We start from the raw sequence: 55,684 nt of genomic DNA, 5'->3' as shown, positions 1-55,684 counted from the left end.
CGGGGCGGGTGAGGGACACCCCTTCGGCTTTAGCTGTGAGACGCCGAGCGACCCGTCACTCGGCAGCATGCTGCCGCGACAGGGCCTTCTCACGTCGCGCTATCACCGCCGGATCACTCATGTAATCCGTACGTCTTCCGGGCTTGCGACCTGTGGGCTTGTAGCCAATCCTCTCGCTGTTGGTCTTCACCTTCGGCTTTACCTGTTCCTCCTGACGCTCCTTGATATAGGCCAGAACATCACCCAACCGCTTGTTCTCGGTGATCGCCGCATGCGTCACCCGCTGGTCCTTGTCGAACACCGTGTAGGGCAGGGAATAGCCTTTCCAACGTACGTCCAGCCGACCGTCCGCATAGGCATAGGTCTCGACATAGAGCCCAACCAGACCGCGCGTCACCTCGGTCTCCTGCAGCATGATACGCTTGCGCTCGAACGAGAACGTCAGTTGCGATCCGACATAACGCTGCTCGCGCTTGCACAGGATCTCAGTCAACCGATCCGGCGCCAGATTCAGCGGCCGATGCAGGTCCCCCGAACGGGCAGGGGCAATCGAAAATCGCGTATTGTATGCCTCTATGAATTCCGGCAAGAATGCATTGCCGGCCTCCATGGTATCGATGCCAGAAAGCCGCAGTTCCTTGATCAGCCGATCTTGCAACGTCCGGTTCATCCGCTCGACGCGGCCCTTGGCCTGGCTCGAATTTGCGCAGAGAATCTCGATGTTTAGCTCGCAAAGCGCACGCCCGAACTGGGTCATGCCCTGGCCGCCCTTGGCGTCCTTCTTCGCCACCCGGAACACCGAATGCTTATCGGAGTAAAAGGCGATCGGTGCGCCGTGACGCTTGAGATAGAGCTCCAGTGCCTCAAAATAGGTGAAGGCGCTTTCCGACCGCACGAAACGCAACTGCATCAATCTGCCGGTCGCATCATCGACAAAAACTAGTAACGAGCACGGCGGTCCGCGATCCTCGAACCAGCGATGCTCCGACCCGTCGATCTGCACGAGCTCGCCATAGGCTTCGCGCCGCAGCCGCGGCTGATGAAACGTCCGGCGCTGCTTGCGCGGCAACCACAATCCCGCATCGACCATCCAGTTGCGCACCGTCTCACGCGACATACGCAAGCCATCACGTTCAGCCAACTTCTCCGTCGCCAAGGTCGGCCCGAAATCCGCATAGCACTCGCGAACCAGCGTCACCGCGTAATCCCGAACCACGTCGCCGATCCTATTGTTCGATGGCCGGCCGATCGCTTTGTGCCGGATCGACGCCGCGCCACCAACTCGCATCCGTTCCAGCAGCCGACGCACCTGGCGCTCGCTCAGATCGAGCACATGCGCCGCAGACACCGTTGTCATCCGGCCTCCGACCACCTTCGATAAAACTTCAATCCGCTGCAGATCGCGCTCGCTCATCGCTATCAATCCCATCTGCAATCTCCCACACGTCATTCAGACCCGGGGAGTGTGACATTCCAACTTTGCAGAAACAGGACATTCTAACTTTGCGGCTACACACAAAGATCGCATAAGATAGATTATGGAACTTATCTGCTATGGGTATTAGCGATATGGCTGGTGCCGATGTCGGCCACCGGGCGGATATTTCCAAGCGTCCTGCTCCCCAACGACATCAGGTTTCATCGCCATACCGTTGAACCATATCAGCTTTTGAAGCAGATCTGCGCCAAAAAGAAAACTGCTGGCGATGATGTCCCGAAGGTCTGCTGCCGGTTACACCATGACACTTTTCAAGTGCAAATCCCGGTGCGCACCACATGGTTCGGGTGTCAGGAACCGATCAATGGTCACGGTTAGAGCACCATGCAAGCCTGCAGGATATCGAGTTCCAGATCTCGACCTGTTGCCGGATTGTTATTTCCACGAAGTTCGAATAACCACTTGACGTCCGGGTCCGATCGTAGCAATCTATTTCCATGAACATAGAAACAGCCGCATCACAGATGGAATCGCTGGGAAGCCCGACGCGTCTGCGCATTTACCGGACGCTGGTCCGCGCGGGGCTGGATGGACTGGCCGTCGGTGCGCTTCAGCAGAAGGTCGACATCCCCGCATCGACGCTGTCGCACCATTGCCGCAAGCTGATCGAGGCCGGCCTCGTGACTCAGGAGCGTCAGGGCACGACACTGATCTGCAGGGCCAACTACAAGGCGATGTCGTCGCTGATCGGTTATCTTGCCGACGAATGTTGCGCCGACGGCCGCGCCGAGGAAGCTGCGACAACAGAAGACTGACGCTATTGGATTTGCCTGCAAATTTCGAAACTTCTAAGATAACGGAAGGAGAAATGCGATGATTGCCCACCAGGAACTTCCGGTCGCTATCGTGGGCGCTGGCCCCATCGGGCTGGCGGCGGCGGCACAACTTGTTCGGCGAGGCCTGCAGCCCCTGGTGCTGGAGCAAGGTGCATCCGTCGGATCCGCCTTGCGGGCCTGGGGACATGTCCGGGTCTTTTCTCCGTGGCGCTACGTGCTCGAGGCCGCCTCCGTCGATCTTCTGATCATGCACGGGTGGGAGGCGCCGAACCCGGACGAACTGCCGACCGGAGGCGAGATTGTCGAGCGATATCTGCAACCCTTGGCAGTCCTTCCAGAGATCGTCCCGCACATCCGCGCCGGCTGCACCGTCACCGCGATCGGCAGGCTGGGCATGGACAAGATGACGACGCCAGGCCGCGATACGACGCCCTTCCAGATCCGGTATGTCGACGGACAGTGTCAGGAGCACTCTGTCCTGGCCGGCGCTGTCCTTGACGCTTCCGGCACCTGGAGCCGTCCCAACCCGCTTGGCACGGACGGCTTGCCTGCGATCGGAGAGACGGGCGCCGCCGGCAGAATAGCCTACGGGCTCCCCGACGTCCTGGGGACGGAACGCGAGCACTATGCCGGGCGCTCGGTCCTGGTGATCGGCAGCGGGCATTCGGCCATCAACGTGGTGCTGGCACTCATGGAGCTGCGGCGGATCTCGCCGGAGACACGCGTCCTGTGGGCCCTGCGCCGCAACCGTATCGAGCGGCTCTTGGGCGGCGGATTGAACGACCAGCTGCCCGCGCGCGGAAGCCTGGGCCTGGCGGCGCAGGAGGCCATCGCTGCGGGAGATGTCGAACTGCTTGCACCATTCGCCGTTCAGGCGATCCGTCAGGACGGCAGCAGACTGCAGGTCGACGCTCTCCACGACGGCAGGCCGGACCAATGGGCGGTCGACCGGATCGTCGTCGCGACCGGTTTCCGGCCGGATCTCGATATGCTGAGAGAGGTCCGCCTCGATCTGGACCCGGCGGTGGAAGCCCCTCGCCTCCTTGCACCGATGATCGACCCCAACCTGCATTCCTGCGGATCGGTGCCGCCGCATGGCGTGTTGGAGCTTGCACAGCCGGAGCCCGGCTTCTTCATCGTCGGCTCCAAATCCTACGGCCGGGCACCGACGTTCCTGATGGCGACCGGCTACGAACAGGTTCGTTCCGTGGTCGCCGAACTGGCAGGCGATCATGACGCCGCCCGCCAGGTTCACCTTGTCTTGCCGGAAACCGGCGTGTGCAGCGCTGCACCATCATCGCAGACATCGGCCAGCTGCTGCGGTGGGCCCGCACCCGCCGGCACGGATGCCTGCTGCAAGGCGGACCTCGAGGCGAAGCAGGAGGGCAAGCCCGGCTGCGGATGCAGTGAAACCGCGCCTCACCCGAGCCAGATGGAACCTGCCGAATGACCGACCGAAAGGCCCCCGCGCTCATGATCTGGGCGCTAGGGGCAACGCAGATCATCGGCTACGGCACCCTCTACTATTCCTTCAGCATTCTGGCCCCCGCCATGGCGCAGGATCTGTCCCTGCCGTTGGACTGGCTCTTCGGCATCCTGTCGCTTGCGCTGTTGACGGGAGGCCTGCTGGCGCCCCAGGCGGGCAAATGGGCCGATCGCTACGGCGCCGGTCGGCTGATGGTCCCGGGATCGATCGCGGCAGCCGTATCGCTGGCCAGTGCGGCCATGTCGTCCCACCCGGTGACATTCACCCTGTCGCTGGTCGTCATGGAACTCGCCTCCTGCTTCGTGCTCTACGGCACGGCGTTTGCGGCGATCGTCCAGGTCGGCGGCAGCCGCGCACCGGCAAGCATCACCCATCTGACGCTGATTGCCGGCTTTGCATCGACGCTTTTCTGGCCGCTGACGGCGGCACTCCATACCCACTTCGACTGGCGCGAAATCTACCTCCTGTTTGCGGTCCTGAACCTTGGTCTCTGCCTGCCAATCCACTGGTGGATATCCCGGCTTCCGCGGGAGGCGGAAAGCGCCCGGCCGGTGTCGACAACCGTTTCACCATCGAGAGAAAACAGACCCGTGGGCCCTGCCGTCTCCAGCCAGAGCATCTTTCTCCTGATGCTGGCGGGCTTTGCCGTCGAAGGTTTCGTGCTGGCCTCCATTCTCGTCCACATGGTGCCGCTGCTCGGCGCATTGGGTTTGGGAGCCTCAGCGCTGATGGTGTCGGCGCTGTTTGGACCTTCGCAGGTCGCGAGCCGTCTTCTGAACATGGTGTTCGGCGGGCGCTTGTCGCAAACCGTGCTGGCGACGATCTCGGCCGGCCTGCTGGCACTGGCGCTTACGGCGCTTCTGTCCACGACGCCATGGCTCCCGGGACTGGCGCTATTTGCCATCCTGTTCGGTCTGGGGTCGGGTCTTGCCAGCATCGTAGGCGGCACGCTTCCGCTTGAACTCTTCGGCCGCGCCGGATACGGCGCCCGGCTGGGCTGGGTCACGGCCGCCCGCCAGTTCTCGTCGGCGCTCGCACCCTTCCTGTTTGCGGTCGGGCTGGAGGCGGCGGGACCGGAGCGTGCCGTGACGCTGACGGTCATCGGCGCTGGCGTTGCCGTCGCTCTCTTCGGGCTGATCGCGGTGCAGCGCTATCGCGCTGCCGCTGCGCCATTGGAAGCCGCGACGGAACCATGATCCGTCGCACACGGCTCGCGGGCGGCGGGCTTAGATGGCAATGGTCGCTTCAAAGACGAGACCATCATAGGCCGGCTCGACATGGTCCGGCGTCGCTTGCATGACGGCGTCGTAATCCAGCGGGATGTGCATATGGGTCAGAATGGCCCGGCGCGGCGAAAGCTTGCCGATCCAGTCGAGCGCCTGACCGAGCGACAGATGGCTGGGATGGTAGCTGTGCTGCAGGGCATCGATCACCAGCATGTCGAGCCCGCGGAGCCTGCTCTGGCTTTCGGGTGGAAAGTCGCTGACATCGCTGCAATAGGCGACGTCGCCGAACCGGAAACCCAGCGAATGGATGTCGCCATGCTCCTGATAATGGGACAGCACCTCGATCGGTCCGCCGGCACCGTCGATGACGATCGGTTCGTCCAGCGACCCTATGATCCGCGGCTCGACGATCGGCGGATAGCTGCCGCCCGGCGGCGTTTCGAGGCAATAGCCGAAGCCCAGCCGGATCCGATCCATGGTGAAGGCATCGGCATAGATCGGGATCCTGTGCTTCTGCAGGATGAAATAGCCCCGCAGGTCATCGATGCCGTGCAGATGGTCGGCATGCGCATGGGTAAACAGAACCGCATCCACACGCTGCACCTTGGCCGCGATCATCTGCTCCCGGAAGTCTGGCCCCGTGTCGACGACGACCGTCGTGCAACCGCCGTCCGGCGCGAACTGCTCCACGAGAAAGGCTGCGCGCGTGCGGCGATTGCGGGGGTTGGCGGGATTGCAGTCGCCCCAGTCGCCGTTGATCCGCGGAACACCCGGCGAAGAGGCACAGCCAAGGATCGTGAACCGGCGGCGATATTCCATGGGATCAGAGCCTGGGCATCTTGGAGAAGACCCGAAGAGCATTCTCGGTGGTGATGCGCGCCATCTCCTCGAACTCGACGTCCAGCGTCTCCGCCAGGATTTCGGCCGTGTTGACCACATAGGACGGCTCGTTGCGCTTGCCCCGCCATCTCTTCGGCGCCAGATAGGGTGCGTCCGTCTCGACAAGCAGCCTGTCGTGCGGGATGGTCTTCGCGATATCGCGCAGTTCCCCGGACTTCGGGAAGGTCAGGATGCCGGAGAACGACACATAGCCGCCGAGCGCGACACCGGTCTCGGCCAAAGCCTGGCCCGCTGAGAAACAGTGCAGGATGAAGGGGAAAGCCCCCTTCCCTGTTTCCTCCGTCAGGATCGCCGCCATGTCCTCGTCGGCGCTGCGGCTGTGGATGACGAGCGGCAGCTGCGTCCGGCGCGCCGCCTCGATGTGCCGGCGAAAGCCCGTCTGCTGGTCTTCGGGCTTCTGCGTGTCGTAGAAATAATCGAGGCCTGCCTCGCCGATCGCGACGATCTTCTCGTGGCTTTCAGCCAGCCGCACCAGCTCGTCGGCGGTGATGTCCAGCTCTTCGGCAGCATTGTTCGGATGTGTTCCGACGGAGCAGAAGACCGAGGGATAGCGGGCGGTCAGCGCCAGCAGGTTCTCCAGCTTGCGCACCCGCGTCGAGATTGTCACCATCTGCTGCACGCCCACCGCATGCGCACGCGCGATCAGATCGTCGCGCTCATCGGCGAAATCGGGAAAATCCAGATGGCAGTGCGTATCGATCAGCATGACGGGCTTCTTAGTCGTTGACCTCGGGGGCGACATAGCGCGGAAAGACGGGCGTCGGGGCCGAAAGCTGCGTACCCGGCACGAGGCGACCAGCCTCTCCCAGAGCCGCGAAATCGCGCTTGTCGGCGGGGGCTGCAACAAGATCGAGCAGCTTCGCAGCCGAATCCGGCACGAAGGGCTGCAGCAGGATGGCGATCTGGCGCACCACTTCCGCGGTGACATAGAGAACCGTTCCCATCCGCTCCGGATCCGTCTTCTTCAGCGCCCAGGGCTCCTGGCCGGCAAAATAGCGGTCCGTCTCGGACACGACGGCAATGATCGTCGCCACGGCCCGATGCACAAGCTGCTTGCCCATTTCGTCACGGCAGAGGCCGATCATGGCATCGGCGGAGGAAAGCATCGCCTTGTCCTCGTCGGTCAGCGCGCCGGGCTGCGGGATCATGCCGTCGCAGTTCTTGACGATCATCGACAGCGACCGGCTGGCCAGATTGCCGATACCGTTGGCGAGATCGGCATTGATACGGGTGCCGATCGCCTCTTCGCTGTAGCTGCCGTCCTGTCCGAAAGAGACTTCGCGCATGAAGAAATAGCGCACCTGATCGAGCCCGAAGTGGTTCACCAGATTGACCGGATCGACCACATTGCCGAGCGATTTCGACATCTTCTCGCCCTTGTTGAGCAGGAAGCCGTGGGCGTAGACGCGCTTTGGAAGCGGCAGGCCCGCCGACATCAGGAAAGCCGGCCAATAGACCGCGTGGAAGCGGATGATGTCCTTGCCGATGATGTGCGCATCCGCCGGCCAGTACTTCGCCCGCGGCCCATGCGGGTCCTCGAGGTAGCCGGTGGCGGTGATGTAGTTGGTCAGAGCGTCGACCCAGACGTACATGACATGCGCCGGATCATTGGGAACCGGGATGCCCCAGTCGAAGGTCGTGCGTGAGATGGAAAGGTCCTTCAGGCCGGACTTGACGAAGGAGATCACCTCGTTGCGGCGTTCTGCCGGTCCGATGAAGTCCGGATGCTCTTCGTAGTACTGCAGCAGCTTGTCCTGATAGCCGGACAGCTTGAAGAAGTAGCTCTCCTCCTCCACCCATTCCACCGGCGTTCCCTGGGGTCCATAGCGAACGCCGTCGCGAACCTCGGTCTCGCCTTCCTGGTAGTAGGCCTCGTCGCGCACCGAGTACCAGCCGGCATAGCTGTCCTTGTAGATGTCGCCGTTGTCGGCCATCCGGTTCCAGATGGCGCGGCAGGCGTCGTGGTGCCGCGGTTCCGTGGTGCGGATGAAGTCGTCGTTGGAGGCGTTCAGCAGGCGCGCCATCTCGCGGAATTCGCTGGAATTCCGCTCCGCCAGCGCGGCAGGCTCGATACCTTCGGCACGTGCCGTCTGCTGCATCTTCTGGCCGTGCTCGTCGGTGCCCGTCAGGAAGAAGACATCCCTGCCGTCCAGGCGCTGGAAGCGCGCCATCGCATCCGTCGCAATCAGCTCATAGGCATGACCGATATGCGGCTTGCCGTTGGGATAGGAGATCGCGGTGGTGATGAAGTAGGGTGTCTTGTCCGGCATCGTTTCACTCGAGCACTATGATTGTCGTCAGGCTCTTAGCGCATGTTTCGCAGCAGCGAAACCCAAACTTCGCCGCACTGCACCGCACCGCAACCCGTTCCCGGACCGATCAGCGGTGGGCAGCCTCGAGGATCGACAGGATCGTCTGCTTGCGGTCGAGGTTGTAAGCCTGGGAGACGGTGATCTTCTCGTCGATATCCGTGGCAAGCCGGGCGTAGCGATCGGCCGAGCCAATGTCGCCGGCAAATGCCGCGGCGCGCGCCCTGTCCACGAGGTGTTCGCCGAGGTGTTGCAGGAAAAAGCCGAAGATCACGTCGCTGTCCTTGGCCGACAGCACGTCAGCCAGGCGGTGCATCGCCTTTCGGGCCGTGGCCCCTTCGGCGGCCAGGAGATCGGTGAAGGCGGTGACGATTTCCGCGCCGCCGTAGTTCAGCAGTTTCAGTGCCTGCGACACGCTTCCCTTCGACATGGCAAGCACCGTCTCCGCCGTCCGTCCTCCTTCGAGCGGCAGGCCGAGTGCTGCCATTGCGCTCGCGAGATCCGTGTCACTGAGCGGAGAGAGCCGCAGCGGCAGGCAGCGGGACCGGATGGTCGGAAGCAGTTTTCCCGGCGCATGGGACAGCACCAGGAACAGCGACCGCCGCGGCGGCTCCTCGAGGATCTTGAGGATGGCATTGGCAGCGTTGCGATTGAGATCGTCGGCAGGATCGATGATGACGATGCGCCAGTTCCCGGTGCCCGACGTCTGGGCGAAGAAGTGCCCGGCGCGGCGCACCTCGTCGACGGTGATGGCCGTTTTCAGCTTGCCGGATTTCGCGTCGACCGGCCGCGTCAGATGCAGCAGGTTATGGGATGCGCCGGATGCGATCTGCCGCGTCACGGGAGCGTCGAGATCGGGCGCCACCATGTGATCCGGCGCCGTGGCAGGGTCTGGATGCGTGAGAACATGATTGGCGAAGCGGAAGGCCAGGGTCGACTTGCCGATCCCCTCAGGCCCTTCGATCAGGATCGCATGGTGGCCCTTGCCGGACTGGTAGCTGCGGGCCAGAAACGCTTCGGCAGCCTGGTGGCCGAACAGGTTCGGATTGCGCGGGGGCGGTATCGCGCCGTCCAGGACATCGTGCGCTTCCTCGCTCATTCGACGGTTTCCGCGCCGGCAGCAGGTCTTGCCGAGAGTTCGTCCACCAGTGGCTCGACGAGCGCGAGAATGTCCGCGGCGATCTCCTCCTCCGCCCGGTCGGCATCCACCACCCGACAGCGTTCTGGATCGGCCGCGGCGATCTCCAGATAGGCCTCGCGGCGCTTCTCGTGGGTCTGCAGCTCTTCGCGCTCGAAGCGGTCCGGCGCACCCGAACCGCCGCGCTTGCGGGCGCGTGCCAGGCCCTTCTCGGCGGGAAGGTCGAGGATCACGGTGCAGTCCGGCTCGAGACCATCGATGGCGATACGCTGCAAGGCCTCGAGAAAATCCGGTTCGAGATTACCGGTGACTCCCTGATAGACGCGCGAGGAGTCCATGAAGCGGTCGCAGAGCACGACGGCACCGCTCTCGAGCGCCGGGCGGATCACCTCTTCCACATGGTCGTTGCGGGCTGCGGCAAACAGGATTGCCTCCATGCGGACGCCGAATTCCTCGGCCGCCCCCGACAGCAGCACATGCCGCACGGCCTCCGCACCCGGCGACCCGCCGGGTTCCCGGGTCACCCGAACATCGCGGCCACGCCGTCGCAGGCTCTCCGCAAGCCGGCGAATCTGCGTGGACTTGCCCGCCCCTTCGCCGCCTTCAAACGTCACAAACAAACCTGATCGTCTTGCCAACCGATGCGCTCTTCATTCTTCCGGCACGCTTGCCGTTCGCCTTTTGGCGAGGCCGAAACTCTTGCGCTGTTTATCGCATGTCGTCGGCTTGCGAAACCGCGATCCGTTCAAAGCCAGAAGAACATCAACTCCAGCAACGCGTCGGTGGCGCGTGAACTCAGACTTCCGGTGGCGACCGGCTGGGACGTGAAGAGATCGACCTCCCGGACGAGTCGGTCGCCGGAAAAGATGCGCAGAGAGCCGACCCCCTGCCCTTCCGCCACCGGCGCCCGCAACGGCCATTTGTAGACGATCCGGCCCGTCAGTCGCTCCGGATTGTCCGTCGGCACATAGATGTCGATCGGCTCCTTGGCCACTAGGTCGATGTAGCGGGCTTGGCCGCCATAGACGCTCGCCTGTCCGATGACCTCGCCGGCCTGAAAAAGGATCTTCGTCTCGAAGGCGGAGAGCCCCCAGTCCAGCAGGCGGCGTGCCTCGTCCAGCCGCTCCCTGTCGTTTTCCAGTCCACCGAGTGCCAGAAAGAGCCGCGTCCCATCGCGCTCCACGGAGGCGACCGCGGCATAGCCGGCACCCTCGGCATAGCCGGCGCCCAGGCCATCGACACCGATGCCGAGCGACAGCAGCGGGTTCTTGTTGCGCTGGAAGATCTTGTTCCACTCGAAATCCGGCTGCGCGTAGAGCGGATAATATTGCGGATAGGTCCGGTGGATATGGCGGGAGAGCTCCACGAGGTCGCGGGCAGTGGTGAAGCTCTGGGCGCCCGGCAGGCCGGTGGCGTTTCCGAAGGTGGAGCGTCCGAGACCGAGATCCTTGGCCCGCGCCGTCATCCGGGTCGCAAACTGCGCCTCCGACCCACTGATGCCCTCCGCGAGGATGATGCACCCGTCGTTGGCGTTCTGGATCACGACGCCGCGGATGAGATCGATCACCGGCACTTGCGAGTTCAGGGCGGCGAACATCGTCGTCGTCCCGGAGGGCGCACCGCCATTGCGCCAGGCATATTCCGTCACTGGAAACATTGTCTGCTCGGTGATCTCGCCGCGCTCCAGCGCGCTGAGGACCACCTCCACCGTCATCAGCTTGGCCAGCGACGCGGGTGGGAAGGCCTGGTTCTCGTTGACGGCAAGCAGGACGGTACCTGTCTTTGCCTCGACCATGTAAAGCTGCTTGGCCACGGTCTCGATGGCCGCGGAACGCTCCTGCGCCAGCACGGGTTGGAAGAGTATCGGCAACTGCAGAAGTGCCAGGACAGAAAGAACCAGAAACCGCATCATTGCCCCATCACACACGAGGCGACAGGCGTAGCAAGATGCCTGCGCACGGGCAATTGCGTTTCGATCACTCGACCGCGTTTTTGACAGAACGACGCTTTGCATGGGAGAGGATCGACTGCTCGGTCAGACCGTCGTTTCGAACCAGCACGGCGTCGAACACCAGATCGACCGTCGATACCGGCTCGACCGTATAGGCCGCGGACAAGGTGCCGCCGTTGGCAGCAAGACCGTAGTTGGGTCGCTCGGCCGGCATGGGGCCCACCTCGGGAAGGACGGCGAATTCCACCGCCGTCGTAAAGCCATCGAAGGCCTGTGTGGTTGTCGTGAGAGGTCCGCTGGGCGTCGGGCCGCTGAGGGCCATCGGAACGGGAACGGGCGCAGAATAGCTCTGCAACTGATCGCCGAGCGGTTCGTTCGAGGCCACCATGACCCCTGTCGCAATCTGCCCTTCCGGATAGAGCGACGGCAGACGATCACCCTTGCGGGAATAGGAGGCCATCAGATAGGGCATGTCGTGTCCGTCCATGCGGGCTCGCCCCACGTACTGAACATTGACCTTGCCGGTGCCCGCACGCTTCATGTCGAGAAGCTCGGCGGCCTTGGACGAGACGTCAATGATACGGCCGGGATGGAAAGGGCCGCGGTCGTTGACGCGCACGATGACGGAGGAGCCAGTCTCGACATTCGTCACGCGCGCATAGCTCGGCAGCGGAAACGTCGGATGGGCCGCCGACAGGTGCTCCTTGTCGTAGACCTCGCCATTGGCCGTCAGCCGTCCATGAAATGCGGAGCCGTACCAGGAGGCAAGTCCGCTCTTGTTGTAGGACGGATCCTCCTTCGGGACGTAAGTCTTGCCTTTGACGTTGTAAGGCTTGCCGACCATGAAGCGGCCGCCGCCCTTTGGAACGGTACGACCCTCCGCCGTGACGCGAGGGCTTGCCTTGACGCCGTATTCCTTCTCGGAAAAATATTCCTTGCTGCGGGGTTTCTTCGTGGGCAGTTCAGTCGTTGCACAGGATGCAACGCTCAATCCGACCATCGTGATCCCTAGCCATTTCGCCGAAAGCGAAAGCGCGCCGCTGCTGAATTTCAAACCCGTAAGCCCCTCAAGTCTTCGCTGCAGACATCCCATTGATGCAGCCGTTGCTCGCTTCCGGCACAGGCAGCACGGGATGCGATGATGCAACGGTGCCACTCTTTGGTTCGAACATGGCGAAAATGCGAATGATTTCTGGGGATAGTCCGCGGATTGCTGCGACGTGGTTAACCAAGAGCTAATGCGCATCCACTCGTCACCGGGCTCGCCGTGCGGCGTCTTCCGATGCAATGGACGGGAGGCGCGAAAGGGGTATGGCCTTGATATTTTTAATACCCATGGGCTTTCGGTTATGCTCCAAGCCTTGTTGTATGCACCATGGTGGAGATTCAGGAGTGTTTCCAGTGAGGCAGCCGAAGAGGAAGACCGTATGATCGAAACCCTGTTCAGAAACCTCGAACGCCGCGATGTCCTGCCGGACAGCTATAGAACGAGGCTGAGTGAGATCGTAATCCGCGAGCGCCGGTTTGCGAAAGGGGAGGATATTGTTGCTGACGGTTCGCGGCCGACCTATAGCACCCTGCTCGTGGAGGGATTTGCCGGCCGCTACAAGCTGACACACGAAGGTGCCCGCCAGATCACCTCGCTGCACGTCCCCGGCGATTTCGTCGACCTGCATGCCTTCCTGCTGAAGACCATGGATCACGGCATTTCCGCCCTCTCGCCCTGCACGGTGGTGCTGGTCGATCACGCCGGTCTCAAGGGAATCACCGAGCAGGTCCCGCATCTGGCCCGCATGCTGTGGCTTGACACTTTGATCACCGGATCGATCCACCGCTCCTGGATCGTCGCCATGGGGCGCCGCTCCAAGTCGTCCCACCTGGCTCACATTCTTTGCGAACTCTACGTCCGGCTGCAGGCGATCGATCGGGTTGATGGCCGGAGCTTCCATTTCCCTCTGTCGCAGGGAGAAATGGCCGACGTGATGGGCCTGTCCCTCGTGCACATCAACCGTGTCATCCAGACGCTTCGACAGGAGAATGTCATCTCCTGGACCAATCAGACGATCACCGTCCTCGACTGGGACCGGCTTCAGGCCCTCGCCGAGTTCGACCCGACCTACCTCAACCTCTGGAGCGAGCCGCGGTAGCGGTGGAAGGCCAAAGCTCGGCCATGCCTGTGACGTCCCCCCCGCTCTGGGTAATCCGATCCTCCTGCGGTTGACGCTTTCCCACCCAGGCTGTACAGCCATTTCGGCCCGAGGAAGAGTGTCCGAGTGGTTTAAGGAACCGGTCTTGAAAACCGGCGTGCGGGAAACCGTACCGTGGGTTCGAATCCCACCTCTTCCGCCACAAGCACGGCCGCGTTGCGCGCCAGATCTCAAAGCATATCGCCGGAAGGACGCTTGAAGGTTTGCCCCTCCGGCCTTCGCGTCAGCAGGTGTTGACGCTTGCCGATCCTGTTCCCGTGCCGGCAGCGCCGATGTCGGCGATGCCGGTGCTTCCGGCGGTACCGGTGCCATGCATCGAGGTGTCGGCGCCGCAGTTCGAGATGCCGGTACCGGTTCCTGCGTCACCGGTTGCGATGCCGCTGGCTGTGCCCGGAGTGGCGCTACCTGCCGCGCCCGGCGTCAGCAAAGTTGTACCGGTAGCGCCCGCAGCGCCGGATGATTCGGTCGTACCCGTCACGGCAGCGCCGCCGGATGTCTGGGCGATGGCCGCTGTGGCAAGCGTGAAGGCGACGGAAGTTGTGGTCAGCAGTCTTGCGAACATCGAATTCCTCCTTGTCTGTTCGGAGGAACTAACTGCGTGATGCGGTTAAAGGTTTCCTCGTGCACCAAGTTCGGTGCCGAAAGATCGGCAGCTCGTCATCCCTCACGAGCGGACCGCCAGCCGTCTCTCGACTGCGGAAAATCCGTCGTAGATCAGCACCGCCAGCGCCCCGACAATCAGGCCGCCCTGCACCACATAGGCGAGGTTGTTGGACTGCAGTCCGGCGATAATGACTTCACCGAGCGTTCGCGCCGCGACCGTCGAGCCGATGGTGGCGGTCGCCAGGCTGATGACGACGGAGAGACGGATGCCGGCGAGGATCACCGGCATGGCCAGCGGCAGCTCGATCTTCACCAGCCGCTGCCAGCCCGTCATGCCGGTGCCGCGCGCCGCCTCGACAACCGCGCGGGGCAGCGTCGTCAGCCCCGTCAGCGTGTTTTCGAAGATCGGCAGCAGTCCGTAGAGAAACAGGGCAATCAGCGTCGGCTTCTCGCCGAAGCCGACCACCGGCACGGCCAGCGCCAGAACCGCTACCGGTGGAAAGGTCTGGCCGATGTTGACGAGGCTGCGCGACAGCGGCAGGAATTCCGCGCCGATCGGGCGGCTGACCAGCACCGCCAGACTGACCGCAACGATGGTTGCCGCCAGCGTCGCGGCAAACACCGTGGCCAGGTGCTGCAGGGTAAGCGACATCAGATTGCCCTGGGCATAGATCACCGGTGCGTTCTGCTGCACCAGCGGCCGCAGCAGCGGCTCGAAGGTCTCGGGCGCCAGCAGGAATGTCACGAGCAGGGCGAGCAGAAGCGCGCGCAGGAGCGTGGGGGTAAACCTGCTCATGGCGCGCCTCTGGCACGCTTCAGGAGAGCGTCCAGGGTCACGCGCCCTGTCATGGTGCCATCGGCGGAGACGACAGGGGCCGCAGGCCGGCCGGACCACATCAGTTCCGCCAGCGCATCCTGCTGGTTCATCGAGGCCGCCAGCGCCGGGCCACTCGCCTCACCCGCCTCGGCGGCATCGGCGACGCGGCGCATGGACAGCAAGCGGAAGGGCCTGTCCCCGGCACCGACCATGGCTTCGACGAAGCCCGTTGCCGGCCGGCGCACCAGCTCGTCCGGCGGGCCGAACTGCAGCAGGCGACCCCCATCCATGACGGCGATCTTGTCGGCGAGATGAAAGGCCTCGTTCATGTCGTGCGTGACGAGGATGATCGTCGTTCCGAAATGCTTCTGGATCGCCAGCAGGTCGTCCTGCGCCTTGGCGCGGATGATCGGGTCGAGCGCACCGAAGGGCTCGTCCATCAGCAGCACGTTGGGCTCGGCTGCAAGCGCCCTGGCCACCCCGACCCGCTGCTGTTCGCCGCCCGAAAGCTCATGGGGATAGCGGGGTCCGAACGCGTCCGGGTCAAGCTGGAAGAGCGAGAGAAGCTCCCTCACCTTCTCCGTCGTCCTGCGCCGGTCCCACCCGTTCAGGCGCGGAACCGTCGCGATGTTTTCCGCCACCGTCCGGTGCGGAAAGAGGCCGTGTCCCTGGATGGCATAGCCGATCCGGCGCCGCAGTTCGTAGCCCGGGATCGTCCGATTGTCTTCGCCGTCGAGCCGGACCATGCCGGCATCGAGCTCCACGAGCCGGTTGATCATGCGCAGGAGCGTCGTCTTGCCCGATCCGGAGGTGCCGACGATGACGGCGATCGTGTGCGGCTCGATCGTCAGCGAGATGTCGTCGACGACGGTCTTGCCGTCATAGACCTTGGACACATGGTCGATCTCGATCATCGGGTATCCTTCCTGGGCGGGGCAACGGCATTCATGTCGATCAATGCGTCGAGTACCACGGCCGACGCGAAGGCCAGCGCCACGGTCGGCAGCGCCCCGAGCAGCACGAGGTCCGTCGCCGTCTGGCCGAGCCCCTGGAAGACGAAGGTCCCGAACCCGCCACCGCCGATCAGGGCCGCGATGGTTGCCAGGCCGATATTCTGCACCAGCACGATGCGGATGCCGGTCAGGATCACCGGCAAGGCCAGCGGAAATTCGACCCTGATCAGTCGCTGCGCCGACGTCATCCCGAGACCTCGCGCCGCCTCGCGCGCCTGCCGCGGCACGCCGGAGAGACCTGCGACGGTATTGGCGACGATCGGCAGGAGCGAATAGAGAAACAGCGCCACGAACGCCGGCGCCACGCCTATGCCGCGCACGCCGATGGCGTAGGCGCCGGGCACATTCGCGGCAATCCAGCCGAGCGGCGCGATCATGATTCCGAAGAGGGCGATCGAGGGTATGGTCTGGACCAGGTTCAGCGTGTTGAGCACGGCTGACCGGAGCGCGGGAACCCTTTCGCAGAAGATGCCGATCGGCAAGCCGACGACGGCGGCGGCAAGCAGGGACCCGAGCGCCAGCAACAGATGCCGCGACGCTTCCGTCCAGAACACGTCGGCGCGCGCAGCATATTCCTTCATCACCGAGAGATCGGTCCAGAGTCCCGACAGCAGGATGACCGAGACGATCGCGATGGCCAGGGCGAGAAAGAGGAGGCGCACGGATGGGCGCGGGTTCATCCGGCTGATGCCGTCCGTCGCCAGCAGGGAGAACGTGAAGAGCAGAATCCAGAAGCCGGAGGCCGGCGAAACTCGCGCATAGCTGTTGTCCGCCGGCGTCAGATAGGCTGCGGCAAGGCCGACACAGGCAAACAGCGCGGCCAGCACGACGGACGCCGACAGCAGCCGCCACAGGGCTTCCCGGCGCAGCAGCGCCATTGCGGCCCCGCCAACGACAGCCAACAGCATCAGCCGCCCGAAGCCGCCAGGCAGGGCTTCGAGGATGTCGAACCCCTCCCCCGGCACGATCCGGTTTGCCTTAAGCGTGGCGAACGGAGACAGCACGCCGTAGATGGCAAGGACGACGATCAGGACGCCGAGCTTGTCGATGCGAAAGGTCAAGGGCATCCCTCAGTGCGGTTTCGCCGATTCCGGCATGTTGGCACCGGCGAAACCACCGGGCAACTACTTGAGGAAGCCGTTCTGGGTGAGAAACTCCTCGGCGACCGCCTTGGCGGGTTCGCCGCCGACCTGAACGCGACCGTTGAGATCCTGCAGCGTCTCGAGATCGAGTTTCTCGAAGACCGGCTGCAGCAGGGTCTCGATCTCGGGATGCTGCTTCAGAACCTCTTCGCGGATGATCGGCGCGGGCTGATAGACCGGCTGCACGCCCTTGTCGTCCTCAAGCACCACAAGATTCGACGGAGCGATGCCGCCGTCGGTGCCATATACCATCGCTGCATTGGCGCCATTGGTCTGATTGGCCGCGGCGGCGATGGTGGCCGCTGTATCGCCACCCGAGAGGGTGATCAACTGCTCCGGCGTCAGCGTGAAGCCGTAGGTCGTCTGGAAGGCCGGGAGTGCCGCGGCTGAATTGACGAATTCCGAAGACGCCGCCAGCACCACGTCGCCGCCCCCAGACACGTACTGCCCGAAGTCGGAGAGCGTGCTGAGGCTGTTTTCCTGTGCGACATCCTCACGAACAGCAATCGCCCAGGTGTTGTTGGCGGGCGACGGCGTCAGCCAGACGATCTTGTTGGCGTCGTAATCGAGCGTCTTTGCCTGCTGGTAGGCTTCGGCCGCATTCTTCCAGGCAGGGTCGTCCGCCTTCTCGAAGAAGAAGGCGGCATTGCCGGTGTATTCGGGATAGATGTCGATCTCGCCGGCGGTGATGGCGGCACGCACCACGGGCGTGGCGCCGAGCTGGATGCGATCGGTCGTCTCGATGCCGTTTGCATTCAGGACCGCCAGGATGATATTTCCCAGAACGCCGCCTTCGGTGTCGATCTTCGACGAGACGACCACCTGTGCGCTGGCCGCGCCGGCCGATACGGCGATCGCAAGCGCGACGCCTGCGGTTTTCCTCAGGATGTGCATGGATGAACCCTCCGTAACTGAACCCCCGGCATGACCGGTTCTGTCATAGCTCTATGCCTCGATCGACAATATGGATCACCCGCCAAGGAAAGGGAGAGCGCCGACCCGAATTTTTCCGGCGCGCCGGATCGCTTCCCGCTGCCGCTTGGCGGAAACGGCAAAGAGCCCGGCGCAAATGGAACGGTGCGGCCCTGCAGGCCTGCAAAACTCCTGTGCGATGAGAAGGGGCAGAAGACCCCTCGCTTCAGGCATCTACCGGCGTGGAGGAAACGCCGGCGAACGTCCGTCCTGCGGCGGACATCAACCAGGGGAACGCCATAGATGAACAGATTGCTTGCCTCCACCTGCCTCGCCTTCGGTCTCTCTGTCACGGGGGCGAGCATTGCTGCCGCCGAATGCGGCGACGTCACCATCGCCAGCATGAACTGGCAGAGCGCCGAGGTTCTCGCCGCACTCGACCAGCTCATTCTCAACGAAGGCTTCGGCTGTAATGCCGAGATCATCGTCGGGGATACCGTCCCCACTCTTACGTCCATGGTCGAAAAAGGCGAACCGGATCTCGCACCGGAAGGCTGGGTCGATCTTCTTCCGGAAGTCGTCGGCCGCGGCGTCTCGGAAGGAAAGCTCGTCGGAGCTGCCGTCGCCCTGTCCGATGGTGCCGTTCAGGGCTGGTGGATCCCCAAGTACATCGCCGACGCCAACCCACAGATCCAGACGATTGAGGATGTTCTGAAGCATCCGGAACTCTTCCCGGATCCGGAAGATGCCAGCAAGGGAGCAATCCACAACGGCCCAGCCGGCTGGGGCGGCACCGTCGCCACCGCTCAGCTCTACAAGGCCTACGGCGCCGAAGACGCAGGCTATACCCTCGTCGATACCGGCTCCGCTGCAGGTCTCGATGGCTCCATTGCCAAGGCCTACGAAGGCGGCAAGGGCTGGGTCGGATACTATTGGGCGCCGACCGCTCTTCTCGGCAAGTACGAGATGGTCAAGCTCGGCCACGGCGTGCCCTATAACGACGCGGAGTGGAAGCGCTGCAACACCGTAGCGGACTGCCCTGACCCGAAGATGAACGACTGGCCGAAGGACACGGTCCAGACGATGCTGACGACGAGCTTTGCCGAACGCGCCGGTCCCGACGTCATGGACTACCTGAACAAGCGCGCCTGGAGCAACGCCACGGTCAATGCCCTGATGGCGTGGATGACCGACAACCAGGCGACCGGAGAGGACGGCGCCAGGCACTTCCTGAAGGAGAACGAGGATCTCTGGACCACCTGGGTCTCGCCAGAGGTGGCGGAAAAGGTGAAGTCGTCGCTGTGATCTGCCGCTGACGGCGCCGGCGGTCTGCCCCGCGCAGATCGCCGGCGCAGCGTCGCCGTTGGCGCGGCCGACGGCCTTCCTCTAACATCTGGAGACGTCTCGATGGAGTGGCTGTCCAGCTTTCCGCATATGGACGACGACGTGCTGCGGGGCCTCAAGAAGACGATCGACGAGGGATTCCGCGCGTTCACCCGGGCCTATGGCGACAGCATCGAATCCTTCTTCGATCCGCTGCAGTTCTTCCTGATCGAGTCCGAGCGGTTCCTGACGCGGACGCCCTGGCCGCTGATCATCCTGCTGATCGGCGCCATCGCGTGGCTGGCCAGCCGCAACTGGAAGATCGTCGGAGGCTGCGTCGCTACCCTCCTCGTGATCGGCTACTTCGACATGTGGGAGGACACGATGAAGACGGTCTCGATGATCTTCGTCTGCACCGTGATCTCGATCATCGTCGGCATCCCGATCGGCATCGCCATGTCCCGATCCGACAGGCTGCAGAGCATGGTCAACCCGGTGCTCGACGTGATGCAGACGATGCCGAGCTTCGTCTATCTGATTCCGGTGGTGATGCTGCTGGGGATCGGCAAGGTGCCGGGGCTGATTGCCGTGGTGATCTATGCGCTTCCGCCGATGATCCGGCTCACCAATCTCGGTATCCGGCTTGTGGACAGGGATGTGCTGGAGGCTGCGGACGCCTTCGGCTCCTCCAGCTGGCAGAAGCTCCGCAACGTGCAGATGCCGCTCGCCCTCCCGACGATCATGGCCGGCATCAACCAGACGATCATGATGGCGCTCGCCATGGTGGTGATCGCCTCGATGATCGGCGTCCAGGGGCTTGGGCAGCCGGTGCTGCGGGCGATCTCGAACCAGTATTTCACGCTGGGGCTCTTCAACGGCCTGGCGATCGTCGGCATCGCCATCATCTTCGACCGCATCAGCCAGGCTTATGGCCAGCGGCTGCAGCGGCACCGCGAGACGCTGCACGGATAGTCAGTCGACAGGGCCGTCGGTGTCGACCTGCACATAGCCGGTGCGCCCCGCGCGCCAGCCGCACCAGGCCGCGCCCAGACCCAGCGCGACGAAGAGCAGGCCGCAGGTCGCAAAACTGCCGGTCCAGCCTCGGATGAGGCCGACGATCAGCGGCCCGATCGAGGCCAGCAGATAGCCGACGCATTGCGCCATGCCCGAAAGATGCGAGGCGATCAGCGAATCTGGCGACCGGAGCACGATGGTGGTCATGGCCGCCGCAATCAGTCCGCCCTGCCCGATCCCCTGCAGCACGGCCCAGATCCAGACGGTCGACAGCGGTGCAAACAGCAGGCCGAGGAGTGCGCCGACCGAAAACAGGCAAAGCACCGCGTTGATCACGCGCTGGTCCCTGCCCCGCACGGCAATGTGGGGCACCACCAGGCAGGCGGCCGCCTGCACCATCACCGAGACCGAAACGATACCGCCCGCAGCAACGCCGTCGAGCCCCCGTTCGCGCAGGATCGGCACGAGCCAGCCGAACACGCAGTAGGCCAGGGCGGACTGAAGGCCCATGAACAATGTCACCTGCCAGGCAAGCCTGTCCGTCCAAAGCCCCCGCACCCGCATCCTGCCTGCCGTCACGACGGTCTTCGCCATCAGGACCTGCGGCAACCAGACCGCTGCGGCAATGGCCGGCGGCAGCGCCCAGACGGCGAGTGCTGCGCCGAGGGAATTGCCGAGGGCATGCTCGATCGGCAACGTCAGCCCCGCGGCCCCTGCCGCGCCGCCGCACAGCGCCATCGTGTAGAGGCCAGTCATCAGCGCGGTGCGGTCCGGGAAGTCCCGCTTCACCAAGCCGGGCAGCAGAACATTGCCGACGGCGATGCAGGCGCCGGCTATCGCGGTGCCGAGGAAGAGTAAAGTCAGCGACGGCACGCCGCGCATGGCGGTCCCGAGGGCGAGCATCAGCACCACCGCCAGCAGGGTCCGCTCTGTTCCCAGCCGCTGGGCAAGACGCGGCGCAAGCGGCGAAAAGGCGCCGAGGCAGACGACCGGCAGCGTTGTCAGGAGGCCGGTACCGACGGCGCCAAGCCCCAATTCCGAGCGAATTTCTGGCAGCAGCGCGGAAGCGCTCGAGAAAAGCGGCCGGAGATTGAAAGCGATCAGGACAAGGCTCGCCCCCAGCAGCAGACGTCTCGAGGCGCCGCCGGCGTCGGATCGCGCAGGCCCGGAGGTATCGGCCGACGGCACATGGGAAGAGGTTTCATTCACGGCGGGGTCCATTCGCAATCGGTCGCCGGCAGATTGGTACCGATCGTCTGCATGCTGATCCGCCCTCCTATCAGCTGCCGGAAGGGGCGCCAATGTCAGAACCGGCGCCTGCGGTACGGCGGCAACAAGCGCCGGACCAGCCTCGCCCCTTGCCCGACTCATCGGAACATGGTTGCGCTTGCGCACATCATCAGCGGATACCTGTTCCCATGTCCTCCACTGCCGTCCCGTTCGCCACCATTGGTCTTCTGGTCCTTTCGAACGTCTTCATGACCTTCGCCTGGTACGGGCATCTGAAGTTCAAGACGGAGGCGCTTTATCTGGTGATCCTCGTCAGCTGGGGAATCGCCTTCTTCGAATACTGCTTCCAGGTTCCCGCCAACCGCATCGGCTACGGCTATTTCAATGCCGCGCAGCTGAAGACCATCCAGGAAATCATCACGCTCTCCGTCTTCGTCCTCTTCTCCGTCTTTTACCTTGGCGAGGCCTTCCACTGGAAACAGGGCGTCGGCTTTGCCTTCATCGCCCTCGGCGCCTTCTTCATCTTCACCAAATAGGCGCTGGGAACATAGCCGCGCAGACGACGTTTGATTGACCCGAACGACGTCGGGGGATCCGGCTGATTTGTGGTGAGACGTGGGGCGGCATGAGCACGGCAGGCGCTATTCGCATCGGCATCTCCGGCTGGACCTACAAGCCCTGGCGGGGCGTCTTCTATCCGAAGGGCCTGCCCCAGAAGCGGGAGCTCGCCTATGCCGCATCGAGTTTTCCGAGCATCGAGATCAACGGCACCTTCTACGGGCTGCAGATGCCCCGGGACTTCGATACCTGGCGGGAGACGACGCCGGACGACTTCGTATTTGCCGTCAAGGGATCCCGCTACATCACCCACATGAAGCGCCTGCGGGATGTCGAGATCCCGCTTGCCAACTACCTTGCCTCCGGCCTCCTCAACCTGCGTCACAAGCTCGGTCCTGTCCTCTGGCAGTTTCCGCCCCGCATGCGGTTCGACCCGGCTCGATTCGAGACCTTTCTCAAGCTGCTTCCAAAGGATACGGAGGAAGCCGCATCTCTTGCCCGCAAGCACGACGCGCGGCTCGACGGCCGCTCCGCGACCGAGACCGACACCAGCCGCCCTCTGCGGCATGCCTTCGAGATCCGACAAGAGAGCTTTGCCTGTGCGGAGTTCATCGAGATGCTGCGCCATTACGGTGCCGCTCTTGTCGTTGCAGATACGGTGGAATGGCCGCTGCTGATGGATCTCACTGCCGACTTCGTCTACTGCCGGCTGCACGGTGCGCAGGAGCTTTATGTCAGCGGATACGACGACGGTGCGCTGGACAACTGGGCCGCGCTGGTAAGGGCATGGGCGCGTGGCGACGACCCGAGCCAGGCAAAGCGCGTGCTGCCGGCCTCATCCCCACGACCTGGAGGCCGTGACGTCTATGTGTATTTCGACAACGATGCCAAGGTGCGGGCGCCGGCCGATGCGGCCTCGCTGATCCGGCGCCTCGGCTGAAATCCTCTGCTACCGGCAAAGTGCCCGCTTCACCCGCTTTTGCATTCGCATGCCTTCAATTCTGTCATGGATTGTTCTAGAGACAGTCGATCATCCCGCCTGATCCGGCGGTCGGACATGTTGTAAGGTACGTAGGCAATGCTCAATTCCCTCCGAAATGCTTCCCGCACCTGGGTCGCCAAGGCTCTTCTTCTGCTCTTGGTCGCATCCTTTGCCGTCTGGGGTATTTCCACATCGCTCGTCGCCACCGACGCCAACACCGTCATGACGGTCGGCGACCAGGAGGTCTCGACGCAGGAATTCGCCATTGCCTATCAGCGGCAGGTTGCCGGCATCAGCCGCCAGTTCGGCATGCAGCTGACGCCGGACCAGGTGCGTGCCTTCGGGATCGACCAGCAGGTCTACTCGCAGCTCGCCGCCGGCGCCGCTCTCGACCAGCTGTCGGAAGACATGGGCCTCGGCCTCTCGCAGGACCGGCTGGCGATGCTGATCGCGGAAGATCCTGCCTTCCAGGGCAGCAATGGCCAGTTCGACCGCAATCTCTTCAGGTCGCGCCTGAACAATGCCGGCCTTCGCGAAGACGACTACATCATGGAGCGCAGCAAGGTGGCGGTCCGCAGCCAGGTCGTCGAGGCAGTCTCGGACGGCTTCCAGCCGCCACAGGTCATGCTCGACGCATTGAAGCAGTACCGCGACGAGACCCGCAGCGTCGATTACCTGCTTCTGTCGAACGCCAATATCGATCCGGTGAAGATGCCCACCGACGACGTTCTCGCCGCCTGGTTCGAGGGGGTGAAGGCACGCTACCGCGCGCCGGATTACCGCACCTTCACCTATGTGACCCTGGAGCCGTCGGATCTGGCCGACGCCTCTTCGATCACGGAGGAGGAAGCCCGTGCGGAATATGAGCGCCGGAAAGACAGCTTCACCACCCGTGGCACGCGCACGATTGAACAGCTGAATTATCCGAACCGCGAGATGGCCGAAGCCGCTGCAGAACAGTTGCGCGACAGCAGCAGGACGTTCGATCAATTGGTCGCCGATCAGGGCAAGACTGCAAGCGACGTGCTCCTCGGCGACTTCAGCCGGGAAAACATGCCCGACCCTGCACTCGCCGAGGCCGCATTTGCAGTGTCTACCGAAGGCGGCACCACCGATGTCATCGACGGCGCCTTCGGTCCGGTCATCCTGCGCGTCACCAACATCACGTCGGAGACGACCAGCTCGTTCGAGGATGTCGAAGGCGACATCCGCGAACAGATGGCACTGTCCGCGGCGTCACAGGAAGTGATGAATGCCCATGACCGCTTCGAGGACATTCGCGCCACGGGTGCCACTCTCGAGGAAGCCGCGAAGGAACTGAACCTCAACGTCGCGACAGTGACGGTCGACGCATCGGGCAACGACCAGCAGGGCGACAGACTGGAGACCCTGCCGGCCGCGGACACGCTTCTGACCGAAGTTTTCCGGACGGAACCGGGCGCGCAGCCGCTCCCGGTCTCGCTCGGCAATAACGGCTACCTCTGGTTTGAAGTCAAAGAAGTGCTTCCGGAACGCGACCGCACGCTCGACGAAGTTCGCGAGCAGGTGGTCACCGACTGGACGGCGGAACAGCAGAGCGAAGCGCTTGGCGCCCGCGCCACCGAGCTGAAAGAGCGGGTCGAGGGCGGCGAGACGCTTGCAGCCGTCGCGGAAGATCTCGGCATTGTCGTCGAGACGAAGCAGGGCCTGCGCCGCAACGGCCAGGACGCCATCTTCGGTCCGGAAGCCGTCTCGGCCGTATTTGCCGGCCCGGTCGGACTGGTGACGACAGCGGTGGGTGCCGATGGTGCAAGCCGGCTGCTGATCACCGTGACAGACGCGCAGCAGTCACCGGCAGAAGCCGGTGCCGATGACCAGGCACTGCAGCAACTGGCGGAAGCCGCCGGCGACGACATGCTCGATCAGATGGTCAACCGTCTTCAGAACGACTACGGCGTGTCGATCAACCAGGCGGTCGCCGATCAGGTGACGAGCACGATCCGCTGAGGAAGGTGAGGACGACATGGCCGAACTGAAGCCACTGATCGCCAAGGTCGCCGACGGCCACAGCCTGACCCGCGACGAGGCACGCCAGGCCTTCGAGATCCTGATGTCCGGCGAAGCGACGCCCGCACAGATCGGCGCCTTCCTGATGGCGCTGCGCGTGCGCGGCGAAACGGTCGACGAGATCGCCGGCGCCGTCACCACCATGCGTGCCAAAATGCTTCCGGTGAAGGCACCGGCACATGCCGTCGACATCGTCGGCACGGGCGGCGACGGCACGGGCACCTACAATATTTCGACGCTGGCATCGCTGATCGTCGCCGGCTGCGACGTTCCCGTCGCCAAGCATGGCAACCGGGCCCTGAGCTCCAAGTCCGGCGCTGCTGACGCGCTGTCGGCGCTCGGCGTCAACCTCGAAATCGGCGCCGACAAGATCGGCCGCTGCATCGCCGAGGCCGGGATCGGCTTCATGTTCGCCTCGATGCATCATTCGGCCATGCGCCACGTCGGCCCCACACGTGTCGAACTCGGCACGAGGACGATCTTCAACATTCTCGGCCCCCTCTCCAACCCGGCAGGCGCCAAGCGTCAACTGCTCGGCGTGTTCTCGCCGCGCTGGCTGATGCCGATCGCCGAAGTGCTGCGCGACCTGGGCTCCGAGCGCGTGTGGGTCGTCTACGGCGACGGCATGGACGAGATCACCACCACCGGCACCACCAACGTGGTGGCCCTGGAGGATGGTCAGATCCGCAGCTTCGACCTGACACCGGCGGACTTCGGGGTTCCTCACGCAGTACTCGCAGACCTCAAGGGCGGTGACGGCACGGCCAATGCCGCAGCACTTCGCGCGGTGCTCGGCGGCGCCCGCAACGCCTACCGCGATATATCGCTGTGCAATGCCGCAGCTGCACTTGTCGTGGCGGGCAAGGCGGCCGACATTGGCGAAGGCATGCAGGTGGCCACCCGCGCCCTCGACAGCGGCGACGCTGCCGCAGCGCTCGACAGGCTGGTGGCCGTTTCCAACGAAAAACACTGAGGTCGGTCGATGACGGACATCCTGAAGAAGATCGAACTCTACAAGCGCCAGGAAATCGAGGCCGCAAAAGCCAAGACATCGCTTGCCGACCTGAAGGCCATGGCCGCGGACCAGACGGCGCCGCGCGGCTTCTACCGGGCGCTGAAGACAAAGCAGGCAGGCGGTTCCTTCGGCCTCATTGCCGAGATCAAGAAGGCGAGCCCGTCCAAGGGAATGATCCGGCCGGACTTCGATCCGCCGGCACTGGCGGCAGCCTATGCCGAGGGCGGCGCGACCTGCCTCTCTGTCCTGACCGATGCCCCGAGCTTCCAGGGCGCGCCGGAGTTTCTCGGTGCCGCACGCGACGCCTGCCCGCTGCCGGCTCTGCGCAAGGATTTCATGTTCGACACCTACCAGATCCACGAGGCGCGCGCCTGGGGTGCCGACTGCATCCTGTTGATCATGGCCTCGCTCAGCGATGACGAGGCGCGGATGCTCGAGGATGAAGCCTTCGCTCTCGGGATGGACGTGCTCGTCGAGGTTCATGATGAGCAGGAAACCGAGCGGGCGCTCAAGCTTTCCTCACCGCTGATCGGCATCAACAACCGCAACCTGCGGACCTTCGAGGTGAGCCTCGACACCTCGGAAAAGCTTGCAAAAATGGTTCCCGATGACCGGCTTCTGGTCGGCGAAAGCGGCATTTTCACCCATGCCGACTGCCTGCGCCTGCAGAAATCCGGCATCGTCACCTTCCTCGTCGGCGAGAGCCTGATGCGGCAGGACGATGTGGCCAAGGCCACACGGATGCTGTTGAACGGTGACACGGCCTCCGTGGCGGCCGAATGATGGCGGAGAACGGCACCCTCACCCATCTCGGCGCTTCCGGAGAGGCCAATATGGTCGATGTTGGCGGCAAGGCGGACACGGAGCGGAGTGCGACCGCCGAAGGCTGCGTGCGGATGCTTCCGGAGACGCTGGCGCTGATCCGCGAGGGCAATGCCAAGAAGGGCGACGTCATCGGCACGGCACGGCTTGCCGGCATCATGGCTGCCAAGAAAACTGCCGACCTGATCCCGCTCTGCCATCCGCTGATGCTGACCAAGGTGGCCGTCGAGATTGTCGAGGATCCCGCCCTCCCCGGTCTGCGGGTCTCCGCCACGGCGAAGCTTACCGGCAAGACCGGCGTGGAGATGGAGGCGCTGACAGCCGTCTCCGTCGCCTGCCTGACGATCTACGACATGGCCAAGGCCGCCGACAAGGGCATGGAGATCGGCGGACTCCGGCTCGTCGAGAAGACCGGCGGCAAGTCCGGGACCTACACCTACACGGAGGGTTGAGATGGCCCTGCTCCCGGTCGCCGAGGCGAAAGCCAGATTGCTGGACCGGGCACGCCCGGTCGAGGGCACGCAAGAGGTTTCGCTTGCCGACGCCAACGGTCGCATGCTGGCCACGCCGCTTGCCGCGCGCCTTACTCAGCCCCCTTTCGACGCGTCCGCCATGGATGGCTATGCCTTGCGCGCAGCCGACGCGCCACAGATCGGCGCCGAGCTTTCCGTGATCGGCACTGCCGCTGCCGGTCATCCCTTCGAAGGAAGCGTCGATGCAGGGCAGGCCGTTCGGATCTTTACCGGCGCGCCCGTGCCGGAAGGGGCCGACACGATCCTGATCCAGGAGGATGCGGAACCGCTTGAAGGTCAGAGGATCCGGACGAAGTTTGCCGTCACCATCGGCCGGCACATCCGTCCGCGTGGGCAGGATTTCACCGATGGGGAAACGGTACTGCCGCCGGTAACCCGGCTCGACTACACCCATCTCACGGTCGCCGCGGCCATGAACCATCCAAGGCTCACGGTCTACCGTAAGCCGCTCGTCGCCATCCTCGCCACCGGCGACGAACTCCTCGTTCCGGGAAGCATCCCGGCCGCGGGCCAGATCATCGCCTCCAACAGCTTTGGCGTCCGGGCGCTGGTCGAGGACAATGGTGCGGAAGTTCTCGATCTCGGCATCGTCCGCGACGATCGCGACAGCATTTCCGCCGCCGTCGATATGGCCCGCAAGGCAAATGCCGATGTCCTCGTCACGCTCGGCGGCGCCTCCGTCGGCGACCATGACCTCGTTCAGTCGACCCTCAAGGCCGCCGGCATGGAGCTCGATTTCTGGAGGATCGCCATGCGACCGGGCAAGCCGCTGATGGTGGGGTCGCTTGGCGAGATGCAGGTGCTCGGCCTGCCTGGAAATCCGGTTGCCAGCCTCGTCTGCAGCCTTCTGTTCCTGGAGCCGCTGGTACGCAACCTGGCCCGCCTGCCTCAGCGACGACGCGAGGCGCAGGCTTTCGCAGCCCGTGAGCTTGCGTCCAATGATCAGCGACAGGACTACCTTCGGGCGACACTGACGCCGGACGAAGGGGGCAATCTGGTCGCGGATCCCTATCGCAAGCAGGACTCCTCGATGATGAAGGTGTTCGCGACGTCGGACGCGCTGATCGTCCGCCCGCCGCACGCCCCGGCTCTGGCGGCAGGCGCGCCCTGCCCCATTCTTCTGCTAAGGCCCTGATCTGTCTCGATCCTCCCGGCGTAGTCGAGAGAGAGCATTCGATGGAGACTATCTTGGCTGACGACACCTCCTCGCCCGTTATCGTCTGGTTTCGTCGCGACCTGCGACTTGCCGACAATGCCGCCCTGTCCGCGGCCGTCGAGACCGGCAGGCCGGTCATCGCGCTCTTCATTCGTGAGGCCGCGAGCGCCTCGTCCATGCCACAAGGCGCCGCACAGGCCTGGTGGCTGCATCACTCGCTGATGGCGCTCAAGGAGAGCCTGCAGCAGGCGGGCGGCGATCTTCTGCTTCTCTCCGGCGCGGCAGACGACGTACTCACACAGCTAGCTGCTGAAGCGGGTGTCGAGACCGTCTACTTCAATCGCTGCTATGAGCGCGACGAGCGTGACCGCGACATCGCCCGCTCCCTGAAACAGGCGGGCGTCTCCGTCCAGGCCTTTCATGGCCAGCTTCTGAGCGAACCGTCGGTCGTGCGCACCGGAGCCGGCAAGCCGTTTCGCGTCTTTACACCATTCTGGAAGGCCCTGCAGGCGCTGGGCGAACCACGGGAGCCGATGGCGGCACCGAAGGCAATTGCAGGACATTCACTGTCCACCGCGTCCGAGAAACTTGATGACTGGAAGCTGCTGCCGGTCAGGCCGAACTGGGCGGCACCCTTCGCCGATGTCTGGACGCCCGGTGAAGCCGGGGCCCGAGAGCGTCTTGAGACCTTCATCGAGGAGGGCCTCGGCAACTACAAGGCAGGCCGCGACGTTCCGGCACTGGAGGTCACCTCCCGCCTGTCGCCTCACCTCGCCCACGGCGAAATTTCGCCGGCCCAGGCCTGGCACGCGGCAACTGGCGTTCCGAATGTCGATCCCGCGCAGGTCACTCACTTCCGCCGGGAGCTCGCCTGGAGAGACTTCAGCTATACACTGCTCGTCGAGTTCCCTGAGCTGGCGACGAGGAACTGGAACCCGAGCTTTGACGACTTCCAGTGGACCTTCGACGAACGACAGTTCCGGGCCTGGACGAAGGGGCAGACAGGCTATCCGATCGTCGATGCCGGCATGCGCCAGCTCTGGCAGGAGGGCTATATGCACAACCGGGTGCGGATGATCACCGCGTCCTTCCTGATCAAGGACCTGATGATCGACTGGCGCAAGGGCGAGGAGTGGTTCTGGGACACCCTCGTCGACGCGGATCCGGCCAACAATGCGGCGAGCTGGCAATGGGTGGCAGGCTCCGGCGCCGATGCATCGCCCTTCTTCCGGATCTTCAATCCGCTGCTGCAGGGCGAGAAATTCGATCCTGGCGGCGAGTATGTCCGCAGGTACCTGCCGGAGCTGGATAAACTGGACGACAAGTACATTCACCGCCCCTTCGCTGCGCCGGAGGATGTGCTGCAGAAGGCCGGCGTCGTGTTGGGCGAGACTTACCCCAGACCGCTCGTCGACCATTTCGAAGCCCGCGACCGCGCGCTCGCCGCATACAAAAACGTCGGATAGCCGACTGCCCGAAAGCGGCACTAGGAGGTGTTCGCGCAATCCGGTATGTCTGCCGCGACAAAGGAATTGCCATGACCTTCACGATCAACCTGCTGGACGACACAACGCGCCCGAAAGCCCCAAAGATCGAGGGTGTGACCGCGCCGCAGCGGCAGCACGGCCGGCGCCTGGCGATGATCCATGCCATGCATCTGCAGCAGATGCGGGAGGTACGCCAGGTTCTGGACAGGGTCGCCAGCGGGCTAGGCGCCGCAGGCGACGTCGCGGCAGCAGTGGCATCACTGGACATGACGCGCAATATCCGCGCCTCGGGAAACATCTGCGGTCAGGAATGTCAGATGCTGACCTTCCACCATACGGCGGAAGACCAATGCATCTTTCCGGCCCTGATGGGCCGCAGCGAGGGCCTGACCAAGGTTGTCGAGCGGCTGGCGGAAGAGCACCTGATCATCCATGCCCTGATCGAAGGCTTGGAAGCCTCAGCCATCAGCGCCATTGAAAATCCCTCGGCGGAAGCTTTCGGCGAACTCAAGGAAATCTATGATCTGCTCGAGACGGTGGTCCAGTCTCACTTCGGTTACGAGCAGGAAGAGCTGGAAGAGGCGCTCGGGTTCTTCGAGGTGGACGTGTAGCAGCATCAGAAGCTGGTTGCCGCGGTGACGCCGGGCGAGCCGGCAGCCGGTTTCAGCCATCCGACCGCGCGCAGCAATTGATGGTCGGCATGAGTTCTTGCCGCAAGTGCCAGGACTTCACGCGTGGCCCATTCCGCTTGCTCTGTCTGGCCCATGCGCCTGTAAAGCTCGACGCGATCCATCTGGATCTGGACGAGCAGTGCCACGAAGACGTCCGTCTCCCGCGTGCAGCTCTTATGGGCCGACGCCATCCACTCGGCCGCCAGCGCCAGTTTGTCTGACGCCATGGCGCACAGGCCGATGGCGCGCGCAACGGCCCCTTCCCAGCAAGGGTCGCGCAGATGACAGCTCAGCGCAAACGCCTGTTCCAGCTCCGTCACCACGACTTGCGGGCTCTCTCCCAGATGCAGACGCGCCTCGGCGCGAAGCGCGACAGGAAAGGGCCGGAAGGCGATCCAGTTCGAGCGGTCGAGCAGCATGAGGCACCGGTCCAGGCACTGGAGTGCGTCATGGGGTCGGTTCGCCGTGATCAGTCCCCATCCGGCGACCCCATGGCTCCAGATCTCTGCGCGCCAATCCTGCTCCTCGACGGCCGCGGACAGAGAAAGCCCATAGGCCGCCAGCCCCTCGTCGAGCCGGCCCCAATCAAAAAGGTTCAGGGCGGTAACCCCGTGGATCTTGGCCACCCTGCCGACGGTCGTGCCGATCTCAAGGCCCGCCTTCAGATGAAGGGCCGCCGAGGGGCGTCCGCCCGCCAGGGCATCGACATAACCGAGTTCGCAAAGTGCCCGTGCCGCGATCGAACCGCTGCCGCAGCGCCTCGCCACATCCAGTGCCTCACCAAGCGTGCAGGCCCCTTCGTCGTCATGGCCGCGCACCGAGTGAACCAGAGCGTACCCCAGCTCCAGCAGGGCCTCCGCCTTCAGATGTTGCTCACCGGCATGGTCCGCGTCGCTGACCGCCCGTCGCAGCAGTTCCAGCCCACTGTCCGGCACGCCCGCATCCACGGCCACCCTGCCTGCCTCGATCAGTGAACGCAGACCGGCGGCGCTGGCACTCGTGGCGGATGAACGCGGCGGCGGCGCGAGTGCCGCACGCAGCGCCGAGGAAGGTCTTTCGCCGAGTTCAGCGAGAAATCTTCGTTCCGTCTCTTCCACATGCGCACTGGCAAGCCCTGGCTTTCCCGCTTCGACCAGGGATCTGACGAGAAGTATCTGGGCGCCTTCGTCATAGGAATTGCGGGCTGACGCCTCCTGGGCGCAACGGATCGCGCGTTCGAAATGGCGGGACGCAAGCGCTTCCAGCGCGATCTGCCTGAGGCGCTCGTCCATCAAGCCGGCGACCCGGGCCCTTTCGATGAGAAGCCAGGTGGAAAACTGGGCGCTGCTCCTGGGCTCTATCCCCTCCAGAAATTCGCCGTTGCATTCCACATCGCCGAGGTTTCCCGAGCCCAGCAGAAGGACGTCCACCGTCGTTGTCGCGGGGAGATTGAGTTCTATCGGATCACCGGTCAGTGCCTGGGGTGCATCAAGTGCCCGCCTGAGCGACGCGAGACACCATCGCAAGGCCGCCAGTGGATCCTGTGCATCCGGAAAGAGATCAGCCGCGAGGGCCCGTCGTTCGACCGGACGCCGTGACAGCAGGACCCGGGCCAGCACAGCCCAGACCTGCAAGCCGCGGATCGGTCTTGCCTGTCCTTGATTATCCAGAATGGCGGGACGCCCGATAAGTCGAATTTGCAATGAACAGCCTCCGCCGCCTCGATCGCCAATCGCCCCTAGCCGTTTGATCCTGCGTTTGACCGCAGGCGAAATACATCAACTGCTGCGTCCATTCCCTCGTGGTTCTCCTGAGCCCATCGACAACTTCAACAGGAGAACGAACATGGAAAGAATTTCGATTGATCAGGGTATCGCTGGAGGGAGCAGGCTGACGCCTGAGGCATCGAGCGACATCTCACCCCAGTCCGAAAGCGCCTCTGAAAATCAGGGCACATCCTACATCTGGCACAACGCGCACGCGGTGGACGAGGTACGCAGCCGCATCAACGAGTCAGACGACGCCGATACGACCTACCGCCATGAGGGAAAGAGCGGGCATCCCGACGACCTCTTCACCGACATCGCCGGCGACAGTGGCCCGCCGGCTGCCCTCAGGCACCGGATTATAACCCGAACCCTGGCATCTCTCAAGGCGTACTACGAAAGCCTTCTGGAGTGGCGCGATGAACGTCGGGCTCAAAGGGCGCTTGACGCGATTCCACTGGATCTCCGGAAAGATCTCGGGTGGCCGGATCTGGGCAGACACCGGCGGAGAAAAACTCTTTAAAGCAAAAAGACCCGGCGTTTCCGCCGGGTCTTCGGATTATAGATACGGAGCGACCCTATACGAGGCGGCTCTGCTCCAGGGCCGCTTCGATGAAGCTAGCAAACAGCGGATGCGGGTCGAGCGGCCGGCTCTTCAGCTCCGGATGATATTGCACGCCGATGAACCACGGGTGATCCGGGTATTCGATCGTTTCCGGCAACAGACCGTCCGGCGACATGCCGGAGAAGACCAGGCCGCATTCCTCCAGCCGGTCCTTGTACTGAACGTTGACCTCATAGCGGTGGCGATGACGCTCCGAGATGCCGGCTGAACCATAGATCTCGGCAATCTTGGTGTCCTTCTTCAGCGTGGCATCATAGGCACCGAGCCGCATGGTGCCGCCGAGGTCGCCGGCAGCGGCGCGCTTCTCCAGCGCGTTGCCCCGCACCCACTCGGTCATCAGCCCGACGACCGGCTCGGCGGATGGGCCGAACTCCGTCGACGAGGCCTTTTCGATCCCGGCCAGATTGCGGGCCGCCTCGATGACGGCCATCTGCATGCCGAAGCATATGCCGAAGTATGGAACCTTCCGCTCACGCGCGAAACGGGCGGCGTTGATCTTGCCCTGTGCGCCGCGCTCGCCGAATCCGCCCGGCACCAGGATGCCGTGGACCTTCTCCAGATAGGGAGCCGGGTCTTCCTGTTCGAAGACTTCCGACTCGATCCACTCGAGCCTGACCTTCACATGGTTGGCGATGCCGCCATGATGCAGGGCCTCGATCAGCGACTTGTAGGCATCCTTGAGCCCGGTATACTTGCCGACGATGGCGATGGTCACCTCGCCCTCCGGCGTGTGGATCCGGTTGCAGACCTTCTCCCAGGCGTCCAGACGCGGCTTCGGCGCCGGCTCGATCCCGAAGGCGGCCAGCACTTCCGAATCCAGCCCTTCCTTGTGGTAGGCCATCGGCACGTCGTAGATATTGGCGACATCAAGCGCCTGGATCACCGCCGACGGACGGACGTTGCAGAACAGCGAAAGCTTGCGGCGCTCGGCTTCCGGAATCTCCCGGTCGGCGCGCACCAGCAGAATGTCGGGCGCAATGCCCATCGCCTGCAGCTCCTTAACCGAATGCTGCGTCGGCTTCGTCTTCAACTCGCCAGCCGCCGGAATGAAAGGCATCAGCGTCAGGTGCAGGTAGACGGCAGCGCCGCGCGGCAGTTCGTTGCCGAGCTGGCGGATCGCCTCGACAAAGGGCATCGCCTCGATGTCGCCGACCGTGCCGCCGATCTCGCAGATGACGAAGTCGTAGTCGTCATTGCCCTCGACGATGAAATCCTTGATCTCGTTGGTGACGTGCGGGATCACCTGGACGGTTGCGCCGAGGTAGTCGCCGCGGCGTTCCTTGTCGATGATGTTCTTGTAGATGCGGCCGGTGGTGATGTTGTCGGTCTTCGTCGCCGAACGCCCGGTAAAGCGCTCGTAATGACCGAGATCGAGGTCGGTTTCCGCGCCGTCGTCGGTCACGAAGACTTCGCCGTGCTGGGTCGGGCTCATGGTGCCCGGATCAACGTTGAGATAAGGGTCCAGCTTGCGAATGCGAACCCGATAACCGCGGGCCTGCAGCAAAGCTCCGAGTGCGGCAGCGGCAATCCCTTTACCAAGGGAGGAGACCACGCCGCCTGTGATGAATACATATCGCGCCATGGGAGTCACCGAGTACCTGTTCAAAATCGATTCCGCCAGCCCTATTCTTCACTTTGCTGAAGTGAGCCACTGAATCCGGACAAAAGAAAACCGGCAGGCTTTAGGCCTGCCGGGAAATGTTCGCGTGACCCCGCTTACTGACCGGTCGGAACGCCCGTCGGATCTGCGGGTGCGGCCGGTGCCGGAGTGGCGGCGTCGCCTGCGGGTGCCGCTGGCGCCTGGGTTCCGGCTGCAGGCGCTTGCTGCGCCGGTGCGGCAGCACCCCCCGTCGGCACGCCGCCTTCGGCTGGCGCCTGCGCAGGAGCATCGGTCGGGGCTGGTCCGAGCGAGTCGAGGATCCCGTTGCCGGTCCCCTGTGTCGCAGGAATGCGGTCGAGGATGTCGGTTGGACGCGATTCGTAACGCGCCAGAATGCCGAGCGTCATCGATGTCAGGAAGAACAGCGCAGCCAGGATACCCGTGGTGCGGGTCAGCGCATTGGCCGTGCCGCGTGCCGACATGAAGCCGGAGCCGCCGCCGACGCCGAGTCCGCCGCCTTCCGAGCGCTGGATCAGAACGACGCCCACGAGAGCGAGCACGATCATGAGATGGATGACGATCAAAACGGTTTGCATGGCAAAATCCCTGCCCTCCGCAGAAGGCAATGCTTGTAAGATTGGCGGCTCTTTACATGAGGCGGCCGCGCATTCCAAGCCCTCGCGGAGCGGTTTACGCGGTCAGCTCTTCGTAGACCCGGTAGATGGCGAGGAAATCCTCGGCTTTCAAGCTTGCTCCGCCGACCAGGGCGCCATCGACATTGTCGACCGCCATCAGTTGCTTCGCGTTCGAAGGATTGACGGAGCCGCCGTAGAGGATGCGCATCGCCTTTCCTTCCGCTCCGAAGCGGTCGGTCAGTTCCCGGCGCATGAAGGCATGTGCTTCCGCAATATCCTCCACCGTGGGGGTCACGCCGGTCCCGATCGCCCAGATCGGCTCGTAGGCGATGACGGTCCGCTCTGCCGTGGCCCCATCCGGCACGGAACCGACAAGCTGGCGCTTCAGCACCTCGAGCGTCTGCCCGCTTTTGCGTTCGTCCGCCGTCTCCCCGATGCAGATGATGGCGGTCAGATCGGCAGCATGAGCGGCCTCGGCCTTGGATCGGACGAGAGAATTGCTCTCACCATGGTCGCTGCGGCGCTCGGAATGGCCAACGATGACGAATGTGCCGAAGCAGTCGGCGATCATCTCGGCCGAAATGTCGCCGGTGTGGGCGCCGTGCGTCTCCGGATGGCAGTCCTGGCCTCCGATCATCAGCGGGCTCTCGGTGCAGATCGCCGTCGCGACATAGATCAGGGTTGCCGGAGGGCAGAGCAGAGTTTCGACCTTCTCCGACAATTCATTGCGCACGCCTTCGCTGATCTCCTTGATCTGGTCGAGCGACGAACGGGTTCCGTTCATTTTCCAGTTGCCCGCCACCAGCGGCCGCACATCGGGTGTCATCGGTTGGTCTCCTTCCCTTCGGGCTTTTGTGCCCGTTCTCTTGATCAGCGGTTTAAGTGCGACGGACACCAAACGCCACGAAAAACGAACGATTGGGACGAAGGTTCAAGCCTCAGCCGGCCGTCAGCAGGAAATTGAGAAGCTTGCGCCAGTCGGTCATGCGGATGGGCGTGCCATGACCGCCGGTGTTGAAGACCGTCAGTCGGACCGGATATCCCGCCGCACGTAGCTTCCTGTAGACAGCCGCCTGCCCCTCGACAGGATAGACGCTGTCGGCGCTGCCCTGCGACAGGTAGATCGGCATGCGGCGCTTGGCAGCGGGCGTGGTCAGAAAGCCGGCGTCGGGAGGGCCGCCGATGACGGCCATTCCACTCAGATAATGGACTGCCTCACGGTCTCGGGCGATCCCCGAGCAGATCATTCCGCCCATGGAGGCACAGGCCAGCAGGACCGGCCGACCGCGAGATTGCTCGAACGCATGGCGGATCAGCAGGGCGATCTCTGCCGTTCCGCTGGCGTCGAAGGAGACCACGCTCGGCGCGTAATAGGTGCCGCCGTTCCTGACGGCGAGGTTCTTCAGCCGATTGAAGTTGCCGCCGAAACTGTAGTCGTTGACACCGAGGCGTCTGTCTCCGCCTCGTCCGTGCACGAAGATGACCGTGAATGCCGCATCCCGGGGTTTCCCGACACGCGCCACCTCGATGGCGCGGCCACCGATCTGCAGCATCTCGTTTTCCTGCACACGCCTGACGGCAGTCGAGACATAGGTGGATTTCACCCGCCGCTCGGGCTCCCGGTCGCGCTCATTGATGTCGCGCAGTTCCTGATAGTCGATGACCTCATAGGCACCACCGTCGGCACTCTCCAGGACCTGAAAGCGGGAGAAGAGTTCATCCTTGTACGGCTTGATCGGTCCCTGCTGCGCCAGCGCCTGCCCTCCGGCGAAGGTTGCCGCGACCAGAAAAACTGTGGCTAGAGCGAAATGAACTGTGGACACGGCTCTCTCCCGTCGGTCGATCCGCTGTCGGCACCTTGCCAATGCGAGCTGAGCAAAGCATTGCTCGGTGAGCACATTCCCTGCCGCATCGCAGAAACGCCAGCTTTCTGGCAGAATTGCCGGTGATTCGAAACAGCATGAGGTGGACATGGCATCCCCTTCAGCCCCTCGACAGGTAGTACCGACTGACCCGATGGATGACAACAACGACCTTTTCTCAGACCTTCCTCTGGCCACGCCAGTCGCTTTGGAGCCCAAGCCGCCCGTGACCGCCGCCAAGCCCGTGGAACCGCCCCCCCATCCTGCGACCTCCTCCGACGACTACGGAGCGTCCTCGATTCGCGTCCTGGAGGGGCTCGAACCCGTTCGGATGCGTCCGGGCATGTATATCGGTGGCACCGATGAGAAGGCCCTGCACCACCTCTTTGCCGAAGTCATCGACAACTCGATGGACGAAGCCGTGGCCGGCCACGCCAATTTCATCGAAGTCCATCTGGATGTTGAAGGCTGCCTCACCGTCAGCGACAACGGTCGCGGCATTCCGGTCGAAAACCATCCGCAGGTGCCGGGCAAGTCGACTCTCGAAGTGATCATGACCAAGCTGCACGCCGGCGGCAAATTCGACGGCAAGGCCTATGAGACCTCCGGCGGTCTCCATGGCGTCGGCGTTTCGGTGGTCAACGCGCTCTCCGACCTCCTCGAGGTCGAGGTCGCCCGCGACCGCAAGCTTTACCGACAGCGTTTTTCGCGCGGCGTCCCGCAAGGCGGTCTTGAGGAACTGGGGCCGGTCCACAATCGTCGCGGTACCCGCGTGCGCTTCCATCCGGATCCACAGATCTTCGGCGACCACGCCAAGTTCGATCCCGGCCGGATCTTCCGAATGGCGCGCTCGAAAGCCTATCTGTTCGGCGGCGTCGAAATTCGCTGGTCCTGCGATCCGGGCCTCGTGCCGCCGGGTGGCGAACTCCCGGAGAAGGCCGTCTTCCACTTCCCGGGCGGACTCAAGGATTATCTCGCCGCAACGCTCGGCAAGGACTTCACCGTCATCCGCGAGATCTTCGCGGGCCGCACCGAGAAGACCGGCGGTCATGGCGCCATGGAATGGGCCATCACCTGGTACGGCGGCGACCCGCAGGTTCATTCCTACTGCAACACCATCCCGACCCCCGAGGGCGGCACGCATGAGGCTGGCCTGCGGATTGCGCTTCTCAAGGGCCTGAAGAACTATGCCGAGCTGACGCAGAACAAGCGGGCGGCGCAGATCACCACCGACGACGTGATGATCTCGGCCGTCGGCATGCTGTCGGTCTTCATCCGCGAACCGGAATTCGTCGGCCAGACGAAAGACCGGCTCGCCACCGTCGAGGCCCAGCGCCTCGTCGAGAACATCCTGCGCGATCCGTTCGATCATTACCTGACCGGCAATCCGGGTGAAGCGGACAAGCTGCTCGACTGGGTGATCGAGCGGTCCGAGGAGCGCCTGCGCCGTCGCAAGGAAAAGGAAGTCAACCGCAAGACCGCGGTGCGCAAACTGCGTCTGCCCGGCAAGCTCGCCGACTGCTCGCAGAACACCGCCGAGGGTGCGGAACTCTTCATCGTCGAGGGCGATTCGGCTGGCGGCTCCGCCAAGCAGGGGCGCAATCGCGCCAACCAGGCAATCCTTCCGCTGCGCGGCAAGATCCTCAACGTCGGCAGCGCCAGCCGCGAGAAGCTTTCCGCCAACCAGCAGATCGCCGATCTGGTCCAGGCGCTGGGCTGCGGCACACGTACCAAATATCGGGAAGAGGATCTTCGCTACGAGCGCGTCATCATCATGACCGATGCCGACGTCGACGGTGCCCATATCGCGTCGCTGCTGATCACCTTCTTCTACCAGGAGATGCCGGAGATGATCCGGGGCAATCATCTCTATCTCGCCGTACCGCCGCTCTACGTCATCCGCCAGGGTGCCAAATCGGTCTACGCCCGCGATGATGCACACCGCGCCGAACTGATGGAGACGGTGTTCAAGGGCAAGAAGGTCGAAATCGGCCGCTTCAAGGGCCTTGGCGAGATGATGCCGGCGCAGCTGAAGGAAACCACCATGGACCCGGCCAAGCGCACGCTCCTGCGCGTGGCGATCGACGATGTGGATTTCGAAGGAACCCGCGAGGCCGTCGACAACCTGATGGGCACCAGGCCGGACGCCCGCTTCCGCTTCATCCAGGACCGGGCGGCCTTCGCCGAAAACCTCGACATCTGACGCAGGACGGCGGCCCGACATTCAAGCATTGCGGGCCGCCGACCGCTGTCGTGTCAGCGGGAGGCGAGTATCTTCCCAAGAGCGTGGATCAGCGCCGATGTCTCGTATGGCTTGCGCAGTACCGGCACGTCGAGATTTTCCGGGATGATCGAGCGGTCGCTGTAGCCTGTTGCAAAGACGAAGGGGATTTCCCGGCGAAGCAGCTCCTGCGCCACCGGCATGGATGTGCCGTTGCCAAGGTTGACGTCCAGAATGGCGATGTGCGGCGTGTAACGCTCGAGATGGCGCAAGGCCTCCGCTGCCGATGGCGCGGTCGTCACCCTGTCAAACCCGTGATCCGCCAGGATGGTTTCGACGTCGGCGGCAATCAGCATCTGATCCTCGACCAGAAGCAGCTCGACCTCCGAAAAATCAGGGCGAGCAAAGGTTTCGTCGTCCGCCTCCGCTTCGACCGACTGGATCTCGTCGTCGTCGCCACCGGCCTGGATATGCCTCGGCGGAATGCAGAAATAGCCTTGAAGACCGCCCTCGTGGTAATCGATCTGGCTCCTGCCGCCGAGTTCGTAGGAAACGCTGCGTCCAATCAGGACGCTGCCGAAGCCTTTACGCACCGGTGCAGTCACCGCCGGGCCGCCGCTCTCGCTCCACCAGATTTCGCAGTCATCGGTCTCGCCCCGGCACCAGCGAACGGAAAGATTGCCGCCGGAAACGGACAGGCCGCCATATTTGGCAGCATTCGTCGCCATTTCATGGAGAACGAGCGCCATGACGGAAAACGAGCGCGCGTCCAGCCACACCGGCGGCCCCTGCAGCAAGATGTCGCGATCTCCCGTCTGATAAGGGCGAAGCTCTGCCTGCAGCAGCTCACGCAGCATGCCGCCGTCACCGCTGCGGACGATCTGGTCGTGTGCCAGGGACAGCGCCTGCACCCTCCCCTTGAGCGATTCGACATAGCTTTCCAGGTCCTGCTGGGTCTCCGTCGGGCTGCCGATCAGGGACTTGATGACCGACAAGATATTCTTGACCCGGTGGTTGAGCTCCTCGTTGAGCATCCGCTGGCGGACATCCGCCTTGCCACGCTCGTCAGCGATCAGCTCATTGTGGTGCAGCACGATCTCGACGAGCACGGAGCGGATCGCGTCGGCGACCTCCATGTCTGCCTCTGACCATGGCTGCGCCTGGTCGCGCACGGTCTCTTTCCACAGCGCAAAGCTCTTTCTTGGGGTCAGCCGGTCGCCCAGCGGCCCGACGCTGTAGGATTTATCGGGGTTTCCTGCCCAGTTCAGCGTCTGCACCACTTCGCGGCGGAAGAAGAACAGATAGTCGCGGGATCGCTGCGACAGCGGAACGGCGACAACACCGCAGATCCCCTCCGGCGGCCTGACGGGATCGGGGAGATCCGCCGACAGCTTGTGGCTCTGCCACACCTTGCCCGCAGAAATCTCCGCCAGCATTTCCGCGAGCACGGCGGCCTCGTCCTGCCGGGGCGTGGCGCCGATTGCGGTCCATACGCCGCCTAGCCATAGCCCGACGCCATCGGATGGCAGCATGGCGCGGAACTCATCCAGGGACGCCCGGAACAATGCACGGATGTCCGCCTGGTGGGACGCAACCTGGAGAAAGCGGTCCAAGGCGACGCGCACTTCACGACTTTTCTCGCCGACCTCCTTCTGCCTCAGGGCGCTGAGATGCAGCGAAAAGAACTCTCCAAAGGTCTCCGCCGCAATGCGCTGCGGCATCGACAGCGACTTTGGCGAATAGTGATGGCAAGCGATCAGCCCCCAGAGCTCGCCATCGACAATGATCGAGATGGACATGGAGGCGGAAACGCCCATGTTGCGCAGGTACTCGCAGTGAACCGGCGAAACGCTGCGCAGATGCGCAAACGAAAGATCCAGAGGATGCCCGGCCTCGTCCAGCTCCGGAAGGATGTTCACCCGGGTATTGTCGGCGTTGGAAATCACCCGGATGGTGTTCTTGAGGTAGAGGATGCGCGCCTGTTTCGGGATGTCGCTGGCCGGAAAATACTGGCCCTTGAAGCTCTCCAGGTCGCGCCGCTTGTGCTCGCTGATGACCTTGCCGGCGCCATCCTTCTCGAACCGGTAGATCATCACCCGATCGTAGCCGAGGAGGGCGTGGATCAGCCGCGTCGAGCGCTCCACCAGCTGATCGACCGTGCCGATGTTGCGAACGCGGCTGATCAGCATGCGTGCGACTTCGAGCGGTTGATCGGTATCGCCCATCACCGGCTCGAACTCCAGGATCGCATTGCCGTCGAAGACATGGATCGAGACGTCGAACCGCTGGCCGCAAGGCAGCAGCACGTTGTGGCGCAGCGCCGGCCGAGCCGGATCGGACGATGTCGCAATGGCGTTGCGCAGCGTATGTGCGACCTCACCGCCGAGAACCTCGTCGAGGCGCTGGCCGTTCAGATCCTCCGGAATCTCCAGCATGGCCGGTGCATTCGCGGAATGACGCAGCACCGAGGTCCCGGAGGGATCGCAGGCGATAAGACAGCCATGGGGCTGGATGCTTCCGGGGACGTGGATTGGCTCACGGTCGCAGTTGCTGAGGTCGACGGTCTGGCTTTCAGGCATTCTTCATTTCCTCGAAAGCTTGACCGACGGCGAAGAACATCGCCTCGGAGGCTTCGACTGTTCGATCAAGGTCAAGCTCAGGCGCTGCTTCCAGCAGTTCCAGGAGCCGCTTCCAGCGCTCCCCGGACTGCGCCTGTGCCGCAAGATGGCGCGCCCCGAAGACCTCGGTCAGACCGAGCTTTTGTGCGCGGCGATAGAGCACGCGGGCTCCAAGTGAAGATCCTTCGATGACGTAGAGGGTGCCCAGAAGGCTTTCCAGGTCCGGCCCGATCGCGGGCATCTTCTGGATGCAGCTCAGCCCTGGCCGCGGCATGTCGAGATCATCCATATCCCTGCGCATCAGATCCGTCAGCAGATCGGGCCCCTGCCAAAGGGACAGCTGCGAAGGCAGGCTGACGCCGGTCATGCTCTCGTCAAGGGATGCCCGGAAGATATAGGTGCCGGAGAGGTAGCGACGATACGCATCGAGCGTATCGAAAGAGCCTACCGTCGCCTCTACCTTGGCATGGGACAAAGAGGTCCGATCCCGCACAAGGAACCGACGCGATGATGATGTCATGAGAATATTCGGTCTGTTTGAATTCCATCATATTTATCGCATAGGTATGGCAGGACAAGGTGTGCGGACTCCTTTTTGGGTTCTTCGCCGTTATCTTGTGCAATTTGTCGTGAAGGCCATATGCTTGGCGACCAACGGAGTAGTGATGACGGTGAACGGATCCCCAAAACCGCAAGATGCGCCGCGCTGGCTCGGGCCGGTCGCCCATAGCCGCTCCGCATTGATTCCGCCGATTTCGGCCGCCCGGTGGTTGCTGGTGCTGATCGTGATCGCGGGAATATACTTCTTCCACGGCTTCGTCGTCCCGGTCTTGGCCGCGCTGGTGATCGGCTTTGCGAGCTGGCCTCTCTACCGGAAGATGCTGCAGAACATCGGCGGCAACACGACGATTGGCGCAACGCTTGCCATCATCTTCATCATCGCCTTCCTCGTCGTGCCGATCGGCATCGCCGTTTCCTACACGATCGGCGAGGTGCGCGAATGGGTCGCATGGATCCTCGAGGTCAATCGCGACGGTGCGGCGGTGCCCGCCTGGATTGCTGCCCTGCCCGGCATCGGACCGTGGTTGACGGAGCAATGGGACAGCCATGTCGGCGCTCCGGGCGCCGTCGGAGAACTGATCCAGATCGTCAGCGGCGCCAATATAGGCAACATCTACCGTGCGGTGATCGCAGCAGGAGACGGCGTCTTCCACCTGTTCCTGACACTGCTCTTCATGCTGATCGCGCTCTTTTTCGTCTACCGCGACGGCGCCTCCTTCACCCGCCAGATCGATCTTCTCGGCGAACGCATCCTTCCGATTCGCTGGGAGCGCATTTCACGCGTCGTGCCCGCAACGATCAGCTCGACGGTGACAGGCATGACCCTGATCGCCATCGGCGAAGGCATCGTGCTGGGCATCGCCTACTGGATCGCCGGCGTTCCGTCCCCCGTCACGCTCGGCGTGATCACGGGCGTCATGGCGCTGATTCCTGGTGGCGCGCCCCTCTCCTTCACACTGGTTTCCATCTACCTCCTGGCCAGCGGCTCCTATTTCGCGGGCATTGCGCTCTTCGTCTGGGGCGCCGTCGAACTCTTCATCGTCGACAAGACCGTCCGTCCGCGCCTTGTCGGCGGCCCGATCAAGCTGCCCTTCCTGCCCACGTTCTTCGGTCTCGTCGGCGGTGTGAAGACCATGGGCTTCCTCGGCCTCTTCATCGGCCCGGTGCTGATGGCGCTGATCGTCTCGATCTGGCGCGAATGGATCCGGGAAGTGCGCCTTGCCGATGCCGGCGAGATTCAATCCGCGGATCTGGCCAAGGAGGAATACCAGCCGGTCCCGCCGCCCGTCAGGACAGCCTCTTCTCCATGAAGAGGCTCAATGGGTCAGGCTTGTAGGCACCGAACGGCGGGATGTCGGTGAAACCATACGCCCGGTAAAGACCGATCGCCTCCGGCTGGTGGATGCCCGTCTCCAGCCGGATGGCTTCGAGGTTGGATTGGCGAGCACTGTCGATAATGGCGGCAAGGAGGAGCTTGCCGATTCTCAGCCCCCGCCAGGCGGGATCGACGAACATGCGCTTGATCTCCGCCGTGCCATCGCCGGCATCGGCCAGGGCGCAGCAGCCGGCGACCGCTCCATTCGTCCTTGCCACCAGGAACAGAACGGAAGGCCTCTCCAGGCTGGAGATATCCACGAGGTGATTGCTTTCTGCCGGGTAGAGGGAGGCCGCATAGGCGTCGGAAAGCGCCAGGAGCCGGAGGATTTCCGGCTGGCGAGGAGGCTCGATGGCGATTGTGATGGTCACGGATGGATCAGGCTCCCATGGTGTCGTCCAAACCGCTATAGCTCAGGCGGAGATGACCGGAAAGTCGCCCTGATTGGGTCACCTTTGTCGGCATGATCGTCAGGAACCGGGGGACCGAACATGAACGCAGCCATCATCATCCTGACCATCCTCGGCTGCGACGACAGCGGCACCGAGTGCCACTACGTCGCCACCTCGCAGAAGCGGTGGACGAGCATCGAGATGTGCAGCGCAAGCTCGGAAAGCGAACTGGTCAGCCACGCCAATGCCCCCTATCCGGTGGTAATCGCGGTCTGCCAGGAGCCGCAACAGACGGAAATCGTGGAAAGACCGCAGCAGCCAGCCTCGCCCGCGCCGGTCGTTTCCACCGTGGACGTTACGGAAGATGGGGAGCGGAATCTTGCCATGCGAGCGATCTCGCGCGTCAAGGCCGTCCTGCCGACGACCGAAGGCGTTCGCACCCTGATGCAGAAACCCGTCCGTCTCGTGGAGGAAAGCTACTCCTGGGTGGCGCGCAAGTTCTGACGCTCAGGCCGCCAGCAGCGCACTGCCTGCGTAGGAACGGGCGGTGGTCCGCAGTTCGCTGCGCTGCAGCTTTTCCACCAGGTCCAGAAGCAGGGCAACGGGCGAATTCGGATCCGCCGGCCTGCGGCATGTGTCCAGCAGGCGATCGCAGATGCTCTGCGTCGTCAACACCTCGCCCGCCTGGCGCCAGAGCAGGGTTGCCTCCACAAACACCATGGCGATGTCGCGCTGCAGGCCGGCAGCTTCAAACAGTGCCCTCACCGCATGCATGCGGCCGGAGGCCAGCAGGGAACGCACCCGTCGCTCCTCCAACCCTGACAATGCCACCATCGCGTGGGAGAAAAAGTCGCTCTTGCCGCTGCAAAGCGCATGGATCAGCAGTGCCGGTGTCAGCTTTCCCTTGCTTCTGAGATGCTCCACCAGGGCGGGCAGTTCCGCGACCGAAACGTCCCCCGCAATGGCGACGGACGCCGTCTCGCAGGCGTCCAGGGTCAGTCGCTCGAGGCGCGGTCGGGCCAGCACCATGCGAACGAGATCGGAGTCGGCCAGCGCCGTACTGACCTGTTCCACGAGGCTCTGGCGGGCATCGGCAGGCAGGTCGCCGCGCTCCAGCAGCAAACGCCGGATGGCCGCGCAATGACCGAAGCGCTCTGCGATGCGGCTGACGGAGCGGCTGGAAATCGAAGCGGTCTCGTTTTCAAGGAGAATGAGGGCAGCACCTTCGTCGCCAACTTCAGCCAACGCGGCGGCGACCGAGCGGCTGAGCCCTCCCCTGAACGCGACGAAGCCGCCCAGGAGCGGACCGCCCGTGGCTGCGAGATCGATGAGATCCGCATCCGTGAGCACCGGTGAAAGAGCCACCACCGTACAGGCGATTTCAGGCTGATCTTCAGCCAGCGCAATCATGATGGCGCGCGGCGCAAGCGAGGAATGCGCGAGAGCCTGGGCCAGACTCAGTCTCACCTGGGGTGAAGGATCATCAAGCAGGTGCGACATGGCCAGAAGCGCTGCCTGGCGCTGCTCGTCCGCCAGATCGGGACGTAGGAAGGCTCTCGCCAATGCTGCCGCAGCATTGGCCCTGTCGGCGGCCCGTGCTGTTTCGATCCAACGAATAAAAGCCTCTATGATCACTACGAACCCCGGCTGACGAACAGCGTCACCTGAAACACTTAACTGCCGTCACGCTAGGGGCAAAACGTTTAAGATTGGTTCACCATGTTCGCCAACCTTGGACGGCGCAGGCCCGCGAACCGGCCGACCTCTAAGGCCCGGACGGCCTTGTGAGTTCGAAGACCTCGGCGCCGCCATCGCTGAAGTCGCGGTAGCCCATGCGCGCGATTGGGCGCAGCAGCGCCATGTCGATCCGCCCGTCACGAATGACCTCTTCACGGATATGGATGCCGACGACCTCACCAAAGACCATGTAGGAGGGCGCCTTGCCACCCTTCAGCGTGTGCGGCTGGAGGATCTCGGTGACCCGGCATTCGAGCGCAGTATAGGCTTCTGCCACATAAGGCGCATCGACGAGAGTTCCCGGCGCCGGCGTGACGCCTGCGAGCGCAAATTCGTCGGTGCCGTAGGGCACCGTCACGGAAGAGGCGTTCACCGCTTCGGCCAGGTGCCGGCTGGCGAGGCTTGCCGTGAACACCCCCGTCTCCTCCGCATTGCGCAGGCTGTCCTTGCGCCCGGTCGACGAGAACATGATGATCTTCGGGGTGTCGGAAACGATGTTGAAGAAGGAATAGGGAGACAGATTGATCGAGCCGTCCCTGCCCCTGGTGCCGATCCAGCCGATCGGCCGCGGAGCCACGATCGCCTTGAAGGGATCGTGGCTCATGCCATGGGCATTGGTCTCGGTGTCGTAAAACATCAGGACCTGTCCTCGCCAGCAAAGGTGACGATATCAGCGAGGTCGGGACGCGGACGATCGGGGACGGGGAAATCGCTGGACCCTATGTGGATCAGCCCTGCGACCTTCTCCTCCGGCTTCACGCCAAGCGCTGCCAGCGCCCGGTTGTCGTAGGCGATCCATTCCGAACGCCAGTTGGCAGCATAACCATGAGCATTGGCGGCCATCAGCATGTTGAGGCAGACGGCGCCCGCCGAGAGCACCTGTTCCCATTCCGGGATCTTGACGTGCGGTGCTGCGGTACTGACCACGGCGACCACGACCGGCGCCCGCAAAAGGCGCAGCAACTCCGCCTCGCGCGCCGCATCGGTCAGGTCCGGCGAATCGTGCATCATGATCTCGAGGAAGGTCTCGCCCAGCTGTCGCCGGACCTCGCCGCGGTAGACGATGAAGCGCCACGGAGCGAGCTTGCCGTGGTCGGGCACCCGTGACGCAAGCGTCAGAATCGCCTCCAGTTCCTGCCCGCTCGGGCCCGGTTCCCCGATCTGGGCAACCGGTGTGGAATGACGTGCGCGCAGATAGTCGACGAGTTTGATATCATTTTGCATACTTGAGTCGTCCTTCACGGGGAGATCGGCCGGGTAAGCCTTGAATTCGCCTTTGGATTGTTCTTCAAGTGATGCTTGGAAATTCAAGAGTCAACGGTTCAGCAAAGATGACAGGCAGATCGAAAGCCATGCGCTTGGCCCTCGTTGGAGCGATGGTTTTTGCGCATGCTTATGGCGCCATGGCCCAGGAGGCGTTCAAGAGCTTCAAGCAGTTGGACAGCACGGCCAAGATGCCGAAGCTGAATGCTTTCTCGGCCACGTCCCTGGAGCCTGCAGCCGTGCTCGGCAAGGATGTCACCCTGGAGGCCAAGCTGACGGCGACCGACGAAGAGCCCGTGCAGGAAGGCCTCGCCTGGAGGGTGTTCAGCCCCATATCAGGAGAAGACGGCAAGCTGCCGCTGGTGGCCAGTGCCGAAGGCGGCGACGCTGCATTTCAGCTGGCACCCGGCGACTACTTCGTCAATGTCGCCTTCGGTCGTGCCGGCGTCACCAAGAAACTGACGGTACCGGTCGATGGTGAGGTCGAAAAGCAGGTTCTCGTGCTCGACGCCGGTGGCGTGGTGCTCAGCGCCACGTCCGGCTCCGAGGAGCAGATCCCCGAAAAACAGCTGACCTTCTCGATTTATTCGTCCGAAGTCCGCGAGGACGGTGAACGCGGACTGCTGATGGCGGCCATCAAGCCGAACACGATCGTCCGACTGAATGCCGGCACATACCACGTCGTCTCCGAATATGGTGACGTGAACGCCGTCGTTCGTGCCGACATCCAGGTGGAAGCCGGCAAGCTGGTCGAAGCCACGCTCCAGCATCGGGCTGCCCAGATTACCCTGAAGCTCGTGTCGCAACCGGGCGGCGAAGCGGTGGCAGACACTGCCTGGTCGGTGCTGACTGCCGCCGGCGACATCGTCAACGAAAGCGTCAGCGCATTTTCCACCATGGTGCTCGCCGAAGGCGACTATCTTGCCGTCGCGCGCAACAAGGACAAGATCTTCCAGCGCGCCTTCACCGTCGAATCGGCGAAGAACATGGACGTCGAGGTGATGATGAAGGAACAGCCCGCCAACATGGACCTGTTCACGGACGCCGTCCTGCGGGATTGATCGACGCCGTTCACCGGAGATGAAAACGCCCGCTGCGAGAGCGGGCGTTTCTGATTCAGGCAGCTGCCACCTTGCTCTTTGCCTTGCGCAGCAGGTCCGGCGGCGTCGCCTCCAGAGTGAGGCTGGCGACCGCCTCGTCGAGCGACATCGAGGTTTGCGCTTGCGACCCCAGCCGGCGGATGTTCACCGAGCGCTCCTCGGCTTCCTTCTTGCCGCAGACGATGATCACCGGCACCTTGGTCACCGAATGTTCGCGGACCTTGTAGTTGATCTTCTCGTTGCGGAAGTCGGTCGCCACATGCATGCCGGCATCGCGGAGCGCCTCGGCAACCTCGCGACCGTAATCGTCGGCATCCGAGGTGATCGTGGCGACGACGACCTGCTGCGGCGCAAACCACAGCGGCATGTGACCGGCGAAGTTTTCGATCAGGATGCCGAGGAAGCGTTCCATGGAGCCGCAGATGGCCCGGTGGATCATCACCGGCTGCGTCTTCTCGGAGTTCTGGTCGATGTAGAAGGCGCCAAAGCGTTCCGGCAGGTTGAAGTCGACCTGAGTCGTCCCGCACTGCCATTCGCGGCCGATGGCGTCCTTCAGAGTGTACTCGAACTTCGGTCCGTAAAAGGCGCCCTCGCCCGGCAGAATGCCGGTCTTGATACGTCCGCCGGACTGCGCCTCGATCGTCTGCAGCACCTCGGTCATGATGGCCTCGGCGCGATCCCAGAGATCGTCCGAGCCGACCCGCTTCTCCGGCCGGGTCGAGAGCTTGACGACGACCTCCTGAAAACCGAAGTCCTCGTAGACCGAGAGGATCAGGTCGTTGATCCGAAGGCATTCCGCCGCCAGCTGCTCGTCCGTGCAGAAGACATGCGCGTCGTCCTGGGTGAAGCCGCGTACGCGCATCAGGCCGTGCAGTGCACCCGATGGCTCGTAACGGTGGACGTTGCCGAATTCGGCAAGCCGGATCGGCAGGTCGCGATAGGACTTCAAGCCATGCTTGAAGATCTGGACGTGCCCCGGGCAGTTCATTGGCTTCAGCGCGAAGATCCGCTGGTCGGCCTCTTCGTCATCGGGGTTCGTGAAGGCATGCGCGGATTTCACCGCGAACATGTTCTCCTGGTACCAACCCCAGTGGCCGGAGGTTTCCCAGAGCGACTTGTCGAGGATCTGCGGCGCGTTCACCTCTTCGTAGACGCCGGCCAGGCGGCGGCGCATGTAGGCCGTCAGCGTCTGGAACATGCGCCAGCCCTTGCCGTGCCAGAAGACGACGCCCGGACCTTCTTCCTGGAAATGGAAGAGATCCATCTCGCGGCCGAGCTTGCGGTGGTCGCGCTTCTCGGCCTCCTCCAGGATGTGGAGATAGGCGTCGAGCTCTTCCTGCGTCGCCCAGGCGGTGCCGTAGATGCGCGTCAGCATCGGCTTCGTCGAATCGCCGCGCCAGTAGGCGCCGGCGACCTTCATCAGCTTGAAGGCCGTGCCGATCTGGCCGGTCGAGGCCATGTGCGGGCCGCGGCAGAGGTCGAACCAGTCGCCCTGACGGTAGATCTTGAGATCCTGGCCCTCGGGAATCATGTCCACCAGCTCGACCTTGTAGGCCTCGCCCTTGTCGGCAAAGACGTCACGGGCCTTGTCGCGCGACCAGACTTCCTTGGTGAAGGCGGCGTTCCTCTGGATGATCTCCTTCATCTTCTTTTCGATCTTCGGCAGATCGTCGGGCGTGAAGGGCCAGTCCTCGCGCGTATCCAGATGGACGCGCTTGAAGTCGTAATAGAAGCCGTTCTCGATCACCGGGCCGATGGTCACCTGTGTGCCGGGCCAGAGCTCCTGCACCGCTTCCGCCATCACGTGGGCGGCATCGTGGCGGATCAGTTCCAGCGCACGGGGATCGGTCCGGGTGACGATCTCGATCCGGCCGTCGACGACGGGATCGGAGAGATCGCGCAGCGTCCCATCGAGGGCGATCGCCACGGCCTTCTTGGCGAGCGACTTGGAGATCGACTCGGCAACGGCAAGACCCGTCGTGCCGGCGTCATAGGCGCGAACGGAACCATCGGGGAATGTAAGGGAAACGGACATGTCTGATGCTCCTGATCCAGTCCCGCCAACGAATGCGGGTGGTGGTTGTCAAATCACGGCAGATGCCGGACGGTCCGCAGATAATGGCTTTTGCCGGAGGAGTAAAGTCAGGCGGCACGGCCCTGCGGCTCCGTCAGTGGTGTCACCAATAGCGCCACGGCATCCACCAGCGCTGGCGCTCGTCCAGGCGTTCCGGCACCGGATCCAGCCCGGAGCAGCCGCCGGGACCGCAGCGACCGACCCGAAACAGCGTCATCCAGCCGCCGCTCCAGAAGCCGTGCCGGGCAATCGCCTCGTAGCCGTATTCGGAGCAGGTCGGAATATGACGGCAGGAGTTTCCGATGAAGCCGGAGAGCGTCAACTGATAGAGACGGATCAGCCCCATGCCGAACAGGCGGCCGGGGGTTTTGCGAAACGGGCCCCGCCAGTTTCGCGACCTGCGTCCCGTCGATGGAGGACGGCAGTCCGGCGTGCCGCACATCTCAGGCAGAGACCGCGGCGTCTTTCGCCTCGATCTGGTCGAGGCAATCCACGACCGCTTCGAAGGTGAGCATGGTGGAAGCGTGTCGCGCCTTGTAGTCCTTGACCGGCTTCAGATAGCGCATGTCTTGGAAGCGTCCGCTCGGCCCCTCGCCGCCGGCCGTCAGCATGGCGAGCATGTCGTGGCGCGCTTGCCGGACCTCCTCGATGGATGCACCCACCACATGCCGTGCCATCACCGAGGACGAGGCCTGCCCCAGCGCGCAGGCTTTCACCTCGTGAGCGAAATCGGAGACTTTCCCGTCTTCCGTCTTGATGTAGACGCGTACCCGCGAGCCGCACAGTTTGGAGTGCTTTTCGGAGGTCGCCTCGGCATCCGGCAGCGTACCGGCCCGGCTGATATTGCCGGCGAATTCAAGGATCTTGCTGTTATAGATATCGTCCATCGTACTGGCCCGTCCGGCGTCATTCCTGCGGTGGACGCTGCATGCACCGCAAAACAGTGAAAATCTGTCGTCACGACACTATATGTGAGCCAGGGCCCAGGCGTTCAAGAAATGGATGATTTTGGGCAATTGGTTTTTAAAATAGGCACGCATATCTTGTCAAAGTGGCTCCAAGGGGTCAGAAAGCGCCGGATTGCTGAGGATCGGCTGCCCAAGCCACCTCCGTCAACGTGGAATGAAGGTGCGGCGTTTGGTCGTCCCGGGAGACAGCAATGGATGCAATTGTGAAGAATTTCCCGACTTCCGGCCATGCCGAAAGCCGTCCGACGCGTGAACAGGCTGAAGAAGCGGTTCGCGTGCTGTTGCGTTGGGCGGGCGAGGATCCGCAGCGGGAAGGACTTCTCGATACACCCAAACGCGTCGCCACAGCCTACCGCGAACTCTTCAGCGGCTACGACCTTTCGCATGAGGAGGTGCTCGGCCGCACATTCGAGGAAGTGTCGGGATATGGCGACCCGGTGCTGGTGCGGGACATCCCTTTCTATTCCCATTGCGAGCACCACATGCTGCCGATCATCGGCAAGGCGCATGTCGCCTACCTGCCGAATGACCGTGTTCTGGGTCTGTCGAAAATCGCCCGCGTCGTCGACATCTTCGGTCGCCGGCTGCAGACACAGGAAAACATGACGGCTCAGATTGCGCAGGCGATCGATGAGACGCTGAAGCCCCGCGGCGTGGCCGTGATGATCGAAGCCGAGCACATGTGCATGGCCATGCGCGGTGTTCAGAAACAGGGCTCCACGACGCTCACCACCACCTTCAAGGGCGAGTTCAAGTCAAACGCTGCCGAACAGGCACGCTTCCTCACGCTCGTGCGCAACCGCTAAGGCGAAAGCTCCATGTCCCTGAATTTTGTCTCCCCCTCGCCTGACAAGACGGCCCAGGAGAGCGAAGGTCCGTTTGCACCGCTGTTCGGAAGCGATGGCCTTGTCACCGCCGTCGTCACCGATTTTGCCGATGGCGAGCTCTTGATGGTGGCCCATATGAACCGGGAGGCGCTGGCCTTGACGATCGAGACGGGGGTGGCTCACTACTACAGCCGCTCCCGCCAGAAAATCTGGAAAAAGGGAGAGACCTCCGGTAATCTGCAGACCGTCAGCGAGATGCGGACCGACTGCGATCAGGACGCCATATGGCTGAAGGTCTCCGTTGCCGGCCACGAAGCGACGTGCCACACCGGCCGGCGTTCATGCTTCTACCGCGTGGTCAGCACGCAAGACGGAAGCGTGTCACTGAAGATCGTCGATGACGTGCGTCGGTTCGACCCTGCCCAAGTCTATGGATCTGCAGGAACCGACAGCTGATTGTTCCGTTGTTACGGCGATGCGCCTGCCGATATACAAATTGGAAACCTATATCTGCCCTAATGTTCGTTGATGCAGCGTTCAGCTTGGAGGGTGTCGATGCTGAACTGGACTAGAAATCGGAATGAAGCGACCGCGAATGCAGACGCTTTGTCAGGCACCCACACACCCGAACCGACAAAACCCGTAGAGGCTCCCGCCAAGGCGAAGCTTGCTCTTGCGCTCGGCGGCGGAGCAGCACGCGGCTGGGCGCATATCGGTGTCCTGCGGGCACTCGACGAAGCCGGCATCGAGGTCGGCATGGTCGCCGGCACATCGATCGGTGCTCTCGTCGGAGGATGCTATCTGGCTGGAAAGCTTGATGAACTTGAAGCCTTCGCGCGATCGATCACCATGCGCCGCCTCGTCGGCCTGTTGGATCTGACCATCGGTGGCAGCGGTCTTTTGGGCGGGATGCGGCTGACCAAGCGCATGCAGGAACACCTCCAGGATCTGTCGATCGAAGACCTTGACCGGCCTTTCGTCGCCGTTGCGACGGAGCTTCACAGTGGGCACGAGGTCTGGATCAGCGCCGGCTCCCTGATCACCGCCCTGCGCGCCTCCTATGCCTTGCCGGGAATTTTCGAGCCCGTCACATGCAACAACCGCACGCTTGTCGATGGCGCCCTCGTCAACCCTGTGCCGAGCTCCGTCTGCCGCGCCTACGAGCAGCCCTTGGTCGTTGCCGTGAACCTCAACTATGAGATCTTCGGGCGCTCCGCCGTCGTCAAGCACAGCGCCAGCTTCCAGCCCACGGACGAACCGCGAAAGCCCCGCGAACCGCATCACCTGGGGCTTCCCGGCGTCATGGTCCAGGCGTTCAACATCATCCAGGAACGGATCTCGCGTGCCCGCCTTGCCGGTGATCCGCCGGACCTTACCCTTCATCCCCGCATGAGCGACATCGGCCTGTCGGAGTTTCACCGTGCGGGCGAAGCGATCGACCGCGGCTACAGCGAAACCATGAACCAGATTGCTGCGCTGCAGCGAATGCAGGAAGTCTTCGCGCGCTAAGACCGCCCGGCCGGCTTCGCATTCAGCTCGCGATATACGCCTTGATCTGCTCTGCCTCGAGCTCGATTTCGCGGATGCGGGACTTGACGACGTCACCGATCGAGATGATACCGATCAGGCGACCGGCTTCTTCCACGGGCACGTGACGGAAGCGTCCCACACTCATCATCTGCATCAGTTGATTGACCGTCGTATCTTCCCGACAGGTCTGCACATTCACGGTCATGATCGTCGAGACCGGCGCGTCGAGCACGGCAGCTCCCTTCTCGGCCACGGCACGCACGAGGTCGCGCTCGGTGAAGATTCCTGCCGTACGCCCTTCGTCGCCGGCGATGACGACAGCCCCGATGCGCTTCTCGTGCAGGATACCCGCCACCTCCAGCAGGCTCTGCTCCGGCGCGACCACAACCACCTCGCGGCCTTTGGCATCCAGCATGTTCTTCACGGTCATCGACATGGCTTTCTCCTCAAAGCTCTGCTCCGGTCGCAGTCCCTCCCGGAGCAACGACCATGTCGGATCGTGCCCCCGCTCCGTTCTCTTTGCAACACGCTAGTGCGCCCGCGCCGCGTCCTCGTCGTACCGTGGCAAGGGATCGAAGAAGCCGAACAGCAGAAATCCGAACAGGAAGCCGCCGATATGGGCATCCCAGGCAATCTCTCCGGCCCCGGCGCCGATGAGCGGAAGCCCGACCGCGATCATCAGATTGCCGAAAAACCAGAGCGCGGTGAATACCGCGACGGTGCGGTTCCGAAACGATCCGAGGATCGTCTGTCGCGGTTGAAGATGACCGTCGATCCGGTTGAAGCCGCCACGCGACGGAAAGGCGAAGCGGCAGGCTGCGCCCATCAAGGCCGAAACCACGCCGGAGGCGCCGATCAGGATCGTCTGGTCGCCCCAGTTCAGGAAAGCATGGAAGAAGGCCGCAGCGGCAGCCGACAGGATCCAGAACAGGATGTAACGGAAGGTGCCGATCCGTCGCACCACCGGAGCTCCGAAAGCCAGCAGCCAGAGTCCGTTGAAAAGCAGATGCTCGATACCGCCGTGCAGCAGGGAATAGGTCACCGGCGTCCAGATCCACTCCAGTCCCTGATCCGCCAGGGAATAGACATACCGCAGCGGCGTGAAGGCAAAATAGAAGAGCAGCATGCTCCTGGCTTCGCGATCGAGCAGCAGCGCGTCGATAAAATAGATCCCGGCAAGCAGCGCGATCGTCACCGTCAGTGCCCCAGGCAGATTGAAGAAGGGCTGCGGCGGCAATGGCGGTGGCGTGTCGCGACCTTCCCGAACGTCGTCTGTCGGCTCGCGCTGGTGGTCCATTCTTAAATCCTCGCTACCAATCCATTCCAGCCATATAGGTCGACCCACACGATGGAAAGAGAACGGTGGAGTTCGGCACCTGCGGAAGTGTCCGACCGTCGGCCGCAGGCTTAGCGACCGGTCAAGAACTCACGCACAAAGCGCAGCTTTGCCATCACGCAATGTTAACTCCGGTCCGGTAGGAATGAGTGACTTTCGGAAGGGAAAGCCAGACGATGTTTTCATTCCAGCCAACTCAGACACCGCCACCTGCGGCGGCAACCCGCGCCTTCCAGCGCGTAACCGTCAATCTCGGCGGTCGTCTGATGCTGGCCGACTATGAGGAATATCCGTGCACGGCGACGGAGATGTCGCCAGGCGATGTGGAATTCAACTGCGCTGCCCGTCCCCGCGTGGACGAGCGCATCATCGCCTATATCGACAATCTCGGCCGCCTGGA

Annotated in this window: 54 protein-coding genes and 1 tRNA gene (1 of these 55 running past the window's edge); 25 read left to right on the top strand and 30 right to left on the bottom strand. The window is 63.3% G+C overall.

All coding sequences use genetic code 11. From position 1 onward, the window contains the following. Positions 1 to 55: 55 nt before the first annotated feature. Positions 56 to 1,429: an ISNCY family transposase gene (locus EO99_RS0108340; RefSeq protein WP_029618187.1), complete on the bottom strand. Its 1,374-nt coding sequence runs from the start codon at positions 1,427 to 1,429 to the stop codon at positions 56 to 58. A 506-nt stretch (positions 1,430 to 1,935) separates the two neighbouring features. On the opposite strand from EO99_RS0108340, the gene EO99_RS0108335 reads away from it, so the two are divergent. Genes EO99_RS0108335 through arsK form a run of 3 tightly spaced genes read left to right on the top strand, consistent with a single transcriptional unit; the run spans position 1,936 to position 4,956 of the window. Next, a complete protein-coding gene (locus EO99_RS0108335) occupies positions 1,936 to 2,253 on the top strand; it encodes an ArsR/SmtB family transcription factor (RefSeq protein WP_029618186.1) in 318 nt (105 codons plus the stop codon). 58 nt (positions 2,254 to 2,311) lie between these two features. Then, entirely contained in the window at positions 2,312 to 3,724 is a 1,413-nt protein-coding gene (locus EO99_RS0108330; RefSeq protein ID WP_029618185.1) for an NAD(P)-binding domain-containing protein, read from the top strand. Next, the gene (gene arsK, locus EO99_RS0108325) at positions 3,721 to 4,956 is read left to right on the top strand and encodes an arsenite efflux MFS transporter ArsK (protein WP_029618184.1); all 1,236 of its coding nucleotides are present in this window, start codon (positions 3,721 to 3,723) and stop codon (positions 4,954 to 4,956) included. Before EO99_RS0108330 ends, arsK begins: the two co-directional genes overlap by 4 nt. A 30-nt stretch (positions 4,957 to 4,986) precedes the next feature. On the opposite strand, the gene EO99_RS0108320 is transcribed toward arsK, so the two are convergent. The 7 genes from EO99_RS0108320 to EO99_RS0108290 form a co-directional block, all read right to left on the bottom strand. Continuing rightward, a complete protein-coding gene (locus EO99_RS0108320; RefSeq protein WP_029618183.1) occupies positions 4,987 to 5,805 on the bottom strand; it encodes an MBL fold metallo-hydrolase in 819 nt (272 codons plus the stop codon). A gap of 4 nt (positions 5,806 to 5,809) precedes the next feature. Then, positions 5,810 to 6,592 carry a TatD family hydrolase gene (locus EO99_RS0108315; RefSeq protein WP_029618182.1) on the bottom strand — a complete coding sequence of 261 codons (783 nt, stop codon included), beginning with the start codon at positions 6,590 to 6,592 and terminating at the stop codon, positions 5,810 to 5,812. Positions 6,593 to 6,602: 10 nt separating this feature from the next. After that, a complete protein-coding gene (metG, locus tag EO99_RS0108310; protein WP_029618181.1) occupies positions 6,603 to 8,156 on the bottom strand; it encodes a methionine--tRNA ligase in 1,554 nt (517 codons plus the stop codon). 109 nt (positions 8,157 to 8,265) lie between these two features. After that, a complete protein-coding gene (locus EO99_RS0108305) occupies positions 8,266 to 9,294 on the bottom strand; it encodes a DNA polymerase III subunit delta' (protein WP_029618180.1) in 1,029 nt (342 codons plus the stop codon). Then, positions 9,291 to 9,971, bottom strand: coding sequence for a dTMP kinase (gene tmk / locus EO99_RS0108300; RefSeq protein WP_029618179.1), 681 nt, complete (start codon positions 9,969 to 9,971; stop codon positions 9,291 to 9,293). Before tmk ends, EO99_RS0108305 begins: the two co-directional genes overlap by 4 nt. A 107-nt stretch (positions 9,972 to 10,078) precedes the next feature. Further along, entirely contained in the window at positions 10,079 to 11,245 is a 1,167-nt protein-coding gene (locus EO99_RS0108295; protein WP_408002864.1) for a D-alanyl-D-alanine carboxypeptidase family protein, read from the bottom strand. A gap of 64 nt (positions 11,246 to 11,309) precedes the next feature. Then, entirely contained in the window at positions 11,310 to 12,377 is a 1,068-nt protein-coding gene (locus EO99_RS0108290) for a septal ring lytic transglycosylase RlpA family protein (RefSeq protein ID WP_156034687.1), read from the bottom strand. 334 nt (positions 12,378 to 12,711) lie between these two features. On the opposite strand from EO99_RS0108290, the gene EO99_RS0108285 reads away from it, so the two are divergent. Next, positions 12,712 to 13,431, top strand: coding sequence for a Crp/Fnr family transcriptional regulator (locus EO99_RS0108285; protein WP_029618176.1), 720 nt, complete (start codon positions 12,712 to 12,714; stop codon positions 13,429 to 13,431). A 112-nt stretch (positions 13,432 to 13,543) separates the two neighbouring features. Beyond that, positions 13,544 to 13,633, top strand: a tRNA-Ser gene (locus EO99_RS0108280). An 81-nt stretch (positions 13,634 to 13,714) separates the two neighbouring features. Here the strand turns inward: EO99_RS0108280 and EO99_RS25615 are convergent. The 5 genes from EO99_RS25615 to osmF form a co-directional block, all read right to left on the bottom strand. Next, positions 13,715 to 14,053 carry a hypothetical protein gene (locus EO99_RS25615; RefSeq protein ID WP_029618175.1) on the bottom strand — a complete coding sequence of 113 codons (339 nt, stop codon included), beginning with the start codon at positions 14,051 to 14,053 and terminating at the stop codon, positions 13,715 to 13,717. Positions 14,054 to 14,155: 102 nt separating this feature from the next. Further along, positions 14,156 to 14,890 carry an ABC transporter permease gene (locus EO99_RS0108270; RefSeq protein ID WP_029618174.1) on the bottom strand — a complete coding sequence of 245 codons (735 nt, stop codon included), beginning with the start codon at positions 14,888 to 14,890 and terminating at the stop codon, positions 14,156 to 14,158. Next, positions 14,887 to 15,825 carry an ABC transporter ATP-binding protein gene (locus tag EO99_RS0108265; RefSeq protein WP_029618173.1) on the bottom strand — a complete coding sequence of 313 codons (939 nt, stop codon included), beginning with the start codon at positions 15,823 to 15,825 and terminating at the stop codon, positions 14,887 to 14,889. The genes EO99_RS0108270 and EO99_RS0108265 overlap by 4 nt, the downstream gene beginning before the upstream one ends. Further along, complete coding sequence (locus EO99_RS0108260; RefSeq protein ID WP_029618172.1) at positions 15,822 to 16,991, bottom strand: ABC transporter permease; 1,170 nt, start codon at positions 16,989 to 16,991, stop codon at positions 15,822 to 15,824. The genes EO99_RS0108265 and EO99_RS0108260 overlap by 4 nt, the downstream gene beginning before the upstream one ends. A 57-nt stretch (positions 16,992 to 17,048) precedes the next feature. Then, entirely contained in the window at positions 17,049 to 17,960 is a 912-nt protein-coding gene (osmF, locus tag EO99_RS0108255) for a glycine betaine ABC transporter substrate-binding protein OsmF (RefSeq protein ID WP_029618171.1), read from the bottom strand. A gap of 321 nt (positions 17,961 to 18,281) precedes the next feature. Here osmF and EO99_RS0108250 point away from each other — a divergent pair, with 321 nt between their 5' ends. Next, complete coding sequence (locus EO99_RS0108250) at positions 18,282 to 19,283, top strand: ABC transporter substrate-binding protein (RefSeq protein WP_029618170.1); 1,002 nt, start codon at positions 18,282 to 18,284, stop codon at positions 19,281 to 19,283. Positions 19,284 to 19,385: 102 nt separating this feature from the next. Next, the gene (locus EO99_RS0108245; protein ID WP_029618169.1) at positions 19,386 to 20,273 is read left to right on the top strand and encodes an ABC transporter permease; all 888 of its coding nucleotides are present in this window, start codon (positions 19,386 to 19,388) and stop codon (positions 20,271 to 20,273) included. Here the strand turns inward: EO99_RS0108245 and EO99_RS0108240 are convergent, their stop codons facing one another. Continuing rightward, positions 20,274 to 21,536: a CynX/NimT family MFS transporter gene (locus EO99_RS0108240; RefSeq protein WP_051679763.1), complete on the bottom strand. Its 1,263-nt coding sequence runs from the start codon at positions 21,534 to 21,536 to the stop codon at positions 20,274 to 20,276. Between the two features lie 197 nt (positions 21,537 to 21,733). On the opposite strand from EO99_RS0108240, the gene EO99_RS0108235 reads away from it, so the two are divergent. From EO99_RS0108235 to EO99_RS0108195, 9 genes are all read left to right on the top strand, one after another. After that, a complete protein-coding gene (locus EO99_RS0108235) occupies positions 21,734 to 22,081 on the top strand; it encodes a DMT family protein (protein ID WP_029618167.1) in 348 nt (115 codons plus the stop codon). Positions 22,082 to 22,170: 89 nt separating this feature from the next. Then, positions 22,171 to 23,043 carry a DUF72 domain-containing protein gene (locus EO99_RS0108230; protein ID WP_029618166.1) on the top strand — a complete coding sequence of 291 codons (873 nt, stop codon included), beginning with the start codon at positions 22,171 to 22,173 and terminating at the stop codon, positions 23,041 to 23,043. Between the two features lie 138 nt (positions 23,044 to 23,181). Further along, the gene (locus tag EO99_RS0108225) at positions 23,182 to 25,071 is read left to right on the top strand and encodes a peptidylprolyl isomerase (protein WP_029618165.1); all 1,890 of its coding nucleotides are present in this window, start codon (positions 23,182 to 23,184) and stop codon (positions 25,069 to 25,071) included. 16 nt (positions 25,072 to 25,087) lie between these two features. After that, on the top strand, positions 25,088 to 26,104 hold the full coding sequence (trpD, locus tag EO99_RS0108220) for an anthranilate phosphoribosyltransferase (protein ID WP_029618164.1): 1,017 nt from the start codon (positions 25,088 to 25,090) through the stop codon (positions 26,102 to 26,104). A 9-nt stretch (positions 26,105 to 26,113) separates the two neighbouring features. Then, positions 26,114 to 26,929 carry an indole-3-glycerol phosphate synthase TrpC gene (trpC, locus tag EO99_RS0108215; protein WP_029618163.1) on the top strand — a complete coding sequence of 272 codons (816 nt, stop codon included), beginning with the start codon at positions 26,114 to 26,116 and terminating at the stop codon, positions 26,927 to 26,929. Next, on the top strand, positions 26,926 to 27,420 hold the full coding sequence (gene moaC / locus EO99_RS0108210; RefSeq protein WP_029618162.1) for a cyclic pyranopterin monophosphate synthase MoaC: 495 nt from the start codon (positions 26,926 to 26,928) through the stop codon (positions 27,418 to 27,420). Before trpC ends, moaC begins: the two co-directional genes overlap by 4 nt. 1 nt (position 27,421) lies before the next feature. Next, positions 27,422 to 28,636, top strand: a complete 1,215-nt coding sequence (locus tag EO99_RS0108205; RefSeq protein ID WP_029618161.1) for a molybdopterin molybdotransferase MoeA — start codon at positions 27,422 to 27,424, stop codon at positions 28,634 to 28,636. Between the two features lie 53 nt (positions 28,637 to 28,689). After that, positions 28,690 to 30,123 (top strand): cryptochrome/photolyase family protein, encoded by a 1,434-nt coding sequence (locus EO99_RS0108200; RefSeq protein ID WP_029618160.1) that lies wholly within the window; start codon positions 28,690 to 28,692, stop codon positions 30,121 to 30,123. Positions 30,124 to 30,194: 71 nt separating this feature from the next. After that, complete coding sequence (locus tag EO99_RS0108195) at positions 30,195 to 30,755, top strand: hemerythrin domain-containing protein (protein ID WP_051679762.1); 561 nt, start codon at positions 30,195 to 30,197, stop codon at positions 30,753 to 30,755. Between the two features lie 5 nt (positions 30,756 to 30,760). Here the strand turns inward: EO99_RS0108195 and EO99_RS0108190 are convergent, their stop codons facing one another. After that, positions 30,761 to 32,497: a hypothetical protein gene (locus EO99_RS0108190; RefSeq protein WP_156034685.1), complete on the bottom strand. Its 1,737-nt coding sequence runs from the start codon at positions 32,495 to 32,497 to the stop codon at positions 30,761 to 30,763. A 142-nt stretch (positions 32,498 to 32,639) separates the two neighbouring features. Here EO99_RS0108190 and EO99_RS0108185 point away from each other — a divergent pair, with 142 nt between their 5' ends. After that, entirely contained in the window at positions 32,640 to 33,083 is a 444-nt protein-coding gene (locus tag EO99_RS0108185; RefSeq protein ID WP_029618157.1) for a hypothetical protein, read from the top strand. Positions 33,084 to 33,138: 55 nt separating this feature from the next. Here EO99_RS0108185 and EO99_RS0108180 read toward each other — a convergent pair whose 3' ends face one another. From EO99_RS0108180 to EO99_RS0108165, 4 genes are all read right to left on the bottom strand, one after another. Next, positions 33,139 to 34,767: a CTP synthase gene (locus tag EO99_RS0108180; protein ID WP_029618156.1), complete on the bottom strand. Its 1,629-nt coding sequence runs from the start codon at positions 34,765 to 34,767 to the stop codon at positions 33,139 to 33,141. Between the two features lie 134 nt (positions 34,768 to 34,901). Continuing rightward, positions 34,902 to 35,381 (bottom strand): preprotein translocase subunit SecG, encoded by a 480-nt coding sequence (gene secG, locus EO99_RS0108175; protein ID WP_029618155.1) that lies wholly within the window; start codon positions 35,379 to 35,381, stop codon positions 34,902 to 34,904. Positions 35,382 to 35,475: 94 nt separating this feature from the next. After that, a complete protein-coding gene (gene tpiA, locus EO99_RS0108170; RefSeq protein WP_029618154.1) occupies positions 35,476 to 36,246 on the bottom strand; it encodes a triose-phosphate isomerase in 771 nt (256 codons plus the stop codon). Between the two features lie 112 nt (positions 36,247 to 36,358). Then, entirely contained in the window at positions 36,359 to 37,243 is an 885-nt protein-coding gene (locus tag EO99_RS0108165; protein WP_235776785.1) for an alpha/beta hydrolase, read from the bottom strand. Between the two features lie 193 nt (positions 37,244 to 37,436). Here EO99_RS0108165 and parE point away from each other — a divergent pair, with 193 nt between their 5' ends. After that, entirely contained in the window at positions 37,437 to 39,485 is a 2,049-nt protein-coding gene (parE, locus tag EO99_RS0108160; protein WP_029618152.1) for a DNA topoisomerase IV subunit B, read from the top strand. Positions 39,486 to 39,538: 53 nt separating this feature from the next. On the opposite strand, the gene EO99_RS0108155 is transcribed toward parE, so the two are convergent. Further along, complete coding sequence (locus EO99_RS0108155; protein ID WP_029618151.1) at positions 39,539 to 42,082, bottom strand: HWE histidine kinase domain-containing protein; 2,544 nt, start codon at positions 42,080 to 42,082, stop codon at positions 39,539 to 39,541. Beyond that, the gene (locus EO99_RS25610) at positions 42,075 to 42,596 is read right to left on the bottom strand and encodes a biliverdin-producing heme oxygenase (protein WP_051679761.1); all 522 of its coding nucleotides are present in this window, start codon (positions 42,594 to 42,596) and stop codon (positions 42,075 to 42,077) included. The genes EO99_RS0108155 and EO99_RS25610 overlap by 8 nt, the downstream gene beginning before the upstream one ends. A 190-nt stretch (positions 42,597 to 42,786) precedes the next feature. Here EO99_RS25610 and EO99_RS0108145 point away from each other — a divergent pair, with 190 nt between their 5' ends. After that, positions 42,787 to 43,992 carry an AI-2E family transporter gene (locus EO99_RS0108145; RefSeq protein WP_029618149.1) on the top strand — a complete coding sequence of 402 codons (1,206 nt, stop codon included), beginning with the start codon at positions 42,787 to 42,789 and terminating at the stop codon, positions 43,990 to 43,992. On the opposite strand, the gene EO99_RS0108140 is transcribed toward EO99_RS0108145, so the two are convergent. Continuing rightward, entirely contained in the window at positions 43,970 to 44,428 is a 459-nt protein-coding gene (locus EO99_RS0108140) for a GNAT family N-acetyltransferase (RefSeq protein WP_029618148.1), read from the bottom strand. The genes EO99_RS0108145 and EO99_RS0108140 overlap by 23 nt on opposite strands. A gap of 120 nt (positions 44,429 to 44,548) precedes the next feature. Here EO99_RS0108140 and EO99_RS0108135 point away from each other — a divergent pair, with 120 nt between their 5' ends. After that, positions 44,549 to 44,953 (top strand): hypothetical protein, encoded by a 405-nt coding sequence (locus tag EO99_RS0108135; RefSeq protein WP_029618147.1) that lies wholly within the window; start codon positions 44,549 to 44,551, stop codon positions 44,951 to 44,953. Positions 44,954 to 44,956: 3 nt separating this feature from the next. On the opposite strand, the gene EO99_RS0108130 is transcribed toward EO99_RS0108135, so the two are convergent. The 3 genes from EO99_RS0108130 to EO99_RS0108120 all read right to left on the bottom strand — a co-directional run bounded on the left by EO99_RS0108130 (position 44,957) and on the right by EO99_RS0108120 (position 47,410). Then, a complete protein-coding gene (locus EO99_RS0108130) occupies positions 44,957 to 46,084 on the bottom strand; it encodes a DUF2336 domain-containing protein (protein ID WP_029618146.1) in 1,128 nt (375 codons plus the stop codon). Between the two features lie 130 nt (positions 46,085 to 46,214). Next, complete coding sequence (locus EO99_RS0108125) at positions 46,215 to 46,823, bottom strand: flavin reductase family protein (protein ID WP_029618145.1); 609 nt, start codon at positions 46,821 to 46,823, stop codon at positions 46,215 to 46,217. Further along, on the bottom strand, positions 46,823 to 47,410 hold the full coding sequence (locus EO99_RS0108120; RefSeq protein ID WP_029618144.1) for a nitroreductase family protein: 588 nt from the start codon (positions 47,408 to 47,410) through the stop codon (positions 46,823 to 46,825). The genes EO99_RS0108125 and EO99_RS0108120 overlap by 1 nt, the downstream gene beginning before the upstream one ends. 152 nt (positions 47,411 to 47,562) lie before the next feature. Here EO99_RS0108120 and EO99_RS25605 point away from each other — a divergent pair, with 152 nt between their 5' ends. Further along, positions 47,563 to 48,510, top strand: a complete 948-nt coding sequence (locus tag EO99_RS25605) for a hypothetical protein (RefSeq protein WP_235776784.1) — start codon at positions 47,563 to 47,565, stop codon at positions 48,508 to 48,510. A gap of 55 nt (positions 48,511 to 48,565) precedes the next feature. Here the strand turns inward: EO99_RS25605 and thrS are convergent, their stop codons facing one another. The 3 genes from thrS to EO99_RS0108100 all read right to left on the bottom strand — a co-directional run bounded on the left by thrS (position 48,566) and on the right by EO99_RS0108100 (position 51,510). Next, entirely contained in the window at positions 48,566 to 50,584 is a 2,019-nt protein-coding gene (gene thrS, locus EO99_RS0108110; RefSeq protein ID WP_029618143.1) for a threonine--tRNA ligase, read from the bottom strand. Positions 50,585 to 50,726: 142 nt separating this feature from the next. Then, the gene (yidD, locus tag EO99_RS0108105) at positions 50,727 to 51,065 is read right to left on the bottom strand and encodes a membrane protein insertion efficiency factor YidD (protein ID WP_029618142.1); all 339 of its coding nucleotides are present in this window, start codon (positions 51,063 to 51,065) and stop codon (positions 50,727 to 50,729) included. A gap of 1 nt (position 51,066) precedes the next feature. Beyond that, positions 51,067 to 51,510 (bottom strand): iron-sulfur cluster assembly scaffold protein, encoded by a 444-nt coding sequence (locus EO99_RS0108100; RefSeq protein ID WP_029618141.1) that lies wholly within the window; start codon positions 51,508 to 51,510, stop codon positions 51,067 to 51,069. 272 nt (positions 51,511 to 51,782) lie between these two features. Here EO99_RS0108100 and folE point away from each other — a divergent pair, with 272 nt between their 5' ends. The 3 genes from folE to EO99_RS0108085 all read left to right on the top strand — a co-directional run bounded on the left by folE (position 51,783) and on the right by EO99_RS0108085 (position 53,927). Next, on the top strand, positions 51,783 to 52,397 hold the full coding sequence (gene folE / locus EO99_RS0108095) for a GTP cyclohydrolase I FolE (RefSeq protein WP_029618140.1): 615 nt from the start codon (positions 51,783 to 51,785) through the stop codon (positions 52,395 to 52,397). A gap of 12 nt (positions 52,398 to 52,409) precedes the next feature. Continuing rightward, positions 52,410 to 52,874 carry a phosphoribosyl-AMP cyclohydrolase gene (gene hisI, locus EO99_RS0108090; protein WP_029618139.1) on the top strand — a complete coding sequence of 155 codons (465 nt, stop codon included), beginning with the start codon at positions 52,410 to 52,412 and terminating at the stop codon, positions 52,872 to 52,874. A gap of 99 nt (positions 52,875 to 52,973) precedes the next feature. Then, positions 52,974 to 53,927: a patatin-like phospholipase family protein gene (locus EO99_RS0108085; protein ID WP_029618138.1), complete on the top strand. Its 954-nt coding sequence runs from the start codon at positions 52,974 to 52,976 to the stop codon at positions 53,925 to 53,927. A 22-nt stretch (positions 53,928 to 53,949) separates the two neighbouring features. Here the strand turns inward: EO99_RS0108085 and EO99_RS0108080 are convergent, their stop codons facing one another. Then, positions 53,950 to 54,384, bottom strand: a complete 435-nt coding sequence (locus EO99_RS0108080; protein ID WP_029618137.1) for a CBS domain-containing protein — start codon at positions 54,382 to 54,384, stop codon at positions 53,950 to 53,952. Between the two features lie 93 nt (positions 54,385 to 54,477). Continuing rightward, positions 54,478 to 55,245: a rhomboid family intramembrane serine protease gene (locus tag EO99_RS0108075; protein ID WP_029618136.1), complete on the bottom strand. Its 768-nt coding sequence runs from the start codon at positions 55,243 to 55,245 to the stop codon at positions 54,478 to 54,480. Positions 55,246 to 55,460: 215 nt separating this feature from the next. Between EO99_RS0108075 and EO99_RS0108070 the strand changes: the two genes are divergently transcribed. Next, positions 55,461 to 55,684: the 5' portion of a PilZ domain-containing protein gene (locus EO99_RS0108070; protein ID WP_029618135.1), read on the top strand. It continues 382 nt past the right edge of the window; 224 of the gene's 606 nt are visible here — the first part of the coding sequence; its start codon is at positions 55,461 to 55,463; its stop codon lies beyond the right edge, outside the window.

The sequence above is a fragment of the Pseudorhizobium marinum genome (genome assembly GCF_000705355.1).
Classification (GTDB): domain Bacteria; phylum Pseudomonadota; class Alphaproteobacteria; order Rhizobiales; family Rhizobiaceae; genus Neorhizobium; species Neorhizobium pelagicum.
This window is presented reverse-complemented; position numbering and strand designations above follow the sequence as displayed.

What these genes read in the sequence shown, in the direction of transcription:
- EO99_RS0108260 (WP_029618172.1), bottom strand. Translation starts at nt 16,991, where the DNA reads ATGCCCTTGACCTTTCGCATCGACAAGCTCGGCGTCCTGATCGTCGTC.
- EO99_RS0108135 (WP_029618147.1), top strand. Translation starts at nt 44,549, where the DNA reads ATGAACGCAGCCATCATCATCCTGACCATCCTCGGCTGCGACGACAGC.
- EO99_RS0108125 (WP_029618145.1), bottom strand. Translation starts at nt 46,823, where the DNA reads ATGTTTTACGACACCGAGACCAATGCCCATGGCATGAGCCACGATCCC.
- thrS (WP_029618143.1), bottom strand. Translation starts at nt 50,584, where the DNA reads ATGTCCGTTTCCCTTACATTCCCCGATGGTTCCGTTCGCGCCTATGAC.
- EO99_RS0108195 (WP_051679762.1), top strand. Translation starts at nt 30,195, where the DNA reads ATGACCTTCACGATCAACCTGCTGGACGACACAACGCGCCCGAAAGCC.
- EO99_RS0108120 (WP_029618144.1), bottom strand. Translation starts at nt 47,410, where the DNA reads ATGCAAAATGATATCAAACTCGTCGACTATCTGCGCGCACGTCATTCC.
- EO99_RS0108080 (WP_029618137.1), bottom strand. Translation starts at nt 54,384, where the DNA reads ATGTCGATGACCGTGAAGAACATGCTGGATGCCAAAGGCCGCGAGGTG.
- EO99_RS0108155 (WP_029618151.1), bottom strand. Translation starts at nt 42,082, where the DNA reads ATGCCTGAAAGCCAGACCGTCGACCTCAGCAACTGCGACCGTGAGCCA.
- moaC (WP_029618162.1), top strand. Translation starts at nt 26,926, where the DNA reads ATGATGGCGGAGAACGGCACCCTCACCCATCTCGGCGCTTCCGGAGAG.
- EO99_RS0108085 (WP_029618138.1), top strand. Translation starts at nt 52,974, where the DNA reads ATGCTGAACTGGACTAGAAATCGGAATGAAGCGACCGCGAATGCAGAC.
- EO99_RS0108185 (WP_029618157.1), top strand. Translation starts at nt 32,640, where the DNA reads ATGGAAAGAATTTCGATTGATCAGGGTATCGCTGGAGGGAGCAGGCTG.
- EO99_RS25605 (WP_235776784.1), top strand. Translation starts at nt 47,563, where the DNA reads ATGGTTTTTGCGCATGCTTATGGCGCCATGGCCCAGGAGGCGTTCAAG.
- EO99_RS0108075 (WP_029618136.1), bottom strand. Translation starts at nt 55,245, where the DNA reads ATGGACCACCAGCGCGAGCCGACAGACGACGTTCGGGAAGGTCGCGAC.
- EO99_RS0108320 (WP_029618183.1), bottom strand. Translation starts at nt 5,805, where the DNA reads ATGGAATATCGCCGCCGGTTCACGATCCTTGGCTGTGCCTCTTCGCCG.
- EO99_RS0108240 (WP_051679763.1), bottom strand. Translation starts at nt 21,536, where the DNA reads ATGGACCCCGCCGTGAATGAAACCTCTTCCCATGTGCCGTCGGCCGAT.
- EO99_RS0108290 (WP_156034687.1), bottom strand. Translation starts at nt 12,377, where the DNA reads ATGGGATGTCTGCAGCGAAGACTTGAGGGGCTTACGGGTTTGAAATTC.
- EO99_RS0108330 (WP_029618185.1), top strand. Translation starts at nt 2,312, where the DNA reads ATGATTGCCCACCAGGAACTTCCGGTCGCTATCGTGGGCGCTGGCCCC.
- metG (WP_029618181.1), bottom strand. Translation starts at nt 8,156, where the DNA reads ATGCCGGACAAGACACCCTACTTCATCACCACCGCGATCTCCTATCCC.
- yidD (WP_029618142.1), bottom strand. Translation starts at nt 51,065, where the DNA reads ATGTGCGGCACGCCGGACTGCCGTCCTCCATCGACGGGACGCAGGTCG.
- EO99_RS0108305 (WP_029618180.1), bottom strand. Translation starts at nt 9,294, where the DNA reads ATGAGCGAGGAAGCGCACGATGTCCTGGACGGCGCGATACCGCCCCCG.
- parE (WP_029618152.1), top strand. Translation starts at nt 37,437, where the DNA reads ATGGATGACAACAACGACCTTTTCTCAGACCTTCCTCTGGCCACGCCA.
- EO99_RS0108145 (WP_029618149.1), top strand. Translation starts at nt 42,787, where the DNA reads ATGACGGTGAACGGATCCCCAAAACCGCAAGATGCGCCGCGCTGGCTC.
- EO99_RS0108235 (WP_029618167.1), top strand. Translation starts at nt 21,734, where the DNA reads ATGTCCTCCACTGCCGTCCCGTTCGCCACCATTGGTCTTCTGGTCCTT.
- EO99_RS25615 (WP_029618175.1), bottom strand. Translation starts at nt 14,053, where the DNA reads ATGTTCGCAAGACTGCTGACCACAACTTCCGTCGCCTTCACGCTTGCC.
- EO99_RS0108265 (WP_029618173.1), bottom strand. Translation starts at nt 15,825, where the DNA reads ATGATCGAGATCGACCATGTGTCCAAGGTCTATGACGGCAAGACCGTC.
- EO99_RS0108295 (WP_408002864.1), bottom strand. Translation starts at nt 11,245, where the DNA reads ATGATGCGGTTTCTGGTTCTTTCTGTCCTGGCACTTCTGCAGTTGCCG.
- osmF (WP_029618171.1), bottom strand. Translation starts at nt 17,960, where the DNA reads ATGCACATCCTGAGGAAAACCGCAGGCGTCGCGCTTGCGATCGCCGTA.
- hisI (WP_029618139.1), top strand. Translation starts at nt 52,410, where the DNA reads ATGTCCCTGAATTTTGTCTCCCCCTCGCCTGACAAGACGGCCCAGGAG.
- EO99_RS0108225 (WP_029618165.1), top strand. Translation starts at nt 23,182, where the DNA reads ATGCTCAATTCCCTCCGAAATGCTTCCCGCACCTGGGTCGCCAAGGCT.
- EO99_RS0108250 (WP_029618170.1), top strand. Translation starts at nt 18,282, where the DNA reads ATGAACAGATTGCTTGCCTCCACCTGCCTCGCCTTCGGTCTCTCTGTC.
- tpiA (WP_029618154.1), bottom strand. Translation starts at nt 36,246, where the DNA reads ATGACACCCGATGTGCGGCCGCTGGTGGCGGGCAACTGGAAAATGAAC.
- EO99_RS0108100 (WP_029618141.1), bottom strand. Translation starts at nt 51,510, where the DNA reads ATGGACGATATCTATAACAGCAAGATCCTTGAATTCGCCGGCAATATC.
- folE (WP_029618140.1), top strand. Translation starts at nt 51,783, where the DNA reads ATGGATGCAATTGTGAAGAATTTCCCGACTTCCGGCCATGCCGAAAGC.
- EO99_RS0108205 (WP_029618161.1), top strand. Translation starts at nt 27,422, where the DNA reads ATGGCCCTGCTCCCGGTCGCCGAGGCGAAAGCCAGATTGCTGGACCGG.
- EO99_RS0108335 (WP_029618186.1), top strand. Translation starts at nt 1,936, where the DNA reads ATGAACATAGAAACAGCCGCATCACAGATGGAATCGCTGGGAAGCCCG.
- secG (WP_029618155.1), bottom strand. Translation starts at nt 35,381, where the DNA reads ATGCAAACCGTTTTGATCGTCATCCATCTCATGATCGTGCTCGCTCTC.
- EO99_RS0108180 (WP_029618156.1), bottom strand. Translation starts at nt 34,767, where the DNA reads ATGGCGCGATATGTATTCATCACAGGCGGCGTGGTCTCCTCCCTTGGT.
- EO99_RS0108270 (WP_029618174.1), bottom strand. Translation starts at nt 14,890, where the DNA reads ATGAGCAGGTTTACCCCCACGCTCCTGCGCGCGCTTCTGCTCGCCCTG.
- EO99_RS0108285 (WP_029618176.1), top strand. Translation starts at nt 12,712, where the DNA reads ATGATCGAAACCCTGTTCAGAAACCTCGAACGCCGCGATGTCCTGCCG.
- trpC (WP_029618163.1), top strand. Translation starts at nt 26,114, where the DNA reads ATGACGGACATCCTGAAGAAGATCGAACTCTACAAGCGCCAGGAAATC.
- arsK (WP_029618184.1), top strand. Translation starts at nt 3,721, where the DNA reads ATGACCGACCGAAAGGCCCCCGCGCTCATGATCTGGGCGCTAGGGGCA.
- EO99_RS0108340 (WP_029618187.1), bottom strand. Translation starts at nt 1,429, where the DNA reads ATGGGATTGATAGCGATGAGCGAGCGCGATCTGCAGCGGATTGAAGTT.
- trpD (WP_029618164.1), top strand. Translation starts at nt 25,088, where the DNA reads ATGGCCGAACTGAAGCCACTGATCGCCAAGGTCGCCGACGGCCACAGC.
- EO99_RS0108245 (WP_029618169.1), top strand. Translation starts at nt 19,386, where the DNA reads ATGGAGTGGCTGTCCAGCTTTCCGCATATGGACGACGACGTGCTGCGG.
- EO99_RS0108315 (WP_029618182.1), bottom strand. Translation starts at nt 6,592, where the DNA reads ATGCTGATCGATACGCACTGCCATCTGGATTTTCCCGATTTCGCCGAT.
- EO99_RS0108230 (WP_029618166.1), top strand. Translation starts at nt 22,171, where the DNA reads ATGAGCACGGCAGGCGCTATTCGCATCGGCATCTCCGGCTGGACCTAC.